The following is a 57671-nucleotide window of genomic DNA, read 5'->3' on the forward strand; positions in this document are numbered from 1 at the left end:
GAGGGTGGGCACGAGGGCCATTCAGGGGAACCGGTTCGCGGAACACACGCCGCAGGCTGCGGAGTTTAGCAATGACGCTTCCCGCTGTCTGAACACGGCATCCCATTGATTCTCAAGCCGGCGGGAGACCGAAGCTGCCGCCGCCCGGCGCAATGGTCTAGCATTCACCGTTTTCCGCAGGTTGTTACCGACATGCCGTTCCTGGAACTCACCCTCCATTGCACCGAAGCCACCCAGCCCCGCTACGAGAACGCGCTGGACGACGTCGGCGCGCTGGCGGTGACCCTGCTCGACGCCGATGCCGATACCAGCAACGAGCGCGCCATTCTGGAGCCCGGCGTGGGCGAAACGCCGCTGTGGAACGACCTGGTGCTGAGCGCCCTGTTTCCGTCCGACACCAATGCGCTGGCGCTGCTGGCCGCACTGGAAGCATTCGACCCGGGCCTGGAATGGAATACCGCCAGTTTCCGCGCGGTGCAGGACGAGGACTGGGAACGTGCCTGGCTCGACCAGTTCCAGCCGATGGCGTTCGGCGAGCGCACCTGGATCGTGCCGTGGAACCATGAACTGCCGGACGCCGCGCAGGCCGCCGATGCGGCCGTGGTGCGCCTGGACCCGGGCCTGGCGTTCGGTTCGGGCACGCACCCCACCACCGCGCTGTGCCTGCGCTGGCTGGACGGCCTGGCCGCCGAGGGCGCGCTGGCCGGGCAGACCGTGCTGGACTTCGGCTGCGGCTCGGGAATCCTGGCGCTGGCCGCGCTCAAGCTCGGCGCCGCCCGCGCGGTGGGCGTGGACAATGACCCGCAGGCGGTGATCGCGACCGGCGACAATGCCGAACGCAACGGCCTGCAGGACCAGGTGCAGGTCTTCCTGCCCTCCGACGAGCCCCAGGCGACCTACCCGGTGGTGGTGGCCAACATCCTGGCCTCGGCACTGGACGCGCTGGCCGACGTGCTGGCCGCGCGCGTGGCACCGGCTGGCCGGATCGCGCTGTCGGGCATCCTGCACGGACAGGAAGACGAACTGCTGGTGCGTTACGCGCCGTGGTTCGAGCAGCTTGAAGTGGCCCAGGACGGCGACTGGATGCGCATCACCGGCGTCCGTCGTGCTTGAATGAGGCACCTTCGCCCGGCGCTGACCCGATGACCGAGTCCACCCCGCCCCCGCGCCGCCCGCTGGCCACGTTCCTGCGTGCGTCTTCCGCGTCACCTTCAGATGACGCCACGGTGCCGCCGACGGATGTCGACGGGACGACAGCGGACAAGGAACGGGACATGGAAGTGGACAGCGCGTCGGACAACACGAGCAGCGAGAGCGACCGCGAGGACATTGCTGCGCCGGATGCAGCCATCGAACCGGAGGTCGCCGAACCGGTCTCCGTCGACAGCGCGCACGACCCTGCAGGCGATGAGGCGTTCAGGCGCCTGGCGGAGCAGCCCGAAGCGGAGGCGGCACCCGCCGCGCCCAGCTTCATGCGCGCACCCGAAGCGCCGCTGCCCACCCCGCGCTGGCAGTGGGGGCTGGTGGCGGGCCTGGTGGTGGTGCTGGCGCTGCAGATTGCCGTGGCCGACCGCGCGCGGCTGGCCGCCGACGCCGGCAGCCGCCCGTGGATCGCCGGGCTGTGCAGCGTGCTGCGCTGCAGCCTGCCGGCGTGGCAAGAACCCACCGCCTTCAGCATGATCGGCCGCGACGTGCGCCCGGTGCCAGGCCAGCCCGGGGCCCTGCAGGTGCAGGCCAGCTTCCGCAACGATGCGCGCTGGGCCCAGGGCTGGCCGTCGCTGCGGCTGTCGCTGTCCGACGCCGACGGCCGCGTGATCGGCACCCGCGTGTTCGCCCCGCACGATTACCTGGACCCCGCCGCGGACGCCGCATCGGTGCTGGAACCGGGCCAGAGCGCGCAGATCGCGTTCCGGGTGCGCGAGCCGGCCGCCTCCACCGTCGCATTCACCTTCGAATTCCTGTAACCCGGCATCCTGTCGGCGAGCGTGGCGGGGCGGCGGCGCACGCGCTAGACTGACCCCCTCCAAATTTTCCGCCAGGGTTGTGGTCCGCCCTGGCTTCGCACCGGGATCCTTCTTGAACGCAGTCCTTTCTCGTCCTGACAATAGTCGTGGCGCGCCGAAGCCGCCGCTGCGCGAGCACGTGGCCCAGTCGGTGCGTCGCTACCTGCGCGACCTGGATGGCTGCGACGCGGATGACGTGTACGAAATCGTGCTGCGCGAGATGGAAATCCCGCTGTTCGTGGAGGTGCTCAACCACTGCGAAGGCAACCAGAGCCGTGCGGCGTCGATGCTGGGCATCCACCGCGCCACCCTGCGCAAGAAGCTGAAGGAATACGGCATCGCCACGTAATGCCCGGGGGTGGTCGGGACGGCCTACAATATGGGCCCGCTCCGCTTCGATCTCCTGCCCCCATGAGTTCCGATCTGCTGCCCGTGCGCCGGGCCCTGCTTTCCGTTTCCGACAAGACCGGCCTGCTTGACCTGGCCCGTGCGCTGGTTGCGCGCAACGTCGAACTGCTTTCCACCGGCGGCACCGCCAAGGCGATCCGCGACGCGGGCTTGCCGGTCAAGGACGTGGCCGACGTCACCGGCTTCCCGGAAATGATGGACGGCCGGGTCAAGACCCTGCACCCGCTGGTACACGGTGGCCTGCTCGGCCGCGCCGGCCAGGACGAAGCGGTGATGGCCGAACACGGCATCGCGCCGATCGACCTGCTGGTGCTGAACCTGTATCCGTTCGAGAGCGTCACCGCCAACGCGGACTGCTCGCTGGCCGATGCGGTGGAGAACATCGACATCGGCGGCCCGGCCATGCTGCGTTCGGCCGCCAAGAACTTCGCGCGCGTCGCGGTAGCCACCGACCCGTCGCAGTATGCGGAACTGCTGGCCGAGCTCGATGCGAATGATGGCAAGCTCTCGGCCGCCAAGCGCTTCGCGTTCTCGGTAGCCGCGTTCAACCGCGTGGCCCAGTACGACGCGGCGATCAGCAATTACCTGTCGGCCGTCACCGCGACCGACGCGGCCGTGCCGCTGCGCACCGAGTTCCCGGCGCAGATGAACTCCAGCTTCGTGAAGGTGATGGACCTGCGCTACGGCGAAAACCCGCACCAGGCCGGCGCGTTCTACCGCGACCTGTACCCGGTTCCGGGCACGCTGGCCACGTTCCAGCAGCTGCAGGGCAAGGAACTGAGCTACAACAACCTGGCCGACGCCGACGCGGCGTGGGAATGCGTGCGGCAGTTCGACGCGCCGGCCTGCGTCATCGTCAAGCACGCCAACCCGTGCGGCGTGGCCGTGGGCGCCGGCAACGGCGATGCCTATGAACTGGCCTATGCGACCGACCCGACCAGCGCGTTCGGCGGCATCATCGCCTTCAACAAGCCGCTGGATGCAGCCACCGCCAAGGTGATCCTGGACCGCCAGTTCGTTGAAGTGCTGATCGCGCCGGACTACGAGCCGGCCGCACTGGAATACGCGCAGAAGAAGGCCAACGTGCGCGTGCTGCGCATTCCGCACGGCGACGGCCGCAACAACTACGACACCAAGCGCATCGGTTCGGGCCTGCTGGTGCAGAGCGCCGACAACCGCGGCATGAGCCGCGACGAGCTCACCGTGGTCAGCAAGGTGGCGCCGACCGACAAGCAGTTCGCTGACCTGCTGTTCGCCTGGAACGTGGCCAAGTTCGTGAAGTCCAATGCCATCGTGTACGCAAAGGACAACCGCACCATCGGCGTTGGTGCCGGCCAGATGAGCCGCGTGTACTCGGCGCGCATCGCCGGCATCAAGGCGGCCGATGCGAACCTGGTGGTGGAAGGTTCGGTGATGGCGTCCGACGCGTTCTTCCCGTTCCGCGACGGCATCGACGCTGCTGCCGCAGCCGGCATCAAGGCGGTGATCCAGCCGGGCGGTTCGATGCGCGACGCCGAAGTCATCGCGGCAGCCGACGAACACGGGCTGGCGATGGTGTTCACCGGCGTGCGCCACTTCCGTCATTGATTCTCCCCCTTCTGCTGCGAGAACTGCCTTGAAAATCCTCGTCATCGGCTCCGGCGGCCGTGAACATGCATTGGCCTGGAAGCTGGCCCAGTCTCCCCGTGTCAGTGAAGTGCTGGTGGCGCCTGGCAATGCGGGCACCGCGAACGAACCCAAGTGCCGCAACATCGCGATCAAGGTCACCGATCTGGATGGCCTGCTCGAGCTGGTGAAAGCAGAAGGCATTGAACTGACCGTGGTAGGTCCGGAAGTACCGCTGGTGGCGGGCGTGGTGGATCGCTTCCGCGCTGCCGGGCACCGCATCTTCGGGCCGACCGCCGCCGCCGCGCAGCTGGAGGGCAGCAAGGCCTACGCCAAGGACTTCCTGGCCCGGCACAACATCCCCACCGCGTTCTATGCGGTGCACACCGAGGTGGACGCGGCGCTGGCCTACCTTCGCGAGAAGGGCGCGCCGATCGTGGTCAAGGCCGACGGCCTGGCCGCCGGCAAGGGCGTGATCGTGGCGATGACCCAGCAGGAAGCCGAAGACGCGGTGCGCGACATGCTGTCGGGCAACGCTTTCGGCGACGCCGGCGCACGCGTGGTGATCGAGGAATTCCTCGAGGGCGAGGAAGCCAGCTTCATCTCGATGGTCGATGGCACCACCGCGCTGCCGATGGCGACCTCGCAGGACCACAAGCGCGTTGGCGACGGCGACACCGGCCCCAACACCGGTGGCATGGGCGCGTACTCGCCGGCACCGGTGGTGACCGACGAGGTGCATGCGCGGGTGATGCGCGAGGTGGTCAATCCCACCGTGCAGGGCATGATCGCCGACGGCATTCCGTTTACCGGGTTCCTCTATGCGGGCCTGATGATCGATGCCAGCGGCGCGCCGAAGGTCATCGAGTTCAACGTGCGCTTCGGCGACCCGGAAACCCAGCCGGTGATGCTGCGCCTGCAGTCGGACCTGGTGGAACTGGTCGAAGCGGCCATCGACGTACGCCTGCATGAGGTGGAAGCGCAGTGGGACGCGCGCCCGTCGCTGGGCGTGGTGATGGCGGCCTCGCCCTACCCCGAAGCGCCGATCACCGGCGATGTGATCCACGGCCTGGACCAGGTGCCGTCCACCGCCAAGGTGTTCCATGCCGGCACCACACTGGACGCGCAGGGCAACGTGCTCAGTGCCGGTGGCCGCGTGCTGTGCGTGGCGGCGCTGGGCGACAGCGTGGGCGATGCGCAGGCCAACGCGTATGCAGGCGTGGCGAAGATCACGTGGGACCACGAGTTCCATCGCAATGACATCGGCTGGCGTGCGATCGCGCGCGAGCAGGCCTGACCCTGCGATCGAACAGACAACAAAAAACCCGGCATTGCCGGGTTTTTTGTTTCGTGCGTTGAACCTGCATCAGGCAGTAAACAGCGCCTTCATCTTTTTCAGCGCGTTCGCTTCCACCTGGCGGATGCGTTCGGCGGAAACGCCGTACTCGTCGGCCAGTTCCTGCAGGGTGACCTTGCTGTCGGCGTCCAGCCAGCGGCGACGGATGATGTCGCGCGAGCGGGCGTCGAGCTCGGCCATGCCTTCGCGCAGCAGCTGCAGCTGGTTGTCTTCGCTGTCGGCACGCTCATAGGCCATCGACGGGTCTTCGTCGTTGGCGACCAGGAACGCGGCCGGCGACGGCGGCGCGTGGTCGTTGTCTTCGTCGGTCGGCGCGTCGAAACCGATATCGCGGCCGGACAGGCGCGATTCCATTTCGAGCACTTCGCGCTCGGACACGTTGAGGTCCTTGGCCACGGCGGTGACTTCGGCCGCGTTCATCCAGCCCAGGCGGGTCTTGGACTTGCGCAGGTTGAAGAACAGCTTGCGCTGCGCCTTGGTCGTGGCGACCTTGACGATGCGCCAGTTCTTCAGGATGAACTCGTGCATTTCGGCACGGATCCAGTGCACGGCGAACGACACCAGGCGAACGCCCATGTCCGGGTCGAAGCGCTTCACCGCCTTCATCAAGCCGATGTTGCCTTCCTGGATCAGGTCGCCCAGTGCAAGGCCGTAGCCGTTGTAGCCACGGGCCACGTGCACCACGAAGCGCAGGTGGGAATGGACCAGCTCGCGCGCGGCGTCCAGGTCCTGCTCGTCGCGGAAGCGGCGGGCCAGGTCCTGCTCGTCATCGACCGTCAACACCGGGATCTGGTGCACGGCGCCGATGTAGGCGTCCAGCGAACCGAGCGCACTGGGAATCGGAAGATTGTTTGCCACAAGGGCAGTAGACATGTTCTGGCTCATAGGTTGGCATTTTAGCAGTCACGGAATTGGACTGCTAAGGGGTGGAAAAGTTCCAGCGTCTCACTGATGAAACGATGGATCGGATCACCCCTCTAACCTACAGGGAAATGGTGACACTGGCGAGTGGTCAGGTGTCGCCAACATTTCCTTTGTATTCAACGATATAGGGCCAAATGCGTCATCACGGCGTGGTTTGGGCCGCACAATCCCACGTCCCGCTGCCCGTTCAGCTTGAAAACGTTGCCACCGGTTCAGCCCTGGACCCACAGTAATACCCCGAAAGGTTCAGGAAGAAGCCCTTGCTCTCATACCGCAGCTCGGTCAGGTCATCACTGAACTCCGTGAAGTTGTACCCGGCTCCAACCTTGAAGTTCTGCCCCACCTGCCGGTCCACCCCCACCAGCCAGCCCTGCTTGTCACCCCCCTCGCGCACGTCCAGCCAGCGGTACTCGCCCATCGCCTCCCACTGCGCGAACAACCGGTAGCGCAGCTGCAGGGCCGAGAAGTTGACCCGACTGTCCAGCCACGCGCCCTCGCCACGCCCGGTACGGTAGTCGCCCCAGCGACCGGCCAGCTTGGCCGCCAGCTCCCAGCGGTCGGTCAGCTGCATCACCCCTTCAAACGACACGATCTGCGACTTCTGGTCGTACACGTTGCCGCCTTCCTGGCCCAGCGACGCCACGTCATACAGATAGGTGTACTTGCCGAACGCCGCCCAGCGCGTGTTGTCGTGCGGGCGCCAGGCAAAGCCCAGGTTGGACTCGACCAGTTTCGCGTCGGCCAGCGGGTTGCGCGCATCGTCGGTGTCGGCATAGTTGGCGCGCAGGGCGATGCGCCAGTCTTCGTTGACCTTGTACAGCAGCCGGTTGGTGGTGACCCACTGGCGGCGCTCTTCGGCACCTTCGTCGCGACGGTACTCCAGCTTGCTGGTCCACTGCGTGTTGGCGTCGGTGCGCCCGCCATTGACGCTGTATGCGCGGCGGTCTACCCGGCCGGTGGTGGCGTCCAGGTTGCCATCCATCACGCTGAAGCCCAGCGTCCAGCCCTGCGACGGATAGAAATCCATGCCGAAGGTGTTGACCAGCCCCGCACTCTCGTCACGGCGGTCCTTGAGGTACTGGCTTTCGTTGAACACGTTGACCTGGTTGCTCAGCCGCCAGCGCTGGCCCAGCGTCCAGCCCGACTGCAGCCCGGTGTCGTTGTACAGCGGGTCGGTGGTGGTCCGGTCGGTGCTGTAGGTGTAGTTGCCGTAGAAGCTGTGCTCGGGCGTCATCCAGTACTCGCCTTCGAGCTTGGCGCCTTCGCCGCGGCTGCCGCTGCTGACTTCCGCGCCCAGGCTGGAGCGGTTTCCGAACAGATAGCGCGCGCCCAGCGTGGCCAGGTTGTTGTCTTCATAGGCGCCGCCGTCGTCGTCCACGGTCAGCTGCCCTACCCCGTACAGCTCCCACTTGGCGCCCAGGCGCTGCCGGTAGCTCAACGCCGCCAGCGTACCGGCCACATCGACGCCGGCATTTTCCTCCTGCACCCGACGCAACTCGGCGCCGAGCTGGCCGTCGTTGCCCAGCCGCCAGTCCAGCGTCAGCTGCGACTGCTCCACCGCCACCTCGCCCCGCTCGGCACGGCTGTAGCGGCCGTACAGGCTGAGGTTGTCGGTGAAGTAGCCAAGGAACTCCGCCCCGTACTCTTCCAGCGCCAGCCCGCTGTCCATGCGCGAGACCGAGAACCCCGCATCGACGTCGCGCCACCACGCGCCCATGCTCCAGTCCTGTTCTGTCCAGCCCAGTTCGCGCAGGTTGGCACGCGCTTCCACCGCACGCGCGTCGCCCTTGCGGTCGGGACTGACCGGGTTGCGCTGGATGAAGCTCAGGCCGCCGTTGTCCGAGTAGAAGATCGGCGCGGCCGTGGCTTCGGTGCGGGTCTGTTCCAGCTTCAGGTAGGTGCCGCGCCCGGCCTGCAGGGTCAGGTCGGCGCCCATCAGGCTGTAGTCGTCGCCACTGCGGTTCTCGTCGACGTACGTGCCACCCAGCGCGACGTGATCGCCGAACCATTGCTTGCCGCGCACGCCCGCGCTGACGTCGTCGGTACTGAAGCCGAGCGGGATGTACTCGTAGTCCACCAGCAGCAGCTGGTCGTAGCCATCCAGCGGGGTGTCGCGGGTCAACGTGCGCACGTTCTCGCGGGTGATCTGCGCCAGCGCGCGGGTCAGGAACAGGCGGCCCTGGATCTCGTTGATCTCGTAATCCACGCCACGGGTCAGGTTGGTGCGCACCTCGGTACGCCCCGTGGTGCGGTCGCGTACTTCCAGCACCACCTGCTCCGATCCGGGCAGCAGGTCGGTATGGCGCAGGTAGTAAAGGCTCCCGCCGGTGCCGAGGAATTCGCTGTGGCCCAGTGCGGACTGCGCCTCGGAACCGAACGCCTTCAGCAGCGAGCGCGGATCGCCCAGCGGGGTGGTGGCGCGCGAGCGCCAGCTCACGGCCGCACCGTACAGCGAACGCACGTACTGCCCATATTCGGTGCCGGTGAAGCCGGTGGCGAAGTTGCCCCACAGCGCCTGGTTCTGGTCCCAGTCCACGCGTACGTACAACCGGCCCTGGGTGTCCACGTCGCGGTAAGTAGTCGAATCGTCGCCGTACACCGGGTAGTACTGGTCCGGATCGAGGCGGCGGAACACATCGCGCGCGTCGGCATCCAGGAAGCCGTCGAACAGGCGCTTCAGCTCCTGGTCGTAGGTGTCTGCCTGTGCGGTGACCAGGTACTTCCCGCGATACTTGCTCTTCAGGTAGAACGCCAGCCGGCCCTCGCTGAGGAAGCTGTCGTCCTGGTCGCGATCGGCCGCGAGCGGGTCGAGGTTGCCGCTGGCGGTGTTGCTGGACAGCGTCACGTCGGCCAGCGCCACCAGGAAGCGGTAGCTGCCGGTCACGTCCACGTCCAGGGTGCGGGTCAGGGTCGGCGCGTCCAAGGCCTCCACCTGAACGCTGTAACGGTGCTGGCCGATCGGCTCCAGGAACTCGGCGGCGAACTTCTGCTCCAGGTCCACCGGGAAGCTCTGCCCGTTGATCATCACCCGCGCGCTCGGGCTGAGGCCACGCCCGTAGATGCGCACGCGCGAACCGTAGATCGGGATGTTCTGCTGGCGCAGCGCGTTCTGACCGTAGATGGCGTTGCTGAGCTGCTGCGCCTGCGCGTCATCGCCACTGAGCACGCGGCCCAGCGAACGCTGCACGTCGTCGCGCACCAGTTGGGTGCCGCGCTCGTAATCGGTGGGCAGCACCAGCTGGAAACGCTGCACGCTGGTTTCGTCGAAGGAACCGTCGCGGCCGTAGGCGCGGGCGATGTACTGCAGGTCGTCGCCCACACGCAGGTTGAGGTTGTCGGGCAGCTGGCCATCCCACTCGGTGTTGGCCACGTAGTCCACAGGCATGTCGATGCGCGCCAGCGGCGTGACCAGATCGGTATCGCTGCCGCGGTAGATCACCACTTCCAGCCGTTCTATGAACGACGAATAGTTGTTGTAACCATGGAAGCGCAGCGGCTTGGTCAACCGGCCGTTCTCGAACGGCGCCATCGAACCGGTCTGCACGTTGAGCACCGGCGCGGACAGGGCGGGGTCTTCGGTGGCCCACACCACCGCGCCGTCCGGCAGCTCGGTGGACGAGGCCGTGACCGAGCCGGGCGCCTCGGCGACCGGCGCGTCCGGCCCAACGGCGGGATGCAGCTGAAGCAGCAGGTCGTTGCCCTGCCGGCAGCCGTCCACGCCGCACAGCGTGGCGGGCACCTCGGGAGCGGGCTGGGGCTGCTGGACCTGGGCTTCGGCCTGGGCTGCCGGCAGCCAGAGGACCAACAGGAGCATCAGGGCGCTGAGTGAGGTCTGGGTGGTCATGGTCATCTCCTCAGCGGTCCGCACGGGTGGCGGGGCGATCCGGTGCAGCGGGCTGCACCTGGACCTGCACGTGCGCGGCGACGTCCGCAGGCAGGCGCGGCAGCAGTGCGTTTCGCAGTGCCTCCGCGCGCTGTCCGGCAAGCGCGGGTGTCGCCTGCCCCTTCGCGACGTTGACCCGTCCACCGCCTTGGGCCTGAAGCGTGCTTGCGGCATGCGCCAGCACCGCCTCGGCGGCTGCACCGAGCGTTGCCTGGCCGGGAACGAACAATGCTTCGCCGACCTCCAGCACCTGTTGAGGACGTTGCGGTGGCCCTTCGCCCAGCTGTCCGTCCGGCATGGCCACGCCGAAGTCGAAGCGCACCGGCAGCCCCGGGGTGATCCGACGTACCAGCGGGTTGCGCGTGGTGAAGCGCGCCTCGGCCGGCAGCGTGGTCGGGTCGACCTTCAGGATGAAGTTGCGTCCGCGCGCCTGGCCGCCGTTGATGCCGACCAGGTGGTAGCGGCCCCAGGCATCGGTTTCGATCACCAGGCCCTCGACCGACACGACGCGCACGCCGGGTATGCCGCGTTCGCCGGGGTCCTGTGCGCCATTGCCGTTGCGGTCGTCGAACACGCTGCCAATGACCAGGCTTTCGTCCAGCAGCGGGTCGCCGATCACCTCGACATCGGCAGAGGCCACGTTGCTGATGGTCGTCCCCAGCACGTCGTTGGCAGTGATGCGGTTGGTGTGGATGCCCACGCCCACGCCGGCGCCGACGCGCAGGTAATACACCAGCGTGGCGCTGCCACCGGCCGGGATGTCCACGCCGTCGATGCGCAGCGGCGCAATGCCGCTGGCGCGCGCCGCGTTGTCGGCGTCCTGGACCTCGAGGCTGCCCGGGATGAAGGTGAAGCCGCTCGGCAGGGTGTCGTACAGGGTTGCGCCCAGCGCGTCGACGTCGCCCATGTTTTCCACGGTGACCACGTAGCGCACCACATCGCCCACCTGCACGCTGCGCTGGGTGGCCTGCTTGGACAGCCGCAGCACGATCGTATCGGCGGTGACCACCACGTTGACCCAGCCTTCCACGCACACCGGCGTGGGCAACGAACGGTCGCAGATGTTGTAGCTGAAGTTGTCCAGCCCGCTGTAGCCGACGAAGGCGGTGTAGACGCAGTCGCCGTTCGCGCAGGTGGCACGGCCGCTGGACGCGGCACGACCCAGGCGCATGGAGGCCGGATTGATGGTCGCCCCGCTGGTGGTCAGGTTGTCCAGCAACGGAACCGTGGTAGTGGTACCGCTGAGCACGGTGATGTTCTCATCCACCACGTCCACGTCATTCGGGCCGGTCTGCACGGTCACCGTGGCGCTGCTGCAGTTCTCCGGCGTGGCTTCCGAGCAGACGCTGTAGGTGAAACTGTCCGTGCCACTGAAGTTGGTCATCGGGACATAGCGCAACCGGGCATTCGGAAGAACCGAGGCCGTTCCCATCGTGGGCGCGGCGCTGACGGTCACCACCACGTCGTCCGGATTGATCGGCGTGCCATTGGTAACGTCGTTGGCCAGCACCGGGACGTCCACCGCAACGCCTTGCGGGGTGGTCGCCTGGTCGTCGCTGGCCACCGGCATTGCATTGGGCGCAGCGGCCAACGTCACCGACAGCGTGCCGGTGTCGCACACGGTCGGCTGCGCTACCAGGCAGATCTGGTAGGTGGTGGTGTAGGTCGTGCCCGGGGTACCCGGCGCCACGGTCACGCTGCCGTCGGGCTGGATGGTCAGCGCGGGCGTGTTGACCGGGGTGAGCACCACGGTGGAGGGATCCACCGGCGCACCATCGAGCGTGTCGTTGTCCAGCACGTTGCCCAGGCCACTGCCGCCGCCCGGAGGTGCATCGGGCACGTTGTCGTCTGCCGCCACCACCACACCCGCATTGGCCAGGGTGACCGACACCGTGCCGACATCGCACACCGCCGGCTGCGTCACCAGGCAGATCTGGTAGGTAGTGGTGTAGGTGGTGCCAGGCGTACCGGCCGCCACATCCACGCTGCCATCGGGCTGGATGGTGATCGCCGCTGTGTTGGCCGGGGTCAGCACCACGGTGGTCGGATCGAGTGCCGCGTTGTTGTACGTGTCGTTGGTCAACACATTGGCTACACCGGCCGCACCGGTGACCGGTACGTTCGCCACGGTGTCATCGACCGCGTCGAGCAGGCCCGGCGTGCTGGCCAGGGTGACCGACACGGTGCCGATGTCGCATACCGCAGGTTGCGCCACCTGGCAGATGCGATAGGTCGTGGTGTAGGTCACGCCCGGCGTACCGGCCGCCACGTCCAGGCTGCCGTTGGGCTGGATGGTCAGTGCGGTGGTGTTGTCGGGGGTCAACTGCACCGTGGCCGGATCCAGCGCGGCGCCGTTGAAGGTGTCGTTGGCGAGGACGTTGACCACGCCGAGCGTACCGGTGGCCGGCACGTTGGTGAGGGTGTCATCCACCGCGTCCAAGGTGCTGGCAGTCACTGCAACGGCGACCGAGGCGGTATCGCACACATTGAGATTGGGTGCGGGCAGGCACGCCTGATAGGTGAAACTGTCGTTGCCGGTAAAGCCCGAATTGGGCGTGTAGCTGATGGTGTTGTCGCCGTTGACCAGGGCAACGCCATTGCTCGGCGGGGCCAGGACCGTGATCACCGGGTTGGCGGGCAGCGTGTCGTTGGCGGCCACGTTGAGCACGGTGGTGCCAGCGCCGGCGGACAGACTGTCATCGGCCGCGTCGGGCCGCACCGCGACCAGCGCAGTCGCCTGGGCACAGTTGGTGGGCTGGGCGTTCTCGCACACCTGATACGCAAGGTTGACCGCGGATGGCGGCGTTCCCGGCGCCACCGTGACCACGCCTGTCGACGCAATGCTGTAGCCCGCAACCGGCGTCACCAGCGTGGCGGTCACCGGCGTGGTGCCCGGCACGATGGGCGTTCCGTTGAACGTATCGTTGAGCAGCACGCTCGGCGTGTTTCCACCCGCGGCAGGTGCAATGGGCGTGCCACTGAAGTCGTCGCCCACGGCGGCCAGCGACGTGGCGGTCACGGTCAGGCTGACCGACGCCGTGTCGCAGACACTGGCGCCCGGGGCAGGCAGGCACACCTGGTAGGTGAAGGTATCGCTGCCGCTGAAACCGGCATTCGGGGTGTAGCTGATGGTGTTGTCGCCGTTGACGACAACGGTGCCGTTGGTCGGTGCCGCCGGAACGGTGATGACCGGGTTGAGCGGCAGCGTGTCGTTGGCGGTGACGTTGAGCACCGTGGTGGCGCCTGCACCGGCCGACAGCGTGTCATCGGCAGCGACCGGACTCACCGCGACCACTGCGGCGGCCTGCGCGCAGTTGGTCGGCACGGCGGTCTCGCACACCTGGTAGCCCAGGGTGGTGGCCGCCGGCGTAGTACCCGGCGCAACCGTCACCACGCCGTCGGCGCCCATGCCGTAGCCCGCGACCGGCGCGAGCAGCGTGGCGGTCACCGGCGTCGTGCCCGGCACGATCGGTGCACCGTTGAAGGTGTCGTTGAGCAGCACGCTGGCGGTAGTGCCGCCCGTGGACGGTGCAATCGGGGCAGCGGTGAAGTCGTCGTTGGTCGCGGCGACACTGGTGGCCGCAATGGTGAGGGTCACGGTCGCGGTATCGCACACAGCGGCGGCAGGCGTCGGCAGGCAGGCCTGGTAGGTGAAGCTGTCCGGACCGGTGTAGCCGGCGTTGGGGGTGTAGCTGATGGTGCCGTCGGGGTTGAACACGGCCGTGCCGTTGGTCGGCGCGACCGGGAGGCTCAGGGTCGGCGTGGCCGGCAGGGTGTCGTTGCTGGTCACGCTGAGCACGGTGGTGGCACCGGCCGCGGCGTTCAGCGTGTCATCGACGACCACCGGGCTGACCGCAACCACCGCGGTGGACTGCGCGCAGTTGGTCGGCACCGCGACTTCGCAGACCTGGTAGTTGAGCGTGGTTGCGGCCGGGGAAGTACCGGCTGCAACCGTGACCACACCATCGGGGGCGATGCTGTAGCCCGCGACCGGCGTGACCAGGGACGCCGCCACCGGCGTGGTGCCCGGCACGATCGGCGCACCGTTGAAGGTGTCGTTGAGCAGGACGCTGGCGGTGCTGCCACCGCTGGCCGGCGCAATCGGCGCGGCGGTGAAGTCGTCGGCGGTGGCGGCCAGCGTGGTGGCGCTGACGGTGATGGTCAGCGTGGCGGTATCGCACACTGCGGCACCCGGCGCCGGCAGGCAGACCTGGTAGGTGAGCGTGTCCGGACCGGTGTAGCCCGGCGTGGGGGTGTAGCTGATCGTGCCGTCGGGGTTGGCCACGGCACTGCCGTTGCCAGGCGCCACGCTGACGGTGACGGTCGGATTGGTCGGCACGGTGTCGTTGGCCAGTACGTTGAACAACGTCGTGGTACCGGCGGTGGCCGGCAAGGCATCGTCGGCTGCATCGGGACTGACCGCAACGACCACGCTGGACCCGGCACAGTTGGTGGGCACCGCGTTCTCGCAGACCTGGTAGTTCAGCGTGACTGCAGCGGGTACGGTGCCGGGCGCGACGGTGATCACGCCGTTGGCGTCCATGCTGTAGCCGGTCACCGGGGTGAGCAGGGTCGCGCTCACGGCGGTGGTGCCGGGCACGATGGGAGCACCGTTGAAGGTGTCGTTGAGCAGCACGCTGGCGGTGGTGCCACCGGCGGCGGGTGCAACGGGCGTACCGGTGAAGTCGTCGGCGGTTGCCGTGATGCTGCTGGTACCAACCGTCACGTTGACCGTGGCGGTGTCGCACACCGCCGCGCCGGGCGCTGGCAGGCAGAGCTGATAGGTGAAGGTGTCCGGGCCGGTGAAGCCGGCAGTGGGCGTGTAGCTGACGGTTCCGTCGCCATTGACCGTAGCGGCCCCGTTGGTGGGCGCCACCGCAATGCTCACCGTCGGATTGACCGGCGCGGTGTCATTGGCCAGCACGTTCAGTACGGTGGTGGTGCCGGCAGTGGCGGGCAAAGCGTCGGCCACTGCATCCGGGCTGACCGCGACCACGGCGGTGGCACCGGCACAGTTGGTCGGGACTGCGTTTTCGCAGACCTGGTAGTTCAGGGTGACCGCAGCGGGCGTGGTGCCGGCCGCCACGGTGATCACACCGTTGGGCGCCATGCTGTAGCCGGTGACCGGCGTGGACAGGGTTGCAGTAACGGGCGTGGTGCCGGGCACGATGGGCGCACCGCTGAAGCTGTCGTTGAGCAGCACGCTGGGGGTGCTGCCACCCGTGGCGGGCGTGATCGGCGTGGCGGTGAAGTCATCGTTGCTGGCGGTCAGGGTGGTGGCGCTGACGGTCACCGCGACGGTGGCGGTGTCGCAGACCCCGGCCCCCGGCACCGGCAGGCACAGCTGGTAGGTAAAGGAGTCCGCACCGGTGTAGGCACCGTTCGGGGTGTAGCCGATGCTGCCGTCGCCATTGGCCACGGCGGTGCCGTTGGCCGGTGCGCCGACAATGCTCACCACCGGATTGAGCGGTGCCGCGTCATTGGCCAGCACGTTGAGCACGGTGCTGGTGCCAGCGGTGGCCGGCAGCGCGTCATCGACTGCATCCGGGCTGACCGCGACCACCGCCGTCGCAGCAGCACAGTTGGTCGGCAAAGCGGTTTCGCAGACCTGGTAACCCAGGGTCACCGCTGCAGGCGTGGTCCCGGCCGCCACGGTGATTACCCCGGTGGGGGCCATGGTGTAGCCGGGCACCGCATTGAGCAGCGTGGCGGTGACCGGCGTGGTGCCCGGCACGATGGCCGCACCGTTGAACGTGTCGTTGAGCAGCACGCTGGCGGTACTGCCACCGGCCGCCGGCGCGATCGGGGTGGCGGTGTAGTTGTCGTTGGCGGCGGTGAGCGTGGTCGCGGTGACCGTGATCGCCACGGTGGCGGTATCGCAGACCGTGCCATGTGGCGCCGGCAGGCACAGCTGGTAGGTCAGGGAGTCCGGGCCCACGAACGGGCCGGTGGGGGTGTAGCTGAGGCTGCCATCGGCGTTCACCACGGCATTGCCGCCGACCGGGACCACGGTGATCGTGACCACCGGCGACACCGGCGCAAGGTCATTGGCCAGCACGTTGAGCACGGTGGTGGCCCCGGCGGTGGCCGGCAGCACGTCGTTGACCGCGTCCGGGCTCATCACCACCACCGCGGTTGCGGCGGCACAGTTGCCGGGCAACGCGGTTTCGCAGACCTGGTAGTTCAGCGCGACCGAGCCCGGCGGGGTGCCGGCAGCCACCGAGACCACGCCGTTGGCGGCCATGCTGTAACCCGACACCAGCGTGGTCAGCGATGCGGTCACCGGCGTGGTGCCCGGGACGATCGCTGCACCGTTGAAGGTGTCGTTGAGCAGCACGCTGGGCGTGCTTCCACCGGCGGGCGGTATCGGGCTGGCGCTGTAATCGTCGTTGACCGCGACCAGTGCGGCGGCGGCGATGCTGATCGCCACCTGCGCGCTGTCGCAGACAGCGCCATCCGGCGACGGCAGGCAGACCTGGTAGGTGAGCGTGTCCGCCCCACTCTGGCCGGCAGTCGCGGTGTACTGCAGGGTGCCGTCGGCCGCGAGCACGCCGGTGCCCTTGGTCGGGGCCAGAGTCACGGTGAAGGTGGCGCCGGCTGGCACGTTGTCGTTGGCGGCCAGGTTGAAGCTGCCCGGCTGCGTGCCGGTGACCGCGACGCTGTCGTCCAGCGCATCCGGCGCGATCAGCACCTGCACCGCAGCGGTGTCGCAGTTGGTGGTGGAGCCCAGTTCGCACAGCTGGTAGGTGAGCGTAGTAGCGCCGGCCGGGGCGAAGCTGGCCACGTTGATCACACCGGCCGCATCCATGCTGAAGCCCGTCGGCGCGCCGACCAGGTTCACGGTGACCTGCAGCGGATTGGCCGCTGCACCGTTGAAGGTGTCGTTGCCCAACACGCTGGGCGTACTTCCACCGACGCCCGGCGCGAAGGCCGGTGTACGGAAGTTGTCGTCCAGCGCATCCAGGGTGTTGGCAATGACGGTGATGTTCACCGTGCCGGTAGCGCAGGTGCCAGCGTCAGGTGCGGGCAGGCAGACCTGGTACTGCAGCGTCTGCGCACCGGCGCCGGCCGGGGTGTAGACGAAGGTGCCATCGGCCTGCAGCACGAAGCTGCCCGCCGCCGGGGGCGTCAGCACGCTGTAGGTGGAACCGGCAGGCGCGTTGTCGTTGAGGCTGACATCGCCCGGCAGCGGCTGGCCGGCCGGGGTGGTGTAGGTGTCATTGGCGGCCGCGGGCGCGATCAGCAATGCCACCTGCGCCGTGTCGCAGTTGCTGGTGGTACCCGCTTCGCACAGCTCATAGGTGAGACTGACCGCGCCTGCAGCGGCACCAGCAGGTACGTTGATCACGCCGGCACTGGTAATCGTGTAGCCCGGCGGCGGTGCATTGACCAGGCTCAGCGTAACCTGGGCGGCGGCGGCAGGCGCGCCGTTGTACAGGTCATTGCCCAGCACCGATGGCGTGCTGCCGCCGGTAACCGGCGAGATCGCCGGGGTGCTGAACGGGTCGTCCACCGCGTCGACCGTGTTGGCCGCAATCACCAGCGTGGCGGTGGTGGATGCGCATACCGCCGAGTTCGGCGCAGGCAGGCAGACCTGGTAGGTGAAGCTGTTGCTGCCGGTGCTGCCAGCAGGCGAGGTGTAGGTAAAGGTGCCGTCGTCGTTGAACACCAGCGTGCCCACGGTCGGCTGGGTGAGCGCGGCGAACACCGCGCCGGTCGGCGGCGCATCGTTGGTGCCCACGTTGCCGTTGACCGCCTGCCCGGACTGCACATTGAACGTGTCCGGTTGCGCCGGCGGGCTGACCAGCACCTGCACATTGGCGGTGCTGCAGTTGGCCGGCACCGCGTTTTCGCACAGCTGGTAGCTGAGCGCGGTGGCACCGGCGGGCACGCCAGCCGCCACCGTGATCACACCGGTGGACGCATCCAGCGTGTACCCGGCCACGCCGCCCTGCAGGGTGGCGGTGACGGTGCCCGGGGTGACCACGACGCCGTTGAGCGTGTCGTTGCCAAGCACGCTGGGCGTGCTGCCGCCGGTCAGCGCCGACACCGGCGTCGGGAACAGGTCATCGTTGGCCATCAGCGCATTCGCGCCCAAGGTCACCGTTACGAGCGCGGTGTCGCAGACCCCGGCGGGACTCGGCAGGCACACTTGGTAGCCAAACGTGTCGGTTCCGGTGGCACCGGCAGCGGCCGTGTAGGTGAAGGAACCCTCCGCATTGACGGTGACGCTGCCCTTGGTCGGCGCAGCACCGCTGGCGGTGAATGCCGAGCCGGCGGGGGTGTTGTCGTTGCTGCCGACGTTGCCCGACACCGGCTGCCCGGCGCCGGGCGTGGTGACGGCGTCGTCGACCGCATCCGGTGCCACCACCAGCTGCACGCTGGCGGTGTCGCACAGCGTGGGTGCGGCAGTCACGCAGATGCGGTAGGCCAGGCTGACCGGACCGGCCACGGCATTGGCCGGCACGCTGATGAGCCCCGCTGCATCCAGGGTGTAACCGGCCGGTGCCGTGATCAGGGTGGTGGTCAGGTTGGCGGACGACACAGGGGTGGCGTTGAACGTGTCGTTGGCAAGTACGCTGGTGCTGGTGGTGCCACCCGACGCCGCCGGGATCGCCGGTGTGGTGAAGTCATCATTGACGGCGTCGATGACGTTGGCGGTGAGGTTGACGGTGACCGTGGCGGTGTCGCACACGCTGCCATTGGGCGCGGGCAGGCACAGCTGGTAGGCGAACGTATCGGTTCCGGCGGCCCCCGCGTTGGCGGTGTAGGTGAATGCACCGGTGGACTGCAACACCACGCTGCCCTGGGTGGGGGCGGCGCCGGCCTGCGCGAAGGTGGCGCCGGCAACGGAGTTGTCGTTGCTGCTGACGTCCGCGTTGACGGCCTGGCCGGCCTGGACGGCAACGCTGTCGTCCACCGCGTTGGGGCTGACGATCAACGCGACGTTGGCACTGGCGCAGTTGCTCGGCGAGGCGGCCTCGCAGATCTGGTAAGTGAGCGCGACCGGGCCGGCGGCGGCCGTGGCCGGCACGCTGATGGTGCCGTTGGCGTTGATCGCGTAGCCCGCAGGCGCCGTGGTCAGCGTCGCGACCACGGCTGCATCGGCGAATGCGGCACCGCCCAGAGTATCGTTGGCGAACACGCGCGGCGTGGTGCCACCGGCCCCCGGCGCCACCGGCGTGGCGCTGTAATCGTCGTTGTTGGCGACGATGGCGGCGGCCTGCACCGGAATGGTCGGCGTGGTCCCGGTGTTGTCGCCCGGGGTTGGATCGGTGGTGCCGGGCGGCGCGGTGATGGTGGCGGCATTGGCCGAGATCGTGGCCGGGGTCACGGTGGGTGCAGCGCCGTTGACCAGCACCACCAGGACCTCCCCTACGCCGACGTTGACACCGACGTTGATGCTGCCGGTGCCCGATGCGGCGCTGCACGTGGTGGCTGCCGATACCGGCGCGCAGGTCCAGGTGACGCCGGTGAGTTGCGTCGGCACCGAATCGGACAGGGTCGCGCCCACCGCCTGGGACGGTCCCGCATTGCGTACTTCGATACGGTATTGGACCGGCGCGCCAGCGGCGACCGGCACAGGCGTGGTGATGGTCTTGATCACGCTCAGTTGCGCGGTGGCGGCAAGCGTATTGCTGTCGCTGCTGCTGTTGTTGCCCGGAGTGGGATCGGAGATGTCGGCCGGCGCGGTGACCGTGGCGCTGTTCACCAGCGGGTTGCGGTACGCCTGTGCGTGGACGCTGGCCGTAGCCAGGGTCATGAGCAGTGCGGCAAGGAAGCGGCGAACGCTGGCGGTCGACATGCAGGTATCCTCGATAGCACCGCGCAGGGGGCTCCCCACGCGCTACGCATTGCGACGTTGCTGTCGGCGCGCCACCGCGGCGGCGCGCCGGATGAAGACGACTAGTACGCGGCAGGGTCCGCGCTGAAGATCACCGGCACGGTGATCGTCGCCGTCCCCCCATTGATCAGGTCCACGCCCAGGCTTATTCCGTTGCTGCCTGCCGCACCGCCGCTGGCTGCGCTGCAGGCGCTGCCCGCCGACGCGGAGCAGGTCCACGGCGCGCTCAACGTGGCCCCGGCCGGGAGGGTGTCGGCGACCTGCGCGGCGGTTACCGCATCGGGCCCCGCATTGCTGACCGTGATGACGTAGCTGGCCGTACCGCCTGGCGTGTAGGTTCCGCTGCCATCGGACTTGGTGATCGAGAGATCGGCCTGTCGCGTGCGGTTGGTGATCCGGCAGACAACGTTGAGCGGCTGCGCGGACAACGCCGGCGAGGTGAAGGTGAAGTTCTGCCCGGTGCCGCTGGTCAGCGTGGTGCCCGCCTGGTCCTTGCATTCCCAGGTGCTGGCGTAGCGACTCAGTACGGTTGCGGTACCGGCGGTTTCGGCCAGCGTGTAGATCGTGCCGGGTGCGGTCACCACTGCCGTGGTCGCACCGTTGTTGCCGACGTTGGCAACGCTGGCCAGGACGGTGGCGCCCTGCGCGACGCTGAGGTTGAACACCCCGGTGTCGGTGGTAGGCGCAAGTGTCTTGACCAGCTGCACGGTGGCCGCGCAACTCTGCGAGATGCTTTCCACGGTAAACACGGCTTGGCCGATGCGGATGCCGAGCAGGCCCAGCAGGTTGTCGACCACGCCCCCCAACACCGCCGACAGCACCGGCGCAACCACGGCAGTAACCACCGGACGCAGGGTCTGCAGCAGGCTGCCCACGACGGCGTTCACGATGTTGCCTACCGGCAGTGGCAGCACGATCAGGTTGTTGACCAGGCGCACCACCGGCGTACCGCTGGTGATCTGCAGTTCCAAAGAGTTGACCAGGGAGGTGACCAGCGCAGTGGCGCTTACGGTCCCGCTTGTGAGCGTGCGGGTCTGTTTGAATGGCCCGGTGAACACCACGGACTGCGTTGACGGTGTCGCGGTGGCGACCGCGCGCAGCGACACGGCAAGCGGTATGTCCACATCGGCCACCCTCAGGCCAGCAAGCAGGTTGACGCCCACCGTCACCGCCAGCGACGTTGCGGTGATCGGGGTGACGCTGGCCGGGGTCAGTACGGCGGTACGGTTGAAGAACACCGCGTCGGCGATGGTGCCGATGTACAGGTTGACCAGGCCCGGGCGCGCCTGCAGGGTGACGGCGTTGCTGGCCAGGTTGACGGCGTTGATGGTGCCTTCGGCACGTGCGATGTCGGCATACACCGAAAGGTGCAACAGCGAGGCGGTGATGTTGGTGCCGGCCAGCGAGACCAGGCCGCCGATGTTGAGCCCGTTGAGCGCGGACACGAGCGGCGCGAGGGTCAGGCCCTGGGCGACGTCGAAGTCGAGCTTCAGGCGGATCGCGGCGCTGTGGAAGCCGGTGCCGACCGGGCCGCAGTTGTAGGTGGGCGGTTCCACCACCTGTGCCCAGATGCGGACGTTGGCGAGGCCACCGAGTCCGAGCGGGGCAAGCTGCGCGGTAGTCAGGGTCACCGGCGTGGGCGTGGTCACCACGTTGCGGAAGTTGTACAGCTGCACGCCGCCGGTGATGAGGTCGAGCACGTCCAGGTTGACGTTGGCCAGCGATCCGGGCGGCAGGCTCACCTGCAGCAGGTCGGCGAGGCGGATATTGCCGGTGAGGCCACCGATGGAGGGGGTGAGCAGGTTCAGCGCATTGGCGGCAGCGGTCTGGCCGTCGGCCTGCAGCACCGAGACCAGCGCGGCCTGCAGCTGGGCCAGGGTGATGTTCGCATTGAGCACCTGACTTGGGTCACTTACGACAACTCCCCCATTAAGTTGGGTAAGTAACGCATTCAGATTTACATCGGCAGCGGCCAGGCTGTTCCAGTCGAGCGCTGTTAGATTGATATTCGTACCAGGCAGCAGCGTGGAAAACAGCAGATTCAGCACGGGGCTCTCCGCGCTGCTTACCTGGACCAGCCGCGGGCCGGCCGAAACGCAGGCGCCGTTGGCCGTGCACGCATCCTGCGCCTTCACGGAGGAAACTCCGCCGAATAATGAGAGGAACATCACAAACAGCAGGCCGAATTTCGCAAACCTGAATCGTCCTGACACAATATTCACGCCTGAAACATTATCCATTTTCCGTCCCCCTGCGCCGAGCTGCATTGCTCCCGCACGGTTGGCGAACCAACCATGGGATCCATGCAGACCTGCTTTTTTCGACGTTTTTTGAATTGCCGGCGATGTGTGGCCGGTTTCACAATTAATTACGTCGGCGAACGGATTGACGCAAACAAGGTTTTGTGAAGACCGCAGTTAGCAGTACTGACGTTCACGGGAGAAAAGATGGGAAACCCTTGAGCGGCAGACACGGACAGCGATTCTGTACATTCGGAAAAAAGAATCGCTGCCCGGTTAGTATCGATAACTACCCATCGCAGAAAGGACACGCAAGGGAGAGATTTCAATGCTGTCGATGTCGGATCGAATTCGAGCAGCACGGACCACTGCAGGGCTTTCACAGACGCAGCTGGCCCTGGAAACCGGTGTAAAACGCAGTGCGGTCGCGCAGTGGGAGCGAAAGGAGGGCACTACCCCCAGCGTGACGCATCTGGCACAGATTGCCGTGGTCACCCGCGTACGGTTCGAGTGGCTGGCAACCGGAAGGGGATGTGCCAAACCCGACGGTGACGGCCTGCACGGCACCGTGCAGCCGAATGCGGATTACGTGCAGAACGACCTGGAAGGCAACATCCTGTCGCTGGTGCGGCGCCTGCCGCCGCGCAAGCGCCGGATGGCGCACGCCATCATCGAGATGCTGGGGGTATAGCCAGGTCCAGCGCCGCCCGTGGCGGCAACGACCAGTCGACGCGGCCCAGGCCGCGTCGCTCCAGGTACTCGTTGGCTGCGGAAAAATGCCCGCAGCCCAGGAAGCCGCGGTGCGCCGACAGCGGCGACGGGTGCGGCGCCTTGAGCACGCGATGGCGGGCGGTGTCGATGACCTTGCCCTTCTGTTGCGCGTAGCTGCCCCAGAGCAGGAACACCAGCCCCTCGCGCTCGCGGTTGAGGGTCTCCACCACGTGGTCGGTGAATCCTTCCCAGCCACGCTTCTGGTGCGCACCGGCCTGCCCTTCTTCCACGGTCAGCACCGCGTTGAGCAGCAGCACGCCGCGCTGCGCCCACGGCAACAGGCAGCCATGGTCCGGACGCGGCAGGCCCAGGTCCGATTCCAGCTCCTTGTACATGTTCAGCAGCGACGGCGGCACCGGTACGCCGGGCATCACCGAGAAGCTCAGGCCATGCGCCTGCCCTGCCCCGTGGTACGGGTCCTGGCCGAGGATGACCACCTTGACCTGCTCGAACGGGGTGGCGTCGAAGGCGGCGAAGATCTGCGGGCCTGGCGGGAATACATGCGTCCCGGCCGCCTTGCGTTGGCGCAGGTAGGCCGCAAGCTCACGCATCTCCGGGCGCAGCAGGTAATCGCCGATACGGGCCTTCCAGCTGGGTTCGAGCTGGATGCCCGCCTGTACGTCGTCGTTCATCGCACCATCGGTTTTTCGTTGAGGCGGGCCAGGCGCAGCTGGAACAGCACCTTGGTCACCAGCAGCCGCTCTTCGATCGGCTTCTGCACCAGGTCGTTGGCCCCGGCCTGCAGCAGGCTGGACTGGTTCAGCGGATTGCCGTCGCCGGTCATCACCAGCACCGGCAGGCGGCGCTTGCCGTAACCGAAGTCCACGCGCACGCGCTCGACCACATCCAGGCCACTGAGCTCGCCCTTGAGGGTCACGTCGGTCAGCACCAGGTCGATGCGGTGGCTGCTGCGGCCCAGCGATTCGGCGGTCAGCAGCGCGAAGGCCTCTTCGGCGGTCATCACGTGCAGCACGTTGAGGCTCTGGCGCTCGAGCATGCGCTTGGTCGCCTCGGCGACCACGCGGCTGTCTTCCACATACAGGATGGTGGCGCCGGGAATGGTTTCCGGCTGCACATAGCCGCGGATGAAGGTCGCCAGCGCCTCATGCCCCAGCGCCTTGTCGAAATAGTCGGTGACGTAGTCGGTGAAGCGGCGCTGCTCCAGGTGCTGCTGGGCGTCGCCGGAGACCACGATCACCGGCACATAGGCCTGGCCGGCGGTTTCGCGGACCAGCCGCGCCAGCGCCAGGCCGTCGCCGTCGCTGAGCGTGAGCGAGGTGGTGACCAGGTTGACCGGACCGGCCTCCAGCGCCATGCGCGCGTCTTCGATGCTGGCGCAGCCCACCACTTCCACGGCCGGCAGTTCGCGCTGCAGCACGTCGGCGATGAGCTTGCGGACCAGCTTGGAACCATCGACCACCATGACGCGCGGCGCGTCATCGACCAGGTGCTTCAATACTTGCGGACGCATGCAGGATGGGCCTTCAGGTTTCGGTCGGACGGGTCTGGCGCAGGAAGTGTCCCGTCACCAGCCACGCGCCCAGCCAGCCCAGCACTACGGTGCCGACCAGCACGAGCGAGGAATGCAGCAGGTCCAGCCCGTGCAGCACGAACGGGCTGGCATAACTTTGCGACAACGCGGCCAGCGGCGGGCGCAGGGCCAGGCCGGCTCCGCCGACCAGTGCCAGCGCCAGCGCGCCGGCGCCCAGGCCATACCACGCGCCCAGGTACAGGAACGGGCGGCGGATGAAGCCGTCGCTGGCGCCCAGCAGCTGCAGCACGCCGATCTCATCGCGGCGTGCCTGGATGTCCAGGCGGACCGTGTTGCCGACCACCAGCGCCGCACCGAGGCCCAGCAGCACCGACAGCACCTGCACCAGGCGCGTGCCGAAGCCCAGCCAGGCGTCCAGGCGCTTGCGCCACAGCGCGTCGTGCTGCACCAGGTCGGCCTGCGGCAGGCCTTCCAGCGACTGCGCCAGGCGCGCGTCGTCGGTGCCGTTGGCCGGGGTGATGATCAGCAGCGACGGCAGCGGATTGTCGTGCAGTGCATCGATCGCCTCGCCCAGGCCCGCGCTGTCGCGCAGTTCGGCCAGGCCTTCGTCCGGCGAACGCAGGGTCACGCCGGCCACGTCGGCACGGCCGCGCAGGGTGTCGGCCACCTGCTTCGCGGCGGCGGCGTCCACGTCGGTTTTCAGGAACAGGTTGATGTCGCGCGACTGCTGCACGCTGCCGGCAAAATGCTTGAGGTTGTCCAGCGCGATCGACAGGCCCAGCGGCAAGGCCAGCGCGAGGGCCATCACCATGATGGTCAGCAGGGTCGCCCACGGCTTGCGCCAGGCGCGGCCCAGGCTGAACACCACGCTGTGGCCGTGGTGGTGCAGCCACACGCCCAGCCGCGACGGCGCGGCGGCTTCCTTGTTGGTGGCGGTACTCATTCGGCCAGGTCCTGCGGCGAGATGTCGTCGATCAGTTTGCCGTGGTCCAGGATCAGCACGCGCTTGCGCATGGCGCGCAGCAGCGCCAGGTCGTGGCTGACCACCAGCACGCTGGTGCCGCGCGCAGGCAGTTCGGCAAACAGCGCCATGATTTCCGCAGCCAGGGTCGGGTCGAGGTTGCCGGTGGGTTCGTCGGCGACCAGCAGCTTGGGTTCGCCGACGATCGCACGGGCGATGCCGACGCGCTGCTGCTCACCGGCCGAGATCTGCGAAGGCAGCGCTTTTTCGCGGTGTCCCAGTCCCATGCGTTCGAGCACCGAGCGCACCCGCTTGCCGATGTCGCCGCGCCGGGTACCGCGCAGGATCAGCGGCAGCGCGACGTTCTCGGCGATGCTGCGGTCCATCAGCAGGCGGTGGTCCTGGTAGACCGCGCCGACCGCACGACGGTGATGCGGGATGTCGCCGCCGCGCACCTTGAGCAGGTTGCGTTCGTCGAACACCACCGCGCCACGGCTGGGCCGCTCGTCGAGATGGATCAACTTGAGCAGCGTGCTCTTGCCGGCACCGGAGTGCCCGGTAACGAACAGCATTTCGCCGGGCGCAACTTCGAAGCTGACGTCCACCAGTGCCTGGTGGCCGCCCGCATAGTGTTTGCTGACATTGTCAAAACGCAGGACGCTCATTCCCCGATTATGCAGGAGCGAGGCGACGGCGTGGGGATGCGGTGGCGCCCGTCCAACCGTTGGGCACCACCGTTGATCGGTCAGCTGCCCGAGAGCATGCGGCGGATCTTGCGGCCGATGCGGGTCAGGAACGAAGCGCCCGGGTCCGCAGCCGGTGCCGGGTTGCGCATCGACCTGGCGGTGACCTGCACCGGCGTCACCGGCTGGCCAGCGCCGCCTTCGGCGGTTGCGCCTTCGACCGGACGGCCGTGGCGACGACGACGGCGCTTGCGCGGTGCGCGCTCGCCTTCCACTGCCGGGCTGTTGGCGGCGGAGGGGGCACCGGCCTGCGCCGGCTGCTGCGGCTTCGGCGCGCCTTCGGTGGCCGGCTGCTCGCCTTCCACGCGCGGCTTGCGCTCACGGCGCGGCTTGCCATCGCTGCTGCGCTCGCCCGGGCCACGGCGTTCGCCACGGCCACCGGAGGGCTTGCCACCGCGGCTGCTGCCGCCGCCACGGCGCTGTTCTTCGGCGGCACGCGCTTCGCGCGCCTCGCGGAAGATCTGGCCCACGCTCTCGTTGTCGTCGGCCTCGCCTTCCGGCAGCGGCGCGCGCTCGGGGCGCGGCAGCGCGGTCAGCAGTTCGCTGGTGACCGCTTCGACCGGGATCTTCTGCTCGATGTAGGCCTCGATGTCCGGCAGGCCCATCGCGTAGCGCTCGCACGCGAAGCTGATCGCATCGCCTTCCTCGCCCAGGCGGGCGGTACGGCCGATGCGGTGCACGTAGTCTTCGGCGTCGAACGGCAGGTCGTAGTTGTAGACGTACTTGATGCCGTCGATGTGCAGGCCGCGCGCGGCCACGTCGGTGGCCACCAGGATTTCCAGCTGGCCCTTCTGGAAGCGGTTGAGCAGGCTCTCGCGCTTCTTCTGCGGCACGTCGCCGGACAGCACGCCGACGCGGTAGCCGGCCTTCTCCAGCGAACGCGCCACGCGCTCGACGAACACCTTGGTGTTGACGAACACCATGGTGCGCGCGCCTTCGCTGCGCGACAGCAGGCCCAGCAGCAGCGGGATCTTCTCTTCGTCGGCCGGGAAGTAGATGCGCTGGCGCACCCGTGCGGCGGTGATCGACTCGCTTTCCACCACCAGCTTCTGCGGCTCGTTCATGTGCTCATAGGCCAGCTCCAGCACGCGGTGGCTGAGCGTGGCGCTGAACAGCAGGGTCTGGCGCGTGGTGCGCTCCGGCATGCGGCGCAGCAGGAAGCGGATGTCCTTGATGAAGCCCAGGTCGAACATGCGGTCGGCTTCATCGAGCACGCAGATCTCGCAGGCGTGCAGCGAAACCACCTTGTGCTGCTTGACGTAATCGATCAGGCGGCCCGGGGTGGCGATGATGACGTCCACGCCCTGCTGCAGCAGTTCGCGCTGCTTGTCGTAATCCACGCCGCCGTAGACCAGCGCGAAGCGCAGGCCCAGCTCCGAACCGAACTTCACCGCGTCCTTGTGGATCTGGATGGCCAGTTCACGGGTCGGCGCCAGGATCAGCGCGCGCGGATCTTCCGGCTTGCGGTCGGCCAGCGCCGGGCGGGTCAGCAGGCGGTTCACCACCGCCACCAGGAACGCCAGGGTCTTGCCCGTGCCGGTCTGTGCCTGGCCGGCGACGTCGCCGCCGGGCAATGCCACCGGAAGGGTCAGCGCCTGGATCGGGGTGCAGCGGGTGAAACCAGCGCCTTCAAGGCCAGCCTGCAGGGCCGGATGCAGCTCGAAGGAGGAGAATGTCAAATCGGTCAGCGGTTTGTCGCTCATGAGTCCGTCTTGGTAAGGCCAGCCGACGAAGAGCGGGTGGCTTGCAATCTTGGGGGGCACCGTCGCCACTGCGGGCCCTGCGCCGGGGAAGGCGGAGGCCGGACCCAACCGGGTCCCGGGGCACCGCACAATGACCCAGTTTAGCGCAAACCCGCCCGGATACCGGCCCACCCCGTCGCACAGCCCATTGCGACGAAATCAAACCTGTCGTCGGGCGTCCATCCCGCGTAGCGACACGCCACGCGTGTCCCACGGAAATCCCCCGAAGCCGGCCTCTTCATTCCCCCAACCCCCAGTTGAACGCCGGCCTCCACCAGGCTGGAACCGCCAAACCCACCCCCCACATAGCTAGAGCCAACCCCGGCAAAGCGCGACGACTGTCACAGGACAAATCTTTCCAACCGGCACCTGCCACCCCGCGACGATAGGGGTACACTGCCGGCCGTGAGCGTCCAGGCATCCATCGGGCGCACCGCCGGCGACCCCAGGGGGAACGAGGCAGCAGAGCGGATGAGGCCTTGAATGGCCACGTCCAGGTGCACTCCAAAACGAGAGACCAAGATGAGCGACAAGGTTGTACACGTCGGCGACGCCGACTTCGATAGCACCGTACTGAATTCCAAGGAACCGGTCCTGGTCGATTTCTGGGCCGAGTGGTGCGGCCCGTGCAAGATGATTGCCCCGGCCCTGGACGAACTGGCCGACGCCTACGACGGCCGCGCCAAGATCGTGAAGGTCAACGTGGACCAGAGCCGCGCCCTGGCCGCCAAGTACCACGTCCGTTCGATCCCGTACCTGGTGGTGTTCAAGGACGGCGAGAAGGTCGGTGAGCAGATCGGCGCAGTGGGCAAGGCCCAGCTGGCGGGCCTGATCGACCGGGCCCTGGCCTGATCCACCCCGGCAGCCGGCCACGACCGGCTGCCCCCGCGGGCCCCACGCCCGCATGAATGACCCTGCCCCACCCGGCTTGCGCGCCGCCGCGAGCCGGTGTTAGTGTCGGCACATCCGGCCGCATTCGCGTGCCGCATCTTCTGGACGACGTTTCTTTCCAGAATCCCTTCCCAACGTTCGCCGCCCTGCCGGGCGCTCGCACCTTCCAGCGAGGAATTCAGCACTTGTCCGATATCACTACTTCCGAACCCGGGAGCGCCGACGCGCCCGCCGAGAAGCGCGTGCGCAAGCCGCGCGTCGCCAAGGCCGCTGCTCCCAGCGCCGACACCGGGTCCACCCCCGCCCAGAACGCCCTGCCCCTGGCTGCCGCGCCCGCCGCGCCGGCGCCGGCTGCTCCGGCACCTGTGCAGGCACCTCCGGCACCGGCCGCGTCCAGCGGCGATGCCCCGGCCCCGCAAGGCGGTGGCCAGGACGCCGGCGACGGCGGCCAGCGCAACAACAACAACAACAACAACAACAACCAGCAGGGCGGGCAGAACCCGTACCAGCAGGGCCAGAACCAGGGCGGCCAGAACCAGGGCCAAGGCCAGGGCAACCGCCGCGACCGCTTCCGCAATCGCCGTGACCGCGACCGCAATCGCGGCGGCGGCGGCGGTGGCTACCGCGACGACGGCATGCCGCAGGACAATGGCGAGCAGCAGCCGTTCGTGCGTACCCAGCAGGCCAACGTGCCCGAAGGCTTCCCGGTCTACTCGCTGAGCGACCTCAAGCGCATGCCGGCGCAGAAGCTGCTGGACATTGCCGACCAGCTGCAGATTTCCGAGGGCGTGGCCCGTGCCCGCAAGCAGGACGTCATCTTCGCCCTGCTCAAGGTGCTCACCCGCCATGGCGACGGCGTTGCCGCCGACGGCGTGCTGGAAATCCTGCCGGACGGTTTCGGCTTCCTGCGCGCGGCCGAAGCCAGCTACCTGGCCGGCCCGGACGACACCTACATCTCGCCCAGCCAGATCCGCCGCTTCAACCTGCGCACCGGCGACCACCTGTCCGGCCGCATCCGTTTCCCGAAGGACGGCGAGCGCTACTTCGCGCTGTCGATCGTGGACACCATCAACGGTGAGCCGCTGGAAGCGTCCAAGAACAAGGTGCTGTTCGAGAATCTCACCCCCCTGTTCCCGCGCAAGCGCTTCACCCTGGAACGCGGCAACGGCTCGTCCGAAGACATCACCGGCCGCATCCTCGACCTGATGGCGCCGCAGGGCAAGGGCCAGCGTGCGCTGATCGTCTCTCCGCCGAAGGCCGGTAAGACGATGATGATGCAGCAGGTGGCGACGGCGATCACCACCAACCATCCGGAAGTGCACATGATCGTGCTGCTCATCGACGAGCGCCCGGAAGAAGTGACCGAAATGCAGCGCACCGTGCGCGGCGAAGTCATCAGCTCCACCTTCGACGAGCCGGCCGCCCGTCACGTGCAGGTTGCCGAAATGGTGATCGAGCGTGCCAAGCGCCTGGTGGAACACAAGAAGGACGTGGTGATCCTGCTCGACTCGATCACCCGCCTGGCACGCGCCTACAACAACGTGGTGCCCAGCTCCGGCAAGGTGCTCACCGGCGGCGTGGACGCCAACGCCCTGCACCGCCCGAAGCGCTTCTTCGGTGCCGCGCGCAACGTGGAGGAAGGCGGCAGCCTGACCATCATCGCCACTGCGCTGGTCGACACCGGCAGCAAGATGGACGAAGTGATCTACGAAGAGTTCAAGGGCACCGGCAACAGCGAAGTGCACCTGAACCGTCGCATCACTGAAAAGCGCGTGTACCCGGCCATCGACATCAACCGTTCCGGCACCCGCCGCGAAGACCTGCTGATCGAGCCGGAGCTGCTGCAGAAGATCTGGATCCTGCGCAAGCTGCTGCACCCGATGGACGAAATCGCTGCGATGGAGTTCCTGCTGGACAAGATGAAGAACACCAAGTCCAACGACGAGTTCTTCGGTTCGATGAAGCGCTGATCGGCGCGGCTGTCGAAACAGAAAAGGCCCCGCATTGCGGGGCTTTTTTCATGGATGCGCGTCAGGGCCGCATGCGATCCAGCAACGGCCCGAAATGGATTGGTCCCAACGTTGCCACCGGATCCAGCGGCGGCTCCGCCATCTCCTCAGTCGCATCGACCTCGGCCTCCTCCTGCCCGGTCGCCCCATCCCCATGCTCGAACCCGATTCCCGCCCTGATCATCGTCGATACCGCGACAAGGATGAGCAGCGACAGCCCACCCAGCACATGCATCAGCGTCACATCGATCTCCCCGCGCCTGTGTAGCCATCACGCTACCGATCACGCGAAAAGCATCCTCTGCAACAACTCCCATTTCTGCGACGAACGCGACACACCATGTCGGTAGAGCCGGGCTCTGCCCGGCTGCACGAAGGGCAAGAGCGGCCGGGCAGAGCCCGGCGCTACGAATCCAGGCGTCGGCCGGCGTCCCGGTAGGCAACCGGGCGTGGCAGGGGGCTTAATTGCACACCACCGCACCTTCTGCCTTGTCGGCCTTCGCGGCAACACGCACCTGGGTGAACGCCGCTGCGAACGGCTTGTCGGCGGTGACCACGAACGGCGCTTCCACCGCGCCCAGGTCTACGCCCTTGCTGGCGAAGCAGGCCAGCGGGATGGTGACGGTGCGTTTCTGGCCCGGTTGCAGCGAGGCCAGGGTCGAGGCGATGTCCACGCCGCCTTCGCAGCCGGTACCGCACTGCATGGTCACCTTTACCCCCGACGCCGGCGGGTGCTGCACCATCACGTCGAACTGCAGGGCGCCGTTGCTGCGCGCCAGCGCGCTCAGGTTGCGCCGCGAGGTGCTGCGTGCGATCAGCTGGGCCGGGGCAAGCCAGGTCACTTCGCGAGCGTCCTGCTGGGTGTTGATCTGCACGGTGCGCACGTCGGCCACCGGCTTCTCCTTCGGCCAGCGCAGGCTGGCGTTGAGGTCGTTGCCGAGCGGCTGGGTGGCGCCGTTGGCGGCGATGTGCAGCGAGAACGGCGCGGTGTCCAGGCGGTTGAAGATCGGCAGGGTGGTCACTTCGCCGCAATGGTCGGGGTTGGCCTCCGGCAGGCGCGCGACCTGCGCCGGCTGCGCGTAGCTCAGGCCATAGCCTAACTTGAACAGCGGCGGGCGCTTCGGATCCGGGCGGTCGATCGGTGCCGGGCACGGCACGCCCGGCCACGGGAAGCTCAGCTTGCCGGTGAAGTCATGCGCCGACTTGCCGTCCTTGCCGGCGACCAGCACGTCGGTGATGCCCTTGCCTTCGGAACCCGGCAGCCACGCGGCGACGAACGCCTGCGAGAGATTGAGCAGGTCGTTGGTGTACATCGGACGGCCGGAGAAGTACACGGTGACCACCTGCTTGCCGCTGGCGGCCGCCGCCTTCAGCACAGCCAGGTCCTTGGGCTGCGCACGGCTGTGGCTGACCGTGTCCGAGGCGAGGATGTCGCCGTTGGTTTCGGCGTACGGCGTTTCGCCGATCACCGCTACCACTACGTCGAACTGCGTGGCGTCGATGTCGTTCGCGTCGGCATTGAAGGTGACCTGTGCTGCGCCCAGTTCGGCGCGCAGCGCGCCCAGCACCGAGTCGGCGTTGGGGAAGTCGGCATTGGTGTTCTCGGTGCCCTGCCAGGTCAGCGACCAGCCACCGGCCTGGTTGGAGAGGTTGTCCGCGCTTTCGCCCACCACCAGCACCCGTGCGTTGCGCTTGAGCGGCAGCACCTTGTCCTGGTTCTTCAGCAGCACCAGCGATTCGCGCACCGCTTCGCGCGCAAGCTCGCGGTGCTGCACGGCTGCGCTGTCGCCGGCGAACCGGCTGTCCGAGGGCTTGTGGTCGAACAGCCCGGCACGCAGCTTGACCCGCAGGATGCGGGTCACCGCATCGTCGATGCGCGCCATGGGAATCTCACCGCTCTCGACCTGGGCCATGGTGTTGGCAATGAACGCCTTCCAGTCGTCGGGCACCATCACCATGTCGATGCCGGCATTGATCGCCTGCGCACAGCTGTCGTTGCGGCACCCGGGCACCTGTGCGATGCCGTTCCAGTCGGACACCACGAAGCCATCGAAGCCCATCTTGTCCTTCAGCGCGCCCGTGAGCAGCGCCTGGCTGCCGTGCATCTTGCCGTAGTCCACGCCGCCGGCGCGGTCGTTCCAGCTGTTGAACGAGGCCATCACGGTCTGTACGCCCTCGCCCAGCGCACCGAAGTAGCCCTGGCCGTGCACGTTGATCATGGTCGCCTTGTCGACCGTGGACTCGCCCTGGTCGCGGCCGTTGTCGGTGGCGCCGTCGCCGATGTAATGCTTGGCGGTGGCCACCACGTTGCCGTCGGCGTTGAAGCGGCCCTGCGCGCCCTTGACGTACGCCGTGGCGAACTCACGCACCACCGCGGGATCGGAAGAGAAGCTTTCGTAGGTACGGCCCCAGCGCGGGTCGTGCGCGACCGCCAGGGTGGGCGCGAACACCCAGCCGATGCCGGTGGCACGGGTGGCGGTTCCGGTGGCGGCGCCGATGCGTTCGATCAGCGCTGCATCGCGGGTCGCGCCCAGGCCGATGTTGTGCGGGAACAGGGTGGCGCCGTACACGTTGCTGTGGCCGTGCACGGCGTCGGTGCCCCAGATGACCGGCACCGGGGTTTGCGCGTCGGTGGACAGCGACGCCGCGTGATAGGCATCGGCCAGCTTGACCCAGTCGGCCACGCTGGCGTGCTTGTCCATGCCCGGCCACGAACCGCCACCGTTGAGCACCGAGCCGATGTAGTACGTGCGCACCTGCTCGGGGGTGATCTGCTTGATCTCGGGCTGGGTCATCTGCCCGACCTTCTGCGCCAGCGTCATCTGGCCGACGATGGTGCGCACGCGGGCTTCGATGGCCGGGTCGGCTGCGATGGCGCTGGTCACCCGGGGCCAATCCTGCAGGCGCTCGGCGGCGGCGGCGACAGGGGCCTGCGCGGCCAAAGCCGTCAGTACACAGAGGGCAAGAACGGTCTTCCGGGCGCTGCTCACGGACATCTACCTCCAAAGGAAAATCATCGACAAGGGGGCGGATCGCGGCCGGTTGGGCGCGTCCGCTGACAGCGCTGTCATATAAGCCGGGCGTGGCGCTGTCAACCGTTGGCGCACGCCGATGTCCTGCTTTCACCGCCACTGCTGGGCTGGCGCTGTCCGGCGGTGCTGTCCACGGGCCATTGCTGTTGCATCGCCGCATGGAATCGGATGACCGTGCACGAATGCCCCGCGTCGTGGCACCATCCGCTGCGGCCGACCGGCACATGCAGAGGAACCATCGCACCATGCGTAGTCGTATCGAAGATGTCGCGGCGGTTGCGGGCGTTTCGATCAAGACCGTCTCGCGCGTGCTCAACCATGAGCCCAACGTGCGCGAGGAAACGCGCGAGCGCGTGCTCGCGGCGGTGACGCGGCTGGGCTACAAGCCCAACCTTTCCGCGCGCAGCCTGGCCGGGCAGCGTTCGTATGCGCTGGCGCTGGTGTACAACAATCCCTCGCGCAATTACCTCATGGAAATCCAGAACGGCATGCTGGAAGCCTGCCACGCGCACCACTACAACCTGATCCTGGGGCCGGTGGGCATCGGTCGGCGTACCCTGCCGGACCTGTCGGCGCTGTTCGAGAATTCGCGGCCCGACGGCGTGGTGCTGATTCCGCCGCTGACCGACGATGCCGTGGTGCTGGCCTACCTGGAAGAAAACGAGATTCCGTTTGCCAGCATCGCGCCGCGCCACCCCGAGGGCATCATCGGCGTGCGCATGGACGAGACCACGGCGGTGGTGGAACTGATCGGGCACCTGGTCAAGCAGGGCCACCGACGCATCGGGCACATCAAGGGCCCGCGCGCGCACGGCGCCTGTCAGTGGCGCCTGGCCGGTTACCGCCAGGCGCTGCGCGATGCGGGGATCGAGTACGACCCGAGCCTGGTGGTGAACGGTCAGTTCTCGTTCGAGTCCGGCATCGAGGCTGCCAATGCGCTGCTCGATTTGCCCGAGCCGCCCACCGCGATCTTCGCGGCCAACGACGACATGGCGGCCGCCGTGTTCCGCGTGGCCGGGCAGCGCGGGTTGCGCGTGCCGCGCGATCTTTCGGTGTGCGGCTTCGACGACACGCCGATTGCCGGCCACATCTACCCGGCGTTGACCACGGTGCGCCAGCCCACCGACACCATGGGGCGGATCGCCACCGAACAGCTGATCGAAAGGATCCGCTCGTCCGGCGCCGGCAGCATGGTCACCGTGGACCATGCGGTGCTGGTGCGTGAGTCCACCCACGCACCGCGCCGCCGCTGAACGCTCAGCCGGCCCGGCGCGAACCGCGCCAGGCGTAGAACACGATGAACAGGTAACACAGCAGCGGCAGCAGGAACGACGCCTGCAGGCCGTACTGGTCGGCCAGCCAGCCCACCGCGAGCGGAATCACCGCGCCGCCGACGATCGCCATGACGAGCAGGCTGGAGCCCTGCCCGGTGAGCGGACCCAGCCCGCCGATGGCGAGCGCGAAAATGGTCGGGAACATGATCGAGTTGAACAGGCCCACGCTGACCACGCTCCACTTGGCCAGGTTGCCGGTGCCGAGCATGGTCACCGCCAGCAGGCCCATGACCATCAGCGCAAAGATCCCCAACAGGCGGCGCGGATCGAACTTCGCCAGCAGGAACGTACCCACCAGGCGGCCGACCAGCGCACCGCCCCAGTACAGCGACACGTAGTGCGTGGCCTGCTGCTCGGTCAGCCCCTCGCCGATGCCGGGCATGGACAGGAAGTTGACCAGCACGCTGCCGATGGACACTTCCGCGCCCACGTAGAAGAAGATTGCCAGTACACCGAACGCCAGGTGCTTGTGGCGCAGCGCGTCACCCAGCGTTCCTGGGTGCCGGGTACCTTCCACGCCGGCGATGCTCGGCAGGCGGAACATCCAGATCGCTGCGGCCAGCACGAACAGCGCAACGGCGAGCCCGAAGTACGGCAGCTGCACCGACTGCGCTTCGGCGGCGCGGTAGGCCAGCGCTTCGGCCTGCGGCAGCAGTGCCAGCTGTTCGGGGCTGCGCGGTTCGGCGGCCAGGATCAGCAGGCCACCGAACAGCGGCGCGATGGTGGTGCCGAGTGCGTTCATCGACTGCGCCAGGGTCAACCGGCTGGAGCTGGTCTGCTCCGGGCCCAGCAGCGCCACGTACGGATTGGCCGCCACCTGCAACACGGTGATGCCGGTGGCCAGCACGAACAGCGCGCCCAGGAACAGGCCATACACGTGCAGCGCAGCGGCCGGCCAGAACAGCAGCGCGCCGACACCCGCAATGGCCAGGCCGGCCACGATGCCGCGCTTGTAGCCTACGGCCGCCACCAGGCGACCTGCCGGCAACGACATCAGGAAGTACGCGCCGAAGAAGGTGAACTGGATCAGCATCGCCTGCACCCAGGTCAGCGAGAACGCGGCCTTGAGGTGCGGAATCAGGATGTCGTTGAGGCAGGTGATGAAGCCCCACATGAAGAAGATGGCCGTGACCACGGCCAAGGCCGTGCGCGTGCTCTGTACGTGGTGCCCGCGAACCGCGGTGGAAGTCTCCATTGCGTGTCCTTCTGAAGGGAATGCCAGCCATGCGGCGGCCAGACATGGAACCCGCTCGGAACGAGATTGTCCAGCGCTGTCAGACAATCGGCCACATTGCGCGACAGCGCTGTCAGCGAGCACGCGATCACGGTTTGCGCAGTTCCTTTCTGCACTGCACAACGACCGCATGGGACGAGATCGGGTGCGTCACGTCCCGCCGAAAACCACCGCAGAGGCCTGCACAGCAGCGTTTTCCGGATTTACGCACAGGCACTTTGCGCATTCGGGTGCGTCGGCAGCGGGCAATGCAACAGGAGGTTGCATGGCAGTTTGTTGACAACGCTGTCAGGCGTGGGCCCAATCCGCCCAGAACGTTGTTGGTTCGTGCCAGAGACCGTAGGACTGCCATTACCGATTTCCCTGGGGAGGGAGCGCAATGAAGACGTACAAGGCTGTACCCCGCAAGGCAATGCTCACTTCCGCGCTGCTCGCCGTGCTGGCCGGGCCGGCGTGGGCCCAGGACACCAGCCGCGATGGCGCTGCGTCGTCCTCGCAGGGGCTCGACCCCGCCACGCTCGATACGGTGCAGGTCACCGGTATCCGCGGCAGCCTCACCTCGTCCATGAACCTCAAGCGCGACAGCCAGGGCGTGGTCGACGGCATCGTGGCCGAAGACATCGGCAAGTTCCCGGACACCAACCTGGCCGAATCGCTGCAGCGCATCAGCGGCGTGTCCATCGACCGTACCTCCAGCGGCGAAGGCTCCAAGGTCACCGTGCGCGGCATCGGGCCCGACTTCAACCTGGTGCTGCTCAACGGCCGCCAGATGCCGGCCTCCAATCTCGGCAATGGCGGTGGCGGCCTGTCCGGCTCGCGCTCGTTCGACTTCGCCAACATCGCCTCCGAGTCGATCTCGGCAGTGGAAGTGTTCAAGACCACCCGTGCCGACAACCCGACTGGCGGCATCGGCGCCACCATCAACGTCAAGACCCTGCGTCCGCTCGAAGCGGCGCCGGTGGTCAGCGTGGGCGTGAAGGCGGTCAACGACACCTCCAACGACAACCTGCCGCGCACCCTGAAGGGCTCGGACTTCACCGGCGAGCTGTCGGGCATCTTCAGCGACACCTATGCCGATGGTCGTTTCGGCGTGATGCTGAGCGGCAGCTACCAGGAGCGCGACTCCGGCTTCAACCAGGCCACCGTGGCCGAAGGCTGGGCCACGTTCGAAGGCGACAACACCACCGACTGGCGCGTGCTGCCGCAGCCGGGCCAGGGCTATGCCGACCGCATCCAGAACCGTCCGGGTCCGAACGATGTGTACGGGCGCCCGCAGAACACCGCGTACAACGTAAACGGCGTGCAGCGCCAGCGCACCAACGGCCAGGCCACCCTGCAGTGGAAGCCGGTCGACAACGTGACCACCACGCTGGACTACACCTATGTGGAAAACAAGGTGCAGCAGCAGCGCAGCGAACTGTCGGTGTGGTTCAACTACGGCCCGGGCGACAGCATCTGGACCAACGGCCCGGTCGCCGCGCCGATCATCTACAGCGAAGACATGGTCAATTCGGACGTGTCGATGGGTGGCGCGCAGCTGGCCACCAAGAACACGCTGGACTCGCTGGGCTTCAACGTGGAATGGGAAGTCAACGATGCGTTGACCCTGAACTTCGACGCCCACAACTCCACCGGCGAGTCGCAGCCGGACAGCCCGTACGGTTCGGCCGGCGTGCTCGGCGTGGCCGCGTTCGTGCGCGGCAAGACCACCGTGGACTACAGCGGCGACCTGCCCATCATCAACATCGCGCTGCCGCCGGGTGGCGTGCAGGCCGCCGATGCGCTGGTCACCGGCTCGGTATTCCAGAACAGCTACAACAAGTCCGAGGTGGAGCAGTACCAGGGCCGCGGCACCTTCAAGTTCGCCGACTACTCCGCGCTGGACTTCGGCGTCGGCTACACCGACGTGAAGAACCGCTCGGCCTCGGCGATCATGCAGCGCAATACCTGGGGTGGCCTGGGCACGCCGGCCGACTACGATGACAGCATCTGGTACGCCGACGACATGGCGAAGTACTTCGATGCGTTCTCCGGCCACAGCGATCCGCGCCTGACCGGCCAGTTCCTGGTGTTCGACTTCGACCGCCTGATCAACCGCGCCGCCCAGGTCGGTACCGCCTCCGACCCGGCCTGCCCGACCTGCTACGTGGCGCCCACCGAGTACTCGCAGGACATCCGCACCAACGAGAAGTCAAAGAGCGCGTTCCTGCAGTACCGCACCACCTTCGACTGGTCGATGCCGCTGAACGTGGCGGTCGGCGTGCGCTATGAGCAGACCGACGTGGACTCCACCGCGATGGTGCGCGTGCCCAACGGGATCAGCTGGAGTTCGGCCAACGAGCTCAACATCGACTATGCCAGCGAGAGCGGCTTCATCAGCGACAGCGGCAAGTACGACTACGTGCTGCCCAACATGGACCTGAAGCTGGACATCAGCGACAGCCTGGCCCTGCGCGGCAGCTACAGCCGCAGCCTGGGCCGCGCGGGGTGGGACCAGATCCAGAGCGGGCAGTCGCTGGCCGACATCGTGCGTACCCAGGGCGGTAGCGGGTCGCGCGGCAACCCGGCGCTGGAACCGCTGCTGTCGGACAACTTCGACCTGTCGCTGGAGTGGTACTACGGCGAGTCCAGCTACGCCTCGGTCGGCTTCTTCCGCAAGAACATCAAGAACTTCATCAGCAACACCATCGTCCGCGAGAACACCGGCGACCTGCACACGCCGGTCGGTGGCGCGTACTGGAATGCAGCGCTGGCGGCGGGCTGCGGCGTGTCCGACATGCCCTGCATCCGCGATTACATCTTCACCAACTTCAACGGCCAGCCCGGCGTGACCGCCACCGGCACCAACTCGGCCGGCCAGCTCACCGGCACCATCGTCGGCCAGCCCGGCGACCCGATCGCCGGGTTCGACATCACCCTGCCGGCCAACCAGCGTTCGGACCATCTCGATGGCTGGGAAATCGCGGTGCAGCACCTGTTCGGGCAGTCCGGCTTCGGCCTGGCCGCCAACTACACCAAGGTGAAGTCGGGGCTGACCTTCGACAACCTGAGCCTGGGCGACCAGTACCCGATGGTGGGGCTGAGCGACTCGGCCAACCTGGTGGCGTTCTATGACAAGAACAGCTGGCAGATCCGTGCGGCGTACAACTGGCGCGACAAGTTCCTCAACGGCATCGGCGGCCAGGGTCCGAACCCGAACTACACCGACGACTACGGCCAGCTCGACCTCAACATCAGCTATGCGGTCAACGACCAGCTGTCGCTGAGCGTGGAGGCGATCAACCTCACCGACGAGACCATGCGCACCTACGCGCGCCACACCAACATGCTGCGCTACGCGACCCAGACCGGCCCGCGCTACATGTTCGGCGTCCGCTACAAGTTCTAAGGCCCCAAGGCGGTCTGGCGGGTCTACACTCGCCAGACCGTCCCTGCCCCGCAAGCGACCCGCCATGCCTGCAACGCCCGGCCCGATCGACGAAGTCCGCGACCTCGACCGCAGCCAGCTGCCGGCGCTGCTGCCCACCTGGACCACGCCCAAAGTCATTCGCGGGCTGGTCGGCGACTGGCCGATGGTGGCCGCCGCGCAGGCCTCGGCCGATGCCGCCGTGGCCCATCTCAAGCAGTACGACCACGGCACCCTGCCGGTGACCGCGACCACCGCCCCGCCCGACGCGCAGGGCCGGATCTTCTACAACGCGGACATGAGCGGCTTCAATTTCCGCCGTGAGCAGATTCCGCTCAAGGTGGTGCTCGACACCCTGCTCAAGTACCGCAACGCTCCCGCTGCGCCCACCATTTATGTCGCGTCCACGACGCTGGACAGCTTCCTGCCCGGCTTCCGCCAGGACAACCCGATGGCGCTCGGCGTGGACGACCCGCTGGCGAGCATCTGGATCGGCAACCGTTCGCGCATTGCCGCCCACCACGACGTGCCGGACAACCTGGCCTGTGTCGCCGCCGGGCGTCGCCGGGTCACCCTGTTCCCGCCCGACCAGGTCGGCAATCTGTACATGGGCCCGCTGGACTTCACCCCGGCCGGCCAGGCGGTGAGCCTGGTCGACTTCGCCGCGCCGGACCTGGACCGTTTTCCGCGCTTCGAACGAGCCTGGGCCAGCGCCCAGGTCGCCGAGCTGGGGCCCGGCGATGCGGTGTTCATTCCCTCGCTGTGGTGGCACCACATGGAAGGGCTGGACGACTTCAACGTGCTGGTGAACTACTGGTGGCGCCCGGTGCCGGCATGGACCGACGCACCGATGAACGCCCTGATGCTGTCGCTGCTGGCCCTGCGCTCGTTGCCACCGGCGCAGCGTCGCCACTGGCGGGCGATGTTCGACCACTTTGTGTTCGCAACGGGCGCCGACGCCACCGCGCACATTCCCGAGCACGCCCGTGGGGTGCTCGGGCCGCTGGACGAGGCGATGGCGGCCAATGTACGCAGTGTTCTACGCAAGCGGCTGGAACGGTAGCGCCGACGGTTACCCTTGACCCGGCGAATCCGTGATAATCCGCGCCGTGACCGCTCGTCACCCTGCCGGTAGTTGAAGTCCATGCCCCTGCTGTCGTCCCGCCTCAACCTGGGCAAGCTGATTCTTGCGCTCGCGCTGCTCAGCTCGCTGGTCGCCCTGGCCAACACCCTGCATGCGAGCTACCGCGTACAGCGAGAGCAGCTGATCGGCACCACGCTGGAGTCCAACCGGGTCTATGCCAGCAAGCTGGCCGAGAGCACCCAGAACTTCATACTGTCGGCCCAGCAGCAGCTGGCCTACGCCGCCATCGAGCTGGGAAAGCAGAACCATGACCGCGCCGGGCTGGAAGCCCACGCCGCGCGCCTGCAGCTGCAGACCAACAGCTTCAATTCGGTGCTGATCGTGGACCCGGCCGGCACGGTGCTGGCCACCTCGCCGCTGAGCCTGGCGCTCACCGGCATCACGCTCAACAGCCAGGGCAACAGCGAAGCGCTGAAGCGCCGCGAGCCGTACATCAGCGACCCGTACCAGTCGGCCACCGGGCGCCTGCTGGTGGCGATCTCGCACCCCATCTTCGACGCGCAGGGCCAGTACCGCGGCTACGTCAGCGGCACCATCTACCTGCGCGAACGCAGCATCCTGCAGAGCCTGCTCGGCAAGCACTACTACCGCGACGGCTCGTACCTGTACGTGGTCGACCGCAACGGCCGCATCCTGTACCACATCGAGCCGACCCGGGTGGGGCAGTTCGCGCTGGAGAATCCGGCGGTCAAAGCTGTAAGCCAGGGCCATTCGGGCGCGCAGGAAGTGCGCAACAGCCATGGCGTGCTGATGCTGGCCGGCTACGCACCGGTGCCCAGCGTGGGCTGGGGCGTGGTCGCGCAGCGTCCCACCGCCGCCACCTTGGCGCCGCTGTCGCGGTTGATGAAGGCGGTGATCTGGAACGCCATCCCGCTGGGCGTGCTGTCGCTGCTGGTCACCTGGTGGTTCGCACGGCGCATTTCGCTGCCGCTGTGGCAGATGGCGCGCAACGTGCAGAACCGCGACACCGGCATCGCCATCCGCCATGTCAGCGGCATCCGCGCGTGGTACTACGAGGCCGCGCACCTCAAGCAGGCGCTGCTGTACAGCTTCAACCTGCTGCAGGACCGGATCGGCAAGCTCAGCCGCGCCAGCATGACCGACCCGCTTACCGGCCTGCAGAATCGCCGTGGCCTGCAGGAAGGGCTGGAAGACTGGCAGGCGCGCGGGCAGCCGTTCGGCATCGTCGCGCTGGACATCGACCGATTCAAGACCATCAACGACCGCTTCGGCCATGCCGTGGGCGACGCGGTGATCCTGCGCATCGCGCAGATCATGCGCGACGACTCGCGCGACACCGACCTGCTGTGCCGCAATGGCGGCGAGGAATTCCTGATCCTGCTGCCGGGCATCGACGTCGCGGCCAGCGCCGCCATCGCCGAACGCCTGCGCCGGCAGGTGGAAGCGGAAGTGTTCGAGGAGGTGGGCACGGTGACGGTATCGCTGGGCGTGGCCCACTACCCCAGCTACCACGAGGACCCGCACCAGGCGCTGCGCCTGGCCGACAAGGCGCTGTACATGGCCAAGGAACAGGGCCGCAACCGCACCGTGGTGTACCCGGCGCCGGAGGGCCCGGCGCAGGGGTGATGGGAAGCGCGATCAGCCGCCCAGCGGGGTCAGCAGGCGTGGGCCAGTGTTGACGTCGGCCATGTAGATGCCACCAGACGCCAGCGGACCGTAGGTATCGCTCGCGCGCTGCTCGTCCGTACGCCAGGTCGCCGGCGTGCGCGGGCCGGGAATATAGACTTTCCACTTGCCATAGCCTGCTTCCTTGCCGCTGTCATTGAACGCGTAGTCGACAGGAACACGAATCGTCCAGAACGGCGCATCCTTCGCATCGCCCGTGGTCGGCGCACGGAAGGTCCAGCGCTTGGCGGTGTTGACGGTCTGCCGTGCGAAGGTATCGCGCAGCTTCTGCATGCGACGCTCGTCCGTGAGCACGCGCAGGTTCACCTGCTCGGCAACGGCATCCAGGACCTGGCCGTCGCGCCCCACCTTCACGATGACGATCACGTCGCCCTGGCCACCCATTTCCAAGGCGTATGCGGGGTAGACCGGCGGCTGCAGCTTGATCCAGGTCACCTCGTCGGTGCTGTTGCGGTCATAGCCACCGAAGGTAGCTCCCTCCAACGTCACCATGTCGTTTCCGTCGGGACCGGCCTTGGCCGACAGGCGGATCGACACCACGGTGCGCGCACGTACCGGTTGGCCGTCACGCATGACCGGCGCGAAGCGCCAGGTCAGCACCGAGCGTTCCACGAAGTCCGCAACATCGGCAGGTATCTTCTCACGCTGGTCCAGCGCAAAGGCTTCCACCTGGCCTTCGGCACCGATGTTGATCTGACCGCCCAGCACCATGCTGCCTTCGGCGGCGGCGCGCGCTTCGCTTTTGGAAATTGCGGCCGCCTGCGGCACTACCGCCATGACGCCACAGCCCAACGCTACCGCCAGTGCAACGTATAGAACAGAACGCATCGAATCCCCTCCCTGTGATCTGAGCAGCGAGCGTAGCGCATGCCGTCGGGTTCGTCATCGGCCCCCCTGCCGCGCAGGCAGGACGGCCGGATGCGCGATCAGCCGCCCAGCGGGGTCAGCAGGCGCGGGCCGTCGTCCAGGTCGGCCATGTAGAGGCCGCCGTCGGCCAGCAGGTCGGGCGCCGCGTTCGCGTCAGCCCGAGCATTGCTGAACGGCGCGCGCTCGTGCGGGCCCGGAATGTAGGCTTCCCATTCGCCATAGCGCTCCATGCGCGGCTCGCCCATGGCGTAGCGCACCGGCACCCGTACGTTCCAGGACTCGGCGTCCTTGGCGGCGCCGGTGGTCGGTGGGCGGAAGGTCCAGGTCCGTGCGGCGGCTTCGGAGGCACGCGCCAGCGAGGCGCGCATGGCGCTCATCTGCCTTTCCTTGCCGACCACGCGCAGGTTGACCTGCTCGGTGAACACATCGGCCACGCTGCCGTCGCGTGCGATCTTGAGCAGCATCAGCACGTCACCGCGCCCGCGCACGGCGTACACGTCCTTCGGGTAAATCGGTGCGGGTCGCGCGATGAAGGTGACGCGGCTGGTGCTCTCCGGGTCGTACTTCGCAAAGCTGGCGCCGGTGACGCGCACGTTCGCACCATCACCGTTCGAATCGGGCTGCTGTACCAGGCGGACTATCACCGGGGTCTGGATGGCCACGGCAGCACCATCGACCATCATCGGCGCGAAGCGCCATGCCTGCACCTGGCGGGTGACGAACGCCGCCAGGTCGGCCGGCACCTTGTCGGCGTGCGCCAGCTCGAAGGCGGTGACCTGGCCTTCGGTGCCAATATCGATCTTGCCGCTCAGCGTCATGCTGGCCTGGGCGGTCTGCCGCACTTCGCGTGCGTTCTGTGCGATGGTGTCACTGCTCGCGACCAGCCCGGTGCCGCCAACAGCGAGGGCCAAGGCCAGAAGGGGGGAATAACGCATCTCACCTGCTCCTTGTGATGAGTGTCGAGAGTACCCCACCGGTATGTCAGGGGTAAATCACGCCAGCCGGTGGGTGTCCGCGTAGGGCAATGTGTCAGGGTAGTTCCCGGCCGCGAAACATCCCTGCAACCCCTGCCACCACAGGGGATCGAACAGATGACCATGGTGTTCGCGAACCGCAGCAAGTTCTGCTGCGGGGAGTCCCATGAACGGCGCGAACCGTTCCGGAAACACATCTCGCGGGCCCACATGGAACCACGGCTCGTCGGCCATCACTTCGTCGGCATTGCGCGGCTGCGGCCACGCGCGGAACACGCAGTCGCTGACCAGGCACAGTTCATCGTAGTCGTAGAACACCGCACGCCCGTGCCGCGATACACCGAAGTTCTTCGGCAGCATGTCGCCGGGGAAGATGTTGTTGCGCGCCATGTCGGTGATCGCCTGCGCGTAGTCCAGTGCGGCGGCGCGACGCGCCTCGGCGGTCTGCTCGCGCAGGTACAGGTTGAGCGGGCGGAAGCGGCGCTGAACGTAGCACAGCGCGATCACCAAGGTGTCGCCTTCCTCGTGCACGCTGGCGGCGCACTGGGTCAGCAGTTCCTCGCGCAATGCCGGCGAGAAGCGCGATTTCGGGAAGCGCAGGTGGCGGTAGGGCTGCGCGTCCAGCAGCCGGCCCACGCGGTCCAGGTTGAACACCAGCGCGTACTTCTCTTCCACCTGGTGCCGGGTCATGCTCTTGGGCCAGGCGAAGCGGTCGCGGATCAGCTTGAATACCAGCGGGTAAGTGGGCAGGGTGAACACCGCCATGACCATGCCCGGCGTGCCCTCGGCATGCACCAGCTGTTCGTCGGGGTGGTCCAGGAAGTGACGGAAGAAGGTGCGGTAGCGCTCGGTCTTGCCCTGCTTGGCGCGGCCCAGCACGGTGTAGATCTCATCGATGGGCTTGGCCGGCAGCAGGCTGCGCAGAAATACCACCGCGTCGCCCACCGTGGCCAGGTCGGCCTGGAAGTAGCTGCGCGATACGCCGAACAGGTGCGCCACGTCACGGCGCCGGGTCAGCACCGCCTCGGCACGCAGGCCGGCGCCGTCATTGACCAGCGCGATCACGCAGGGCGAAAAGCGGTGTTCACCGAACACCCGCCCCACCAGGTAGGCGCGGCGCTCGCGGTAAAACACGGTGTCCAGCAGTTCGATGCTGCGCACCGGATGCGTGCCCCAGTGCTGCAGGTCGTCCTGCAGGCGCACGGCGATCGCCGCCGCGCAGCGCATCTGGTGCGCGTAGGGCACCTCGAAACGATAGTCGCCCAGCACCCGCATGAACGCCTCGACCGGGCGCGTGGTGGACACCGCGTAGGTGTGGCGCGCGACCGGATGGGTGATGGCGTCGGACGGTTCCACGTCCAGCGCCATGAACTCGACCTCGGCATCCACGCCTTCGGTGGCGAACAGGCGCCGCGCCAGGGTGTTGTAGAAGGTCTTGTACAGCTCGGCGTCGATCAGCGGCCCGACCAGGGCGGCGTACGCCGCGTGCACGCCCAGCCAGAGGCTGCGGCTGCCTACCGCCTCTCCTGCGGCGCGCCGCAGCGCATCCACGGTCTCGGCAATGCAGCGGTCGTACAGCCCGATACGTTCCACCGCGTCACCCTGCGCACCGCTCCAGTCCTGCGTCTCGAAGCGCACCCGCGCGCGCCGCGTGACGCTGGCAAAGCGCGCGTGATAGTCCTCGAACCCCCCGCGGACCAGCAGGGCAAGGGAGGCGGCCAACGCGACTTCATCGTGGGAATCGGCAACAGGCATGCAGGGCAACCGGAAGGACCGCCCCCATTGTGCGCCCGCGCGGCGTGCGCCGACCACCCCGGAGTGGTCGGCGCCTTTTGCACTCACATCACCAGCGCGCCTTCCACGTCCTGCACCTTGCGGCGCGCGAGCGCCAGGTTGGACTTGTTGCGGTCGAGCACCAGGTACAGGAACAGCCCCTTCTTCTTCGCTACCGGGCGCAGGATGTGGTACGCGGTGCCCAGCGAGATCAGGATGTCTTCGATGGTGTCGTTGAGGTTCAACGATGCCGCCGTCTTCATCTTCGCGCGGATCACTTCGGTGTTGCCTGCGGCGGCCACTTCCATGTCCATGCCCGAGCCGGCTTCGCCCAGCAGCATGCCGCTCTCATAGTCCACAAGCGCAACTGCCTTCGCGCCATCGATCTGCATCAGCGAGTTCAAGGTATCGCTCACTGCGTTGTTCATGTTGCCCATGCTGCACCCCGTTCTGGTTGTCGAGCCCCTAGGTTCCCTGCGGATCGGCTCGTGATCCGCTGAGTTCGGCCATGATGTTGCGGCCACATTCCTTCGCACTCCAAAGCACCTTGCCGGTCACGCAGGTCGCGTCGCAGGCCGTCATCAGCAGCAGCGGTACCGGCGTGCAGGGCAGGGCCAGCATCAGCACCTTGCCTTCACCGGCCTCCAGCATCAGGACCTCCAGCTCGCCCAGCGCCAGCTCGCGCCCCACCGCAGCTGCCAGCGCCAGCATCGCGCTGGTCATGGCAGCCAGGCGTTCGCCGTTTCCATGGGTGCCCGCCGCCGGTACCAGCGCGAAGCCGTCCACGCTGGCCAGCACCGCGCTGCGCACGCCGTTGATGTCGTCGGCGAAGGCCTGCAGGTGCCGGATCACGCGCTCACGTGTGACCGGATCCAACCGACGTACGTCGTGCCCGTCAGCCATGACCCGGTACCAGCTCGTGGACTTCCATCTCACTCATCAGCACATCCATCAGCGAAAGCCCCTGTTCGCGATTGCGTGCGTCCACCGGCATGACCGGCAGCATCCGGTTGCCCCAGCCCGCTACGGCGGTGCACGTTTCAAGATCGAATGAGGGCGCCAGGTCCAGTCGCGAAACGCCAATGACCGCCGGCACGTCGGCAGCATGCTGACGCAGCACCGCGACGTAGTCCTGGAGCTCTTCCACCGCTGCCCAGCGGGTCGCATCAAGCAGCAGCACCACGCCGCTGGCGCCCTGCAGCAGGATCGGCCAGATGAAATCGAAGCGCTGCTGTCCGGGGGTGCCGTACAGGCGCAGGCGGTCACCGTTGGGCAGGTCGATGTCGGCGTAGTCCATCGCCACGGTGGTGGAGGCCTTGTCGGCACCCGCGCGGTCGCTGTTGGGCACGTCGGTGTCCACCACCGCGCCGGCCGCGATGGCGCGGACCAGGGTCGACTTGCCACTGCCCATGCCGCCCAGCACCACGATCTTGTGTTCGCGCACGCTCAGCCCCCGCCCCGCTGGCGCACGCTGCGCCACATGCGCGACAGCAGCGTGCCGCCGCCGCCCGGGGCACGCACCGCTGGCGCATTGGACTGGAAGTCCTCCACCGCGGCGTAGCCGCACAGATACGCCGGATGCACCACGTCGCGCACGGCATCGTCCCGTACATCCAGCAGGGTGGCGCACTCTTCCACGCTGCAGGCGCGCTTGAGCAGCAGCGAACACAACCGGAAGCTGTCGTGCTGGTTGCCGAGGACGCGGAAGTCGGGCCAGCGCAGCAGTTTGACCCGTGCGCCGCGTTTCAGGCGCGCGTCCAGGTCCTGCCAGTGCGCGGGACGCTGGCCCCACTGCCACAGCAACGGGCGCAGCGGCTGCCGTGGCAGGGCCCCGGCGAGCTCCTGGTAGCGGCGTTCGGAAAGACCATGCAGCGAGAGCATGTCGAACACATCCGACAGGTCCTGCGCCAGGCTGGCGGCCGGTACTCCAACCGGCACCACCATCTGGTCCTGCACGAAGTCCAGCAGCAGCTGCGGTTCGTCCTCCAGGACCAGCGCGGCATGCCCCTGCCGCGACTGCAGGCGCTCGCGCAGCGCGCGCGTGATCGCCTTGGCCCCCTGTGCGCTGCGCGGTTCGTCGATGCTGTTGACCGCGGCCGGCATCCCCCGCAGCGCGCACTCGATGGCACTGTCGTCGAGTACGCCGCGATTGGCCCCCTGTCCCGGCCGCAGCTGGCCGTCCTGGTCTTCCACCCAGAACTGGATGCGCGGACGTTCGCGCACCATGCGCAGCGCGGCGTTGCGCAGCGCCGGCGTGTCCTTGATCACCAGCAGGTCGCACTCATCAAGATCGCGACAACTCCGCACGGTTTCGGCCGGCAATGACGCGGCCACACGCAGGCGTTGCAGCAATGCACGTTCACCCTGGATATCCGATCCGACCACGAGAACCCTGGCCATCGCCCTTCCCCTGGTTGCGCTTCCCTGCCACCCCCACATGCGTGGCGGAGCACAGCGTGCCAGAACCCTGTTGGCGGGCGTCACGTATTTGCAGGCAAAAATGGAGGTTCGTGTCGGAAATGGGATTGCCAACAAAAAACCCGCGCCGGGGCGCGGGTTTTCGATCGATCACCGCTGTGGCGGGGGTCGAACCTTACAGTGCCGCCAGGGCCGCGTTGAAGGTGGTGCTCGGACGCATCGCGGTGCTGGCCTTGGCCACGTCCGGGCGGTAATAACCACCGATGTCCACCGGCTTGCCCTGCGCGGCAATGAGCTCGGCCACGATGGCCTGCTCGTTGTCGGTCAGTGCCTTGGCCAGCGGCGCGAAGCGGGCCTTCAGTGCGGCGTCGTCATCCTGCGCGGCCAGGGCCTGGGCCCAGAACAGCGCGATATAGAAGTGGCTGCCACGGTTGTCGATGCCGCCCAGCTTGCGCGAGGGCGACTTGTCGTTGTCCAGGAACTGGCCGTTGGCCTGGTCCAGGGTCTTCGCAAGCACGCTGGCACCGGCGTTGTTGTAGCGGTTGCCCAGGTGTTCCAGCGACGCGGCCAGGGCCAGGAACTCGCCCAGCGAATCCCAGCGCAGGTAGTCTTCCTCGACGAACTGCTGCACGTGCTTGGGCGCCGAACCACCGGCACCGGTTTCGAACAGGCCGCCACCGGCCATCAGCGGCACGATCGACAGCATCTTGGCGCTGGTGCCCAGCTCCATGATCGGGAACAGGTCGGTGAGGTAATCACGCAGCACGTTGCCGGTCACCGAGATGGTGTCCTCACCCTTGCGGATGCGGTCCAGCGAGAACGCGGTGGCTTCCACCGGCGCCAGGATGCGGATGTCCAGGCCGCTGGTGTCGTGGTCCTTGAGATAGGTTTCGACCTTGGCGATGACCTGCGCATCGTGCGCGCGTGCGGCGTCCAGCCAGAACACGGCCGGGGTGCTGCTCAGGCGCGCACGGTTGACCGCCAGCTTCACCCAGTCCTGGATCGGCGCGTCCTTGGTCTGGCACATGCGCCAGATGTCGCCGGTCTGCACGGCGTGTTCGAACACCACGGTGCCGGCGTCGTCGGTGACGCGTACGGTGCCGTCGGCCGGGATCTGGAAGGTCTTGTCGTGCGAGCCGTACTCTTCGGCCTTCTGTGCCATCAGGCCGACGTTCGGCACCGAGCCCATGGTGGCCGGGTCGAACGCGCCGTGCGCGATGCAGTCGTCGATCACCGCCTGGTACACGCCAGCGTAGCAACGGTCGGGGATGACGGCCTTGGTGTCCTGCAGCTTGCCGTCGGCATTCCACATGCCGCCGGAGTCGCGGATCATCGCCGGCATCGAGGCGTCGACGATCACGTCGCTGGGCACGTGCAGGTTGGTGATGCCCTTGTCGGAGTTGACCATGGCCAGGCCCGGGCGCTTGCCGTATTCGGCAGCCAGGTCGGCCTTGATCGTTTCCTGGGTGGCTTCAGGCAGCTGCGGCAGGCGCGCGTACAGATCGCCGATACCGTTGTTGGGATCGAAGCCAGCCTGCGTGAGCACGTCGGCGTGCTTGGCCAGTACGTCCTTGTAGAACTCTTCGACGACCACGCCGAACATGATCGGGTCGGAGACCTTCATCATGGTGGCCTTCAGGTGCAGCGAGAACAGCACGCCCTTGGCCTTGGCGTCGACGATCTGCGCCTGCACGAAGGCAGCCAGTGCGTTGCGGCTCATCACGGCGGCGTCGACGATCTCCCCGGCCTTGACCGCGGTCTTTTCCTTCAGCACCACGACGCTGCCGTCGGCCTGCTGCAGTTCGATCTTCAGGTTGCCGGCGTTGGCCAGGGTGGCCGACTTTTCGCTGCCGTAGAAATCACCGCCGTCCATGTGGGCCACGTGCGACTTCGATTCGGGCGACCACTTGCCCATGCGGTGCGGATGCTTGCGGGCGTAGTTCTTGACCGACAGCGGTGCGCGGCGGTCGGAATTGCCTTCGCGCAGCACCGGGTTGACGGCGCTGCCCTTGACCTTGTCGTAACGGGCCTTGATATCGCGCGAGACGTCATCGGTAGGCACGTCCGGGTAGTTCGGCAGCGCAAAGCCCTGGTCCTGCAGTTCCTTGATCGCGGCCTTCAGCTGCGGCACCGAGGCGCTGATGTTGGGCAGCTTGATGATGTTGGCGTCCGGGGTGGTCGCCAGCTGGCCCAGTTCGGCCAGGTGGTCGGCTTCCTTCTGGTCGTCCTTCAGGAAGTCCGGGAACAGCGCCAGGATGCGGCCGGACAGCGAAATATCACGGGTTTCCACGGCAATGCCGGCGGTGGCGGTGTAGGCCTCGACGATCGGCAGCAGCGACTGGGTCGCCAGGAACGGGGCTTCATCGGTAAGCGTGTACAGAATCTTGGGCGTGTTCGACATGGGGGTCTGATGCTCTCCGGGTAACCCCCTCATTGTCGCGGTTTCGGACCCGGGGAGCAAAGCCGCGCCATACGCAAAGGTACTGGTCAACAAAAAAGACGCAGCCTCGCGGCTGCGTCCATCGTGAGCCCGTGCCGGGAGAGAGTCGGCGGGACTTACTTGACCTCGAACTCCTGCGGCGTTCCGGCCGCCTTGCCATCTACCATGACTTCCGCGCGGTACTTGCCCGTCGGCCAGCCGTTGGCATTCGTGAAGCTGATGTTGGTGGTCTCGGCACCGGTGGTGTTCAGTGCCTGGCTCTGCTCGCCTGCCACCTGGCCGTCCTGGTAGGTCAACTTGGCGCCGACATTGGCATTGTTGGCGGTGCCGTCGGTGCGGATCGAGACGATGATGATGTCCTTGGGCCCGAACATCGCGGTCGGCGCAACCGACTTGTCGGCAGCGGCGGTCTTGCCGACGCTGACAGCGGAGACGTTCACCGGCGCGGCAGCGGTCATCGGCTGCGGCGCGGCCGGTTCGGCCGGTGCAGTCGCAACCGGAGCTGCCGGCTGGGCGTTGTTGTCGGCGGTGTCTTCCTTCTTCTTGCAGCCGGCGAGCGCAACGGTGGCCAGCAGGGCGGCAAGAACGGCGGTACTGATGGACGTCTTCTTCATGGAATTCCTCCCTGGGAATGAGTGGCGTGCAGTTCGAGTGGGATCAGGATTTCGCCGGGATCTTCAGGACCTGGCCGGGCTGGATCTTGTCCGGGTCGTCCAGAAGGTCCCTGTTCGCCTCGAAAATACGGTTCCAGGCGTTGGCATCGCCCAGCTCGTCCTTGGCGATCTTCGACAGCGAGTCGCCCTTCTGTACGGTGTAGGTACTGCCCCCCACCTTTTCGGCCGTGGTATCGACCGAAGCGGTCACGCCGGAGAAATCGGCCTTCTCCACCTTTTGTGCAGTGGTATCGACGCTGGCTTTGACACCGGAGAAATCGGCTTTCTTGTCGGTACTCATCCACGCGCTCCTTTCTGGATATGACAACCTGGATGGCACGGTGTCACAGGCATTGTTAATGGGGCATGGCGCGGACGTGAAGGATTCGGGCGCTTTTCTGAACAGGGCCCGGGGCGGCGGCCGGCCACGCTAAAATGGCCGCATGAATACCCCCCAGGACTCCAGCCTCGGTCGCGAGGTTGCTTACCCCTCCCACTACGATCCCGCCCTGCTCTTCCCGATCCCCCGTCGCGCCGCGCGCGAGGAGATCGGGGTGGACGAGGCCCACCTGCCGTTCGTCGGCCACGACCGCTGGCAGGCCTATGAGCTGAGCTGGCTGGACCGGCGCGGCAAGCCGCGGGTGGCGGTGGCCACGGTCAGCGTGCCGTGCACCTCGCCGAACCTGATCGAATCCAAGTCGTTCAAGCTGTACCTCAACTCGCTCAACAGCACCCGCTTCGACGACGACGAACAGGCCCGCCAGCGCATCGCCGGCGACCTGTCGGCCTGTGCCGGGGCGGTGGTGAACGTGGTGTTCGGGGTGCCGCCGCTGGTGGACGGCGCCGAGGGCGAGTCGCTGGACGAACTGGACGTGGCGATCGAACGCTACGGCCCGCCCGCGCCGGAGTACCTGTCGGCCAATGCCGGCCAGGTGGTGACCGAGACCCTGAGCTCGGCCCTGCTCAAGTCCAACTGCCCGGTCACCGGGCAGCCGGACTGGGCCAGCGTGAGCGTGCGTTATCGCGGTCCGCGCATCGACCGCGAAGGCCTGCTGCGCTACCTGGTGAGCTACCGCGAACACGCCGAGTTCCACGAACAGTGCGTGGAACGGATCTTCAACGAGATCACCCAGCGCTGCCAGCCGGAATGGCTGGAAGTGGAGGCGCGTTACACCCGCCGCGGCGGGCTGGACATCAACCCGTGGCGGGCCAGCGCCGGCATCGAAGCGCCGGCGCGGACCGTGCGGGAAATCCGCCAATAATCAGGTCGCGGGCGCGTTGAGGAAGTCCAAAGACACCTGCAGCAGCGCCCGCAATCCCACATCCAGCGCCTTCTCGTCCAGCAGGAACTTCGGCGAATGGTTGGCCGGGGCGGTGGCCGGGTCGATGCCTTCGCTGGTGGCGCCGACGAAGAAGAACATGCCCGGCACCTGCTGGGCGTACAGCGAGAAGTCTTCGGCGCCCATCTGCAGCGGCGGCTCGTAGACGTTGGCTTCGCCGACCACGGCCTGCAGGCTGGGCAGCATGCGCGCGGTCAGCGCCGGGTCATTGACCGTGGCCGGGTTGCCTTCCGCCTCGTAGATCTCGGTCTGCGCCTTGGCGCCATGCGCGGCGGCGGTGTGCTCGGCCACGTTGCGCAGGTCGGCGAAGATCTGCTGGCGCATGCCCTCGTCGAAGGTGCGGATGGTGCCCACCATCTCCACTTCATCGGGAATGATGTTGTAGCGGATGCCGCCCTTGATCGCCCCGAAGGACACCACCGCCGGCTGCTTGGAAATATTGGAACGACGGCTGACGATGGTCTGCGCGGTACCGACCAGGTCGGCGGTGGCCACGATCGGGTCGACCCCGTTCCACGGCGCCGAACCATGGGTCTGGCGGCCGATCACCTTGATCCCGAAGCGGTCCGAAGCAGCCATCAGCGGGCCGCTGCGGACCGCGATCTGCCCGGCCTGGACGCTGGAGAACACATGCAGGCCGAACACCGCATCCGGCTTGAAGTCGGCGAACAGGCCTTCCTTGAGCATCAGCGAGGCGCCGCCTTCTTCCGGTGCCGGCGCGCCTTCCTCGGAGGGCTGGAAGATCAGCATCACTTCGCCGGGCAGGTTGGCCTTCATCTTGACCAGTGCGTCGGCCACGCCGAGCAGGGTGGCGGTGTGCGCGTCGTGGCCGCAGGCGTGCATCACCCCGACCGGCTCACCGCGGTAGGTGCTGGTGGCCTTGGAGGCGAACGGCAGCCCGGTCTGTTCGGTCACCGGCAGCGCGTCCATGTCAGCCCGCAGGGCGATGCGCGGGCCGGGCTTGCCGCCCTTGATGATCGCGACCACGCCGTGGTGGGCGATGCCGGTCTTCGGCTTCAGGCCCATCGCGCGCAGCTGTTCGGCGACCCTGGCGGCGGTGCGCTCTTCGCGGTTGGACAGTTCCGGGTGCTGGTGGAAGTCGCGGCGCCATTCCACCACCTGGGCCTGCAGGCGGGCGGCGGCGGCGGTGACTTCGGGGCGCTCGGCCGGGGCGGCGGCGGCCAGCGCGGGGGAGGCCAGCAGCAGGGCGGACAGCAACAGCGACAGACGGGGCATGCAGGTCTCCACGAAGGCAATCAGGGTGATGAACCTGAATGTAGGGCATCCGTTTGGTTTGCGCTGTAACTTTCGGGGCCCCGGTGCGTTGGAGACTGAGGCACCGCGAGTGGCTCGGCGGTCGTCCCAATTGAACCTTGGAAGCCTTCGCCGGTCTGACCGCCCGTCCCATCCGTCATGCATTCAGGGTCACGCCGGACGGGTATCCTGCGTACCTGCCAACCGGGCCCCGCCCTTCGCCTGCCTCAGGAGTTTTTGAATGTCGCGTTTCTGGAAGATCGTGCTGCTGGTGATCGCAGTGCTGGTGGTCGGGCTGGTCGGCATGCGCATGCTCGGCGGCGGCAAGGCAAAAGACGCCAGGGGCGGCCCGCAGGCCGAGGCCGGCAAGGACGGCGAGCGCGACAACGGCCCGGTACCGGTGACCGTGATCGACGCCGCCCGCCAGGACGTGCCGGTGTATGCCAGCGCGCTGGGCACGGTAAGCGCGATGAACACCGTGACCGTCAGCCCGCAGGTCGGCGGCCAGCTGCTGAGCATCAACTTCAAGGAAGGCCAGGAAGTGAAGCAGGGCGACCTGCTGGCGCAGATCGACCCGCGCACCCTGCAGGCCAGCTATGACGAAGCCGCCGCTGCCAAGAAGCAGAACCAGGCGCAGCTGGCCACGGCCCGCTCCAACTTCCAGCGCTCCAATTCGCCGGAATACCGCCAGTACGTCGCCAAGACCGACCTGGACACCCAGCGCAACCAGGTGGCCCAGTACGAAAGCGCGGTCGCGGCCAACGAAGCCAGCATGCGCGCGGCCCAGGTGCAGCTGCAGTACACCCGCGTCACCGCGCCGATCTCCGGCATTGCCGGCATCCGTGCGGTCGACGCCGGCAACGTGGTCAGCGCCGGTACCGCGATTGTCACGCTGACCCAGGTCCACCCGATCCACGTGGTATTCAACCTGCCCGAGCGCCAGCTGCCGGACGTGCGCCAGGCGCAGCAGGCCGGCCCGGTGACCATCGCCGCGCTCGACCGCAACGACGCCCACGTGCTCACCGACGGCGGCACCCTGGACGTGGTGGACAACCAGATCAGCAGCGACAGCGGCACCTTCCGTGCCCGTGCCCTGTTCGACAACAAGGACAACAGCCTGTGGCCGGGCCAGTTCGTCAACGTGCGCATGCAGCTGCGCACGATCGCCGGTGGCGTGGTCATCCCCACCCAGGCGGTGATGCGCGGTCCGGACGGCGAGTACGTCTACATCGTCAAGCCGGACAACACCGTGGCCATGCAGACCGTGAAGAGCGGCGTGGAAGTGGGCGACAGCCACGTGCAGGTCACCGAAGGCCTCAAGGGCGGCGAGCGCGTGGTCAGCGAAGGCCAGTTCCGGCTCAAGCCGGGCAGCAAGGTCACCGCGCTGAAGCCGGGCGAAACCCCGGCCGCCCCGACCGAGGCCGAGCTCAAGGCCGCCGCGCAGAAGCAAGGCGGCGGTGGTCGCCGTGGCGGCGGCCCGCGCTGACCGCGCGCCCCGTGTCCGCGACGCCGGCCCGCTGGTCGGCGTTCGTGTCCTGCATCGCCGTTTGACGTAACAGCAAGGATCCGCCCGTGGGCTTTTCGACGATCTTCATCCGCCGCCCCATCGCCACCTCGCTGCTGATGGCGGGCCTGCTGCTGCTCGGCATCCTGGGCTATCGCCAGTTGCCGGTGTCGGCGCTGCCGGAGATCGACGCGCCCAGCCTGGTGGTCACCACCCAGTATCCCGGTGCCAACGCCACCACCATGGCCTCGCTGGTGACCACGCCGCTGGAGCGCCAGTTCGGGCAGATCTCCGGGCTGGAGCTGATGACCTCCGATTCCTCGGCGGGGTTGTCCACGATCATCCTGCAGTTCTCGATGGACCGCGACATCGACATCGCCGCGCAGGACGTGCAGGCAGCGATCCGCCAGGCCACCCTGCCCTCGTCGCTGCCCTACCAGCCGGTCTACAACCGGGTGAACCCGGCCGACGCGGCGATCATCACCCTCAAGCTCACCTCCGACACGCGCCCGCTGCGCGACGTGAACAACTACGCCGACTCGATCCTGGCCCAGCGCCTGTCGCAGGTGCAGGGCGTGGGCCTGGTCTCGATTGCCGGCAACGTGCGCCCGGCCGTGCGCATCCAGGTCAATCCGGCGCAGCTGTCGAACATGGGCCTGACCCTGGAAGACCTGCGCAGCGCGCTGACCCAGGCCAACGTCAACGCGCCCAAGGGCTCGCTCAATGGCAAGACGCAGTCCTACAGCATCGGCACCAACGACCAGCTGACCAGCGCCGCCGAGTACCGCGAGACCATCATCAGCTACAAGAATGGCGCACCGGTGCGGCTGGCGGACGTGGCCCAGGTGATCGACGGGGTCGAGAACGACCAGCTCGCCGCCTGGGCCGACGGCAAGCCGGCGGTGCTGCTGGAGATCCGTCGCCAGCCCGGTGCCAACATCGTGCAGACCGTGGAGCGCATCCGTGCGCTGATGCCGCAGCTGCAGAACGTGCTGCCGGCCGACGTGCACCTGGAGGTGTTCTCCGACCGCACCGAAACCATCCGCGCTTCGGTGCATGAAGTGCAGTTCACCCTGATCCTCACCATCGGCCTGGTGGTGGCGGTGATCTTCGTGTTCCTGCGCCGGCTGTGGGCGACCATCATTCCCTCGGTGGCGGTGCCGTTGTCGCTGGCCGGCACGTTCGGGGTGATGGCATTCGCCGGCATGTCGCTGGACAACCTCTCGCTGATGGCACTGGTGGTGGCCACCGGCTTCGTGGTCGACGATGCAATCGTGATGATCGAGAACATCGTGCGCTACATCGAGCAGGGCAAGAGCGGCCCGGAGGCGGCCGAGATCGGCGCACGCCAGATCGGCTTCACCGTGCTCTCGCTGACGGTCTCGCTGGTGGCGGTGTTCCTGCCGCTGCTGCTGATGCCGGGCGTGACCGGGCGGCTGTTCCACGAGTTCGCATGGGTGCTGAGCATCGCGGTGGTGCTGTCGATGCTGATCTCGCTGACCCTCACCCCGATGATGTGCGCTTACCTGCTCAAGCCCGACGCGCTGCCCGAAGGCGAAGACGCACACGAGCGCGCGCATGCAGCCGGCAAGCAGACCGTGTGGAGCCGCACCGTGGGGCTGTACGAGCAGAGCTTGGACTGGGTGCTGGAACACCAGCGCCTGACCCTGGCCGTGGCGGCCGGCGCGCTGGTGTTGACCGTGGTGCTGTACATCGTGATCCCCAAGGGCCTGCTGCCCGAACAGGACACCGGGCTGATCACCGGCGTGGTCCAGGCC

39 protein-coding genes (2 of these 39 cut by a window edge) are annotated in these 57671 nt (G+C 67.4%); 15 read left to right on the plus strand and 24 right to left on the minus strand.

Annotated elements, in window-relative coordinates; all coding sequences use genetic code 11:
- Positions 1–21, minus strand: the 5' portion of a protein-coding gene (locus PDM28_RS17175) for a hypothetical protein (RefSeq protein WP_311182975.1). 939 nt of this gene lie to the left of the window's left edge; only the first 21 of its 960 coding nucleotides appear in the window; its start codon is at positions 19–21; the stop codon falls past the left edge of the window.
- A gap of 171 nt (positions 22–192) precedes the next feature.
- Between PDM28_RS17175 and prmA the strand changes: the two genes are divergently transcribed.
- The 5 genes from prmA to purD all read left to right on the plus strand — a co-directional run bounded on the left by prmA (position 193) and on the right by purD (position 5313).
- Positions 193–1113 carry a 50S ribosomal protein L11 methyltransferase gene (gene prmA, locus PDM28_RS17180; RefSeq protein WP_102946039.1) on the plus strand — a complete coding sequence of 307 codons (921 nt, stop codon included), beginning with the start codon at positions 193–195 and terminating at the stop codon, positions 1111–1113.
- Between the two features lie 29 nt (positions 1114–1142).
- Positions 1143–1964 (plus strand): DUF3426 domain-containing protein, encoded by an 822-nt coding sequence (locus tag PDM28_RS17185; RefSeq protein WP_311182976.1) that lies wholly within the window; start codon positions 1143–1145, stop codon positions 1962–1964.
- A gap of 112 nt (positions 1965–2076) precedes the next feature.
- On the plus strand, positions 2077–2352 hold the full coding sequence (gene fis, locus PDM28_RS17190; RefSeq protein WP_068854228.1) for a DNA-binding transcriptional regulator Fis: 276 nt from the start codon (positions 2077–2079) through the stop codon (positions 2350–2352).
- A gap of 62 nt (positions 2353–2414) precedes the next feature.
- A complete protein-coding gene (gene purH / locus PDM28_RS17195) occupies positions 2415–3998 on the plus strand; it encodes a bifunctional phosphoribosylaminoimidazolecarboxamide formyltransferase/IMP cyclohydrolase (protein ID WP_311182978.1) in 1584 nt (527 codons plus the stop codon).
- Positions 3999–4026: 28 nt separating this feature from the next.
- Positions 4027–5313 carry a phosphoribosylamine--glycine ligase gene (gene purD / locus PDM28_RS17200; protein WP_311182979.1) on the plus strand — a complete coding sequence of 429 codons (1287 nt, stop codon included), beginning with the start codon at positions 4027–4029 and terminating at the stop codon, positions 5311–5313.
- A gap of 69 nt (positions 5314–5382) precedes the next feature.
- Here purD and rpoH read toward each other — a convergent pair whose 3' ends face one another.
- The 4 genes from rpoH to PDM28_RS17220 form a co-directional block, all read right to left on the minus strand.
- Entirely contained in the window at positions 5383–6258 is an 876-nt protein-coding gene (gene rpoH / locus PDM28_RS17205; protein ID WP_102946043.1) for an RNA polymerase sigma factor RpoH, read from the minus strand.
- Between the two features lie 226 nt (positions 6259–6484).
- Entirely contained in the window at positions 6485–10141 is a 3657-nt protein-coding gene (locus PDM28_RS17210) for a hypothetical protein (RefSeq protein WP_311182980.1), read from the minus strand.
- Between the two features lie 10 nt (positions 10142–10151).
- A complete protein-coding gene (locus PDM28_RS17215) occupies positions 10152–19985 on the minus strand; it encodes an Ig-like domain-containing protein (RefSeq protein WP_311182981.1) in 9834 nt (3277 codons plus the stop codon).
- A 101-nt stretch (positions 19986–20086) separates the two neighbouring features.
- On the minus strand, positions 20087–22072 hold the full coding sequence (locus PDM28_RS17220) for a hypothetical protein (protein WP_311182982.1): 1986 nt from the start codon (positions 22070–22072) through the stop codon (positions 20087–20089).
- A gap of 520 nt (positions 22073–22592) precedes the next feature.
- Here PDM28_RS17220 and PDM28_RS17225 point away from each other — a divergent pair.
- Positions 22593–22955, plus strand: a complete 363-nt coding sequence (locus tag PDM28_RS17225; protein WP_311182983.1) for a helix-turn-helix domain-containing protein — start codon at positions 22593–22595, stop codon at positions 22953–22955.
- Here PDM28_RS17225 and ung read toward each other — a convergent pair.
- The 5 genes from ung to rhlB all read right to left on the minus strand — a co-directional run bounded on the left by ung (position 22933) and on the right by rhlB (position 27934).
- Positions 22933–23667, minus strand: coding sequence for a uracil-DNA glycosylase (gene ung / locus PDM28_RS17230; protein ID WP_311182984.1), 735 nt, complete (start codon positions 23665–23667; stop codon positions 22933–22935). The two genes, PDM28_RS17225 and ung, sit on opposite strands and share 23 nt — an antisense overlap.
- Positions 23664–24506: a response regulator gene (locus tag PDM28_RS17235; RefSeq protein ID WP_070207343.1), complete on the minus strand. Its 843-nt coding sequence runs from the start codon at positions 24504–24506 to the stop codon at positions 23664–23666. The genes ung and PDM28_RS17235 overlap by 4 nt, the downstream gene beginning before the upstream one ends.
- A 13-nt stretch (positions 24507–24519) precedes the next feature.
- The gene (gene ftsX / locus PDM28_RS17240; protein ID WP_311182985.1) at positions 24520–25470 is read right to left on the minus strand and encodes a permease-like cell division protein FtsX; all 951 of its coding nucleotides are present in this window, start codon (positions 25468–25470) and stop codon (positions 24520–24522) included.
- Positions 25467–26153, minus strand: a complete 687-nt coding sequence (ftsE, locus tag PDM28_RS17245; RefSeq protein ID WP_311182986.1) for a cell division ATP-binding protein FtsE — start codon at positions 26151–26153, stop codon at positions 25467–25469. The genes ftsX and ftsE overlap by 4 nt, the downstream gene beginning before the upstream one ends.
- Positions 26154–26233: 80 nt before the next feature.
- Positions 26234–27934: an ATP-dependent RNA helicase RhlB gene (gene rhlB, locus PDM28_RS17250; protein ID WP_102946051.1), complete on the minus strand. Its 1701-nt coding sequence runs from the start codon at positions 27932–27934 to the stop codon at positions 26234–26236.
- A 561-nt stretch (positions 27935–28495) separates the two neighbouring features.
- Between rhlB and trxA the strand changes: the two genes are divergently transcribed.
- On the plus strand, positions 28496–28825 hold the full coding sequence (gene trxA, locus PDM28_RS17255; protein ID WP_311182987.1) for a thioredoxin: 330 nt from the start codon (positions 28496–28498) through the stop codon (positions 28823–28825).
- 224 nt (positions 28826–29049) lie between these two features.
- Positions 29050–30834, plus strand: a complete 1785-nt coding sequence (rho, locus tag PDM28_RS17260; protein WP_311182988.1) for a transcription termination factor Rho — start codon at positions 29050–29052, stop codon at positions 30832–30834.
- Positions 30835–30895: 61 nt separating this feature from the next.
- On the opposite strand, the gene PDM28_RS17265 is transcribed toward rho, so the two are convergent.
- On the minus strand, positions 30896–31117 hold the full coding sequence (locus tag PDM28_RS17265) for a hypothetical protein (RefSeq protein ID WP_311182989.1): 222 nt from the start codon (positions 31115–31117) through the stop codon (positions 30896–30898).
- Between the two features lie 217 nt (positions 31118–31334).
- On the minus strand, positions 31335–33863 hold the full coding sequence (locus tag PDM28_RS17270; RefSeq protein WP_311182990.1) for a glycoside hydrolase family 3 N-terminal domain-containing protein: 2529 nt from the start codon (positions 33861–33863) through the stop codon (positions 31335–31337).
- 287 nt (positions 33864–34150) lie between these two features.
- On the opposite strand from PDM28_RS17270, the gene PDM28_RS17275 reads away from it, so the two are divergent.
- Positions 34151–35158: a LacI family DNA-binding transcriptional regulator gene (locus PDM28_RS17275; protein WP_070209468.1), complete on the plus strand. Its 1008-nt coding sequence runs from the start codon at positions 34151–34153 to the stop codon at positions 35156–35158.
- Positions 35159–35162: 4 nt separating this feature from the next.
- Here PDM28_RS17275 and PDM28_RS17280 read toward each other — a convergent pair whose 3' ends face one another.
- Positions 35163–36434 (minus strand): sugar MFS transporter, encoded by a 1272-nt coding sequence (locus PDM28_RS17280; RefSeq protein WP_311182991.1) that lies wholly within the window; start codon positions 36432–36434, stop codon positions 35163–35165.
- Positions 36435–36852: 418 nt separating this feature from the next.
- Between PDM28_RS17280 and PDM28_RS17285 the strand changes: the two genes are divergently transcribed.
- The 3 genes from PDM28_RS17285 (at position 36853) to PDM28_RS17295 (ending at position 42610) form a co-directional block, all read left to right on the plus strand.
- A complete protein-coding gene (locus PDM28_RS17285; RefSeq protein WP_311182992.1) occupies positions 36853–39861 on the plus strand; it encodes a TonB-dependent receptor in 3009 nt (1002 codons plus the stop codon).
- A gap of 64 nt (positions 39862–39925) precedes the next feature.
- A complete protein-coding gene (locus PDM28_RS17290; protein ID WP_311182993.1) occupies positions 39926–40942 on the plus strand; it encodes a cupin-like domain-containing protein in 1017 nt (338 codons plus the stop codon).
- 81 nt (positions 40943–41023) lie between these two features.
- Entirely contained in the window at positions 41024–42610 is a 1587-nt protein-coding gene (locus PDM28_RS17295; RefSeq protein WP_311182994.1) for a sensor domain-containing diguanylate cyclase, read from the plus strand.
- A gap of 12 nt (positions 42611–42622) precedes the next feature.
- On the opposite strand, the gene PDM28_RS17300 is transcribed toward PDM28_RS17295, so the two are convergent.
- The 10 genes from PDM28_RS17300 to PDM28_RS17345 form a co-directional block, all read right to left on the minus strand.
- On the minus strand, positions 42623–43498 hold the full coding sequence (locus tag PDM28_RS17300) for an energy transducer TonB (RefSeq protein WP_311182995.1): 876 nt from the start codon (positions 43496–43498) through the stop codon (positions 42623–42625).
- Positions 43499–43596: 98 nt separating this feature from the next.
- A complete protein-coding gene (locus PDM28_RS17305) occupies positions 43597–44472 on the minus strand; it encodes an energy transducer TonB (protein ID WP_311182996.1) in 876 nt (291 codons plus the stop codon).
- 57 nt (positions 44473–44529) lie between these two features.
- Positions 44530–46266: a bifunctional isocitrate dehydrogenase kinase/phosphatase gene (aceK, locus tag PDM28_RS17310; protein WP_311182997.1), complete on the minus strand. Its 1737-nt coding sequence runs from the start codon at positions 46264–46266 to the stop codon at positions 44530–44532.
- An 83-nt stretch (positions 46267–46349) separates the two neighbouring features.
- Positions 46350–46712, minus strand: a complete 363-nt coding sequence (locus PDM28_RS17315) for a hypothetical protein (protein ID WP_425507611.1) — start codon at positions 46710–46712, stop codon at positions 46350–46352.
- Between the two features lie 37 nt (positions 46713–46749).
- Positions 46750–47187: a roadblock/LC7 domain-containing protein gene (locus PDM28_RS17320; protein WP_311182999.1), complete on the minus strand. Its 438-nt coding sequence runs from the start codon at positions 47185–47187 to the stop codon at positions 46750–46752.
- Positions 47180–47728 (minus strand): GTP-binding protein, encoded by a 549-nt coding sequence (locus PDM28_RS17325; protein ID WP_311183000.1) that lies wholly within the window; start codon positions 47726–47728, stop codon positions 47180–47182. The genes PDM28_RS17320 and PDM28_RS17325 overlap by 8 nt, the downstream gene beginning before the upstream one ends.
- Before the next feature lie 2 nt (positions 47729–47730).
- Positions 47731–48684: a hypothetical protein gene (locus tag PDM28_RS17330; RefSeq protein WP_311183001.1), complete on the minus strand. Its 954-nt coding sequence runs from the start codon at positions 48682–48684 to the stop codon at positions 47731–47733.
- 193 nt (positions 48685–48877) lie between these two features.
- Positions 48878–51103 carry an NADP-dependent isocitrate dehydrogenase gene (locus PDM28_RS17335; protein ID WP_311183002.1) on the minus strand — a complete coding sequence of 742 codons (2226 nt, stop codon included), beginning with the start codon at positions 51101–51103 and terminating at the stop codon, positions 48878–48880.
- Between the two features lie 155 nt (positions 51104–51258).
- On the minus strand, positions 51259–51756 hold the full coding sequence (locus PDM28_RS17340; RefSeq protein WP_102946069.1) for a hypothetical protein: 498 nt from the start codon (positions 51754–51756) through the stop codon (positions 51259–51261).
- A 43-nt stretch (positions 51757–51799) separates the two neighbouring features.
- Positions 51800–52096 (minus strand): LysM peptidoglycan-binding domain-containing protein, encoded by a 297-nt coding sequence (locus PDM28_RS17345; RefSeq protein WP_311183003.1) that lies wholly within the window; start codon positions 52094–52096, stop codon positions 51800–51802.
- Positions 52097–52238: 142 nt separating this feature from the next.
- Between PDM28_RS17345 and queF the strand changes: the two genes are divergently transcribed.
- The gene (queF, locus tag PDM28_RS17350) at positions 52239–53057 is read left to right on the plus strand and encodes an NADPH-dependent 7-cyano-7-deazaguanine reductase QueF (RefSeq protein ID WP_311183004.1); all 819 of its coding nucleotides are present in this window, start codon (positions 52239–52241) and stop codon (positions 53055–53057) included.
- Here queF and PDM28_RS17355 read toward each other — a convergent pair whose 3' ends face one another.
- The gene (locus PDM28_RS17355; protein ID WP_311183005.1) at positions 53058–54371 is read right to left on the minus strand and encodes a M20 family metallopeptidase; all 1314 of its coding nucleotides are present in this window, start codon (positions 54369–54371) and stop codon (positions 53058–53060) included.
- 259 nt (positions 54372–54630) lie between these two features.
- Here PDM28_RS17355 and PDM28_RS17360 point away from each other — a divergent pair, with 259 nt between their 5' ends.
- The gene (locus PDM28_RS17360; RefSeq protein WP_311183006.1) at positions 54631–55875 is read left to right on the plus strand and encodes an efflux RND transporter periplasmic adaptor subunit; all 1245 of its coding nucleotides are present in this window, start codon (positions 54631–54633) and stop codon (positions 55873–55875) included.
- Between the two features lie 86 nt (positions 55876–55961).
- Positions 55962–57671, plus strand: the 5' portion of a protein-coding gene (locus PDM28_RS17365) for an efflux RND transporter permease subunit (RefSeq protein WP_311183007.1). The gene runs 1521 nt beyond the window's last position; the window shows 1710 of its 3231 coding nt (coding positions 1–1710); its start codon is at positions 55962–55964; its stop codon lies off the right edge, out of view.

The sequence above is a fragment of the Stenotrophomonas aracearum genome, from assembly GCF_031834615.1.
Lineage (GTDB): Bacteria > Pseudomonadota > Gammaproteobacteria > Xanthomonadales > Xanthomonadaceae > Stenotrophomonas > Stenotrophomonas aracearum.

What these genes read in the sequence shown, in the direction of transcription:
- PDM28_RS17210 (WP_311182980.1), bottom strand. Translation starts at nt 10,141, where the DNA reads ATGACCACCCAGACCTCACTCAGCGCCCTGATGCTCCTGTTGGTCCTC.
- PDM28_RS17355 (WP_311183005.1), bottom strand. Translation starts at nt 54,371, where the DNA reads ATGCCCCGTCTGTCGCTGTTGCTGTCCGCCCTGCTGCTGGCCTCCCCC.
- PDM28_RS17305 (WP_311182996.1), bottom strand. Translation starts at nt 44,472, where the DNA reads ATGCGTTATTCCCCCCTTCTGGCCTTGGCCCTCGCTGTTGGCGGCACC.
- queF (WP_311183004.1), top strand. Translation starts at nt 52,239, where the DNA reads ATGAATACCCCCCAGGACTCCAGCCTCGGTCGCGAGGTTGCTTACCCC.
- ftsE (WP_311182986.1), bottom strand. Translation starts at nt 26,153, where the DNA reads ATGAGCGTCCTGCGTTTTGACAATGTCAGCAAACACTATGCGGGCGGC.
- PDM28_RS17360 (WP_311183006.1), top strand. Translation starts at nt 54,631, where the DNA reads ATGTCGCGTTTCTGGAAGATCGTGCTGCTGGTGATCGCAGTGCTGGTG.
- PDM28_RS17225 (WP_311182983.1), top strand. Translation starts at nt 22,593, where the DNA reads ATGCTGTCGATGTCGGATCGAATTCGAGCAGCACGGACCACTGCAGGG.
- rpoH (WP_102946043.1), bottom strand. Translation starts at nt 6,258, where the DNA reads ATGAGCCAGAACATGTCTACTGCCCTTGTGGCAAACAATCTTCCGATT.
- PDM28_RS17340 (WP_102946069.1), bottom strand. Translation starts at nt 51,756, where the DNA reads ATGAAGAAGACGTCCATCAGTACCGCCGTTCTTGCCGCCCTGCTGGCC.
- ftsX (WP_311182985.1), bottom strand. Translation starts at nt 25,470, where the DNA reads ATGAGTACCGCCACCAACAAGGAAGCCGCCGCGCCGTCGCGGCTGGGC.
- prmA (WP_102946039.1), top strand. Translation starts at nt 193, where the DNA reads ATGCCGTTCCTGGAACTCACCCTCCATTGCACCGAAGCCACCCAGCCC.
- PDM28_RS17300 (WP_311182995.1), bottom strand. Translation starts at nt 43,498, where the DNA reads ATGCGTTCTGTTCTATACGTTGCACTGGCGGTAGCGTTGGGCTGTGGC.
- rhlB (WP_102946051.1), bottom strand. Translation starts at nt 27,934, where the DNA reads ATGAGCGACAAACCGCTGACCGATTTGACATTCTCCTCCTTCGAGCTG.
- ung (WP_311182984.1), bottom strand. Translation starts at nt 23,667, where the DNA reads ATGAACGACGACGTACAGGCGGGCATCCAGCTCGAACCCAGCTGGAAG.
- PDM28_RS17280 (WP_311182991.1), bottom strand. Translation starts at nt 36,434, where the DNA reads ATGGAGACTTCCACCGCGGTTCGCGGGCACCACGTACAGAGCACGCGC.
- PDM28_RS17185 (WP_311182976.1), top strand. Translation starts at nt 1,143, where the DNA reads ATGACCGAGTCCACCCCGCCCCCGCGCCGCCCGCTGGCCACGTTCCTG.
- PDM28_RS17275 (WP_070209468.1), top strand. Translation starts at nt 34,151, where the DNA reads ATGCGTAGTCGTATCGAAGATGTCGCGGCGGTTGCGGGCGTTTCGATC.
- PDM28_RS17295 (WP_311182994.1), top strand. Translation starts at nt 41,024, where the DNA reads ATGCCCCTGCTGTCGTCCCGCCTCAACCTGGGCAAGCTGATTCTTGCG.
- PDM28_RS17290 (WP_311182993.1), top strand. Translation starts at nt 39,926, where the DNA reads ATGCCTGCAACGCCCGGCCCGATCGACGAAGTCCGCGACCTCGACCGC.
- PDM28_RS17315 (WP_425507611.1), bottom strand. Translation starts at nt 46,712, where the DNA reads ATGAACAACGCAGTGAGCGATACCTTGAACTCGCTGATGCAGATCGAT.
- PDM28_RS17285 (WP_311182992.1), top strand. Translation starts at nt 36,853, where the DNA reads ATGAAGACGTACAAGGCTGTACCCCGCAAGGCAATGCTCACTTCCGCG.
- aceK (WP_311182997.1), bottom strand. Translation starts at nt 46,266, where the DNA reads ATGCCTGTTGCCGATTCCCACGATGAAGTCGCGTTGGCCGCCTCCCTT.
- PDM28_RS17330 (WP_311183001.1), bottom strand. Translation starts at nt 48,684, where the DNA reads ATGGCCAGGGTTCTCGTGGTCGGATCGGATATCCAGGGTGAACGTGCA.
- purH (WP_311182978.1), top strand. Translation starts at nt 2,415, where the DNA reads ATGAGTTCCGATCTGCTGCCCGTGCGCCGGGCCCTGCTTTCCGTTTCC.
- trxA (WP_311182987.1), top strand. Translation starts at nt 28,496, where the DNA reads ATGAGCGACAAGGTTGTACACGTCGGCGACGCCGACTTCGATAGCACC.
- PDM28_RS17235 (WP_070207343.1), bottom strand. Translation starts at nt 24,506, where the DNA reads ATGCGTCCGCAAGTATTGAAGCACCTGGTCGATGACGCGCCGCGCGTC.
- PDM28_RS17345 (WP_311183003.1), bottom strand. Translation starts at nt 52,096, where the DNA reads ATGAGTACCGACAAGAAAGCCGATTTCTCCGGTGTCAAAGCCAGCGTC.
- PDM28_RS17335 (WP_311183002.1), bottom strand. Translation starts at nt 51,103, where the DNA reads ATGTCGAACACGCCCAAGATTCTGTACACGCTTACCGATGAAGCCCCG.
- PDM28_RS17320 (WP_311182999.1), bottom strand. Translation starts at nt 47,187, where the DNA reads ATGGCTGACGGGCACGACGTACGTCGGTTGGATCCGGTCACACGTGAG.
- PDM28_RS17215 (WP_311182981.1), bottom strand. Translation starts at nt 19,985, where the DNA reads ATGTCGACCGCCAGCGTTCGCCGCTTCCTTGCCGCACTGCTCATGACC.